Origin of the sequence: Mesorhizobium sp. KR1-2 (assembly GCF_040045035.1) — a bacterium.
In the GTDB taxonomy this organism is placed as follows: domain Bacteria; phylum Pseudomonadota; class Alphaproteobacteria; order Rhizobiales; family Rhizobiaceae; genus Pseudaminobacter.
The window spans coordinates 1-54621 of sequence record NZ_JBDZDS010000010.1; the positions used below are offsets into that span (position 1 = coordinate 1).

Annotated in this window: 55 protein-coding genes, 2 tRNA genes and 4 pseudogenes (1 of these 61 only partly in view); 24 read left to right on the forward strand and 37 right to left on the reverse strand. The window is 61.1% G+C overall.

Features of this window, described 5'->3' with window-relative positions:
- From ABLE85_RS18655 to ABLE85_RS18665, 3 genes and pseudogenes are all read right to left on the reverse strand, one after another.
- A pseudogene (locus ABLE85_RS18655) lies at nt 1-666 on the reverse strand (hypothetical protein); the annotation flags it as partial.
- A 115-nt stretch (nt 667-781) separates the two neighbouring features.
- Nucleotides 782-985, reverse strand: a complete 204-nt coding sequence (locus ABLE85_RS18660; protein ID WP_348794219.1) for a hypothetical protein — start codon at nt 983-985, stop codon at nt 782-784.
- Nucleotides 986-1137: 152 nt separating this feature from the next.
- Nucleotides 1138-1457: pseudogene (locus ABLE85_RS18665) on the reverse strand (transposase); the annotation flags it as partial.
- Between the two features lie 883 nt (nt 1458-2340).
- On the opposite strand from ABLE85_RS18665, the gene ABLE85_RS18670 reads away from it, so the two are divergent.
- A complete protein-coding gene (locus ABLE85_RS18670) occupies nt 2341-3684 on the forward strand; it encodes a hypothetical protein (RefSeq protein WP_348794220.1) in 1344 nt (447 codons plus the stop codon).
- A 13-nt stretch (nt 3685-3697) separates the two neighbouring features.
- On the opposite strand, the gene ABLE85_RS18675 is transcribed toward ABLE85_RS18670, so the two are convergent.
- The 3 genes from ABLE85_RS18675 to ABLE85_RS18685 all read right to left on the reverse strand — a co-directional run bounded on the left by ABLE85_RS18675 (nt 3698) and on the right by ABLE85_RS18685 (nt 8308).
- Nucleotides 3698-5635 (reverse strand): acyltransferase family protein, encoded by a 1938-nt coding sequence (locus ABLE85_RS18675; RefSeq protein ID WP_348794221.1) that lies wholly within the window; start codon nt 5633-5635, stop codon nt 3698-3700.
- A gap of 351 nt (nt 5636-5986) precedes the next feature.
- Nucleotides 5987-7588, reverse strand: coding sequence for a heparinase II/III family protein (locus ABLE85_RS18680; protein WP_348794222.1), 1602 nt, complete (start codon nt 7586-7588; stop codon nt 5987-5989).
- A gap of 24 nt (nt 7589-7612) precedes the next feature.
- Entirely contained in the window at nt 7613-8308 is a 696-nt protein-coding gene (locus tag ABLE85_RS18685; RefSeq protein WP_348794223.1) for a DUF6270 domain-containing protein, read from the reverse strand.
- Nucleotides 8309-8467: 159 nt separating this feature from the next.
- On the opposite strand from ABLE85_RS18685, the pseudogene ABLE85_RS18690 reads away from it, so the two are divergent.
- The 3 genes and pseudogenes from ABLE85_RS18690 (at nt 8468) to ABLE85_RS18700 (ending at nt 9841) form a co-directional block, all read left to right on the forward strand.
- Nucleotides 8468-9242: pseudogene (locus tag ABLE85_RS18690) on the forward strand (hypothetical protein).
- Nucleotides 9242-9475, forward strand: coding sequence for a hypothetical protein (locus tag ABLE85_RS18695; RefSeq protein WP_348794224.1), 234 nt, complete (start codon nt 9242-9244; stop codon nt 9473-9475). The pseudogene ABLE85_RS18690 and the gene ABLE85_RS18695 overlap by 1 nt, the downstream one beginning before the upstream one ends.
- Before the next feature lie 126 nt (nt 9476-9601).
- Nucleotides 9602-9841, forward strand: a complete 240-nt coding sequence (locus ABLE85_RS18700; protein WP_348794225.1) for a hypothetical protein — start codon at nt 9602-9604, stop codon at nt 9839-9841.
- 65 nt (nt 9842-9906) lie between these two features.
- On the opposite strand, the gene ABLE85_RS18705 is transcribed toward ABLE85_RS18700, so the two are convergent.
- From ABLE85_RS18705 to ABLE85_RS18720, 4 genes are all read right to left on the reverse strand, one after another.
- A complete protein-coding gene (locus tag ABLE85_RS18705) occupies nt 9907-10176 on the reverse strand; it encodes a hypothetical protein (RefSeq protein ID WP_348794226.1) in 270 nt (89 codons plus the stop codon).
- An 87-nt stretch (nt 10177-10263) separates the two neighbouring features.
- Nucleotides 10264-10509, reverse strand: coding sequence for a Ku protein (locus tag ABLE85_RS18710; protein WP_348794227.1), 246 nt, complete (start codon nt 10507-10509; stop codon nt 10264-10266).
- Nucleotides 10503-10625 (reverse strand): hypothetical protein, encoded by a 123-nt coding sequence (locus ABLE85_RS18715; protein ID WP_348794228.1) that lies wholly within the window; start codon nt 10623-10625, stop codon nt 10503-10505. The genes ABLE85_RS18710 and ABLE85_RS18715 overlap by 7 nt, the downstream gene beginning before the upstream one ends.
- A 145-nt stretch (nt 10626-10770) precedes the next feature.
- Complete coding sequence (locus ABLE85_RS18720) at nt 10771-11442, reverse strand: SOS response-associated peptidase (RefSeq protein WP_348794411.1); 672 nt, start codon at nt 11440-11442, stop codon at nt 10771-10773.
- 179 nt (nt 11443-11621) lie between these two features.
- On the opposite strand from ABLE85_RS18720, the gene ABLE85_RS18725 reads away from it, so the two are divergent.
- On the forward strand, nt 11622-11843 hold the full coding sequence (locus tag ABLE85_RS18725) for a hypothetical protein (RefSeq protein WP_348794229.1): 222 nt from the start codon (nt 11622-11624) through the stop codon (nt 11841-11843).
- Between the two features lie 18 nt (nt 11844-11861).
- Here the strand turns inward: ABLE85_RS18725 and ABLE85_RS18730 are convergent, their stop codons facing one another.
- On the reverse strand, nt 11862-13067 hold the full coding sequence (locus ABLE85_RS18730; protein ID WP_348794230.1) for a tyrosine-type recombinase/integrase: 1206 nt from the start codon (nt 13065-13067) through the stop codon (nt 11862-11864).
- 123 nt (nt 13068-13190) lie between these two features.
- On the opposite strand from ABLE85_RS18730, the gene dusA reads away from it, so the two are divergent.
- Nucleotides 13191-14207, forward strand: a complete 1017-nt coding sequence (dusA, locus tag ABLE85_RS18735; protein WP_348794231.1) for a tRNA dihydrouridine(20/20a) synthase DusA — start codon at nt 13191-13193, stop codon at nt 14205-14207.
- 15 nt (nt 14208-14222) lie between these two features.
- On the opposite strand, the gene ABLE85_RS18740 is transcribed toward dusA, so the two are convergent.
- Nucleotides 14223-14930: a TIGR02281 family clan AA aspartic protease gene (locus tag ABLE85_RS18740; RefSeq protein WP_348794232.1), complete on the reverse strand. Its 708-nt coding sequence runs from the start codon at nt 14928-14930 to the stop codon at nt 14223-14225.
- A 4-nt stretch (nt 14931-14934) separates the two neighbouring features.
- A complete protein-coding gene (locus ABLE85_RS18745) occupies nt 14935-15168 on the reverse strand; it encodes a DUF1289 domain-containing protein (RefSeq protein ID WP_348794233.1) in 234 nt (77 codons plus the stop codon).
- A 134-nt stretch (nt 15169-15302) separates the two neighbouring features.
- On the opposite strand from ABLE85_RS18745, the gene ABLE85_RS18750 reads away from it, so the two are divergent.
- Nucleotides 15303-16292 carry a nicotinate-nucleotide--dimethylbenzimidazole phosphoribosyltransferase gene (locus tag ABLE85_RS18750; protein ID WP_348794234.1) on the forward strand — a complete coding sequence of 330 codons (990 nt, stop codon included), beginning with the start codon at nt 15303-15305 and terminating at the stop codon, nt 16290-16292.
- 55 nt (nt 16293-16347) lie between these two features.
- Here the strand turns inward: ABLE85_RS18750 and ABLE85_RS18755 are convergent, their stop codons facing one another.
- The gene (locus ABLE85_RS18755; protein ID WP_348794235.1) at nt 16348-17874 is read right to left on the reverse strand and encodes a HAMP domain-containing sensor histidine kinase; all 1527 of its coding nucleotides are present in this window, start codon (nt 17872-17874) and stop codon (nt 16348-16350) included.
- Nucleotides 17875-18055: 181 nt separating this feature from the next.
- On the opposite strand from ABLE85_RS18755, the gene ABLE85_RS18760 reads away from it, so the two are divergent.
- The 4 genes from ABLE85_RS18760 (at nt 18056) to ABLE85_RS18775 (ending at nt 20447) form a co-directional block, all read left to right on the forward strand.
- Nucleotides 18056-18568: a thermonuclease family protein gene (locus tag ABLE85_RS18760; RefSeq protein WP_348794236.1), complete on the forward strand. Its 513-nt coding sequence runs from the start codon at nt 18056-18058 to the stop codon at nt 18566-18568.
- 40 nt (nt 18569-18608) lie between these two features.
- Nucleotides 18609-19220 (forward strand): glutathione S-transferase, encoded by a 612-nt coding sequence (locus tag ABLE85_RS18765; RefSeq protein ID WP_348794237.1) that lies wholly within the window; start codon nt 18609-18611, stop codon nt 19218-19220.
- Between the two features lie 5 nt (nt 19221-19225).
- Nucleotides 19226-19870, forward strand: coding sequence for a uracil-DNA glycosylase family protein (locus ABLE85_RS18770; RefSeq protein WP_348794238.1), 645 nt, complete (start codon nt 19226-19228; stop codon nt 19868-19870).
- Between the two features lie 85 nt (nt 19871-19955).
- Nucleotides 19956-20447, forward strand: a complete 492-nt coding sequence (locus ABLE85_RS18775) for an Lrp/AsnC family transcriptional regulator (protein WP_348794239.1) — start codon at nt 19956-19958, stop codon at nt 20445-20447.
- Nucleotides 20448-20796: 349 nt separating this feature from the next.
- Here the strand turns inward: ABLE85_RS18775 and ABLE85_RS18780 are convergent, their stop codons facing one another.
- A complete protein-coding gene (locus ABLE85_RS18780; protein ID WP_348794412.1) occupies nt 20797-21054 on the reverse strand; it encodes a GlsB/YeaQ/YmgE family stress response membrane protein in 258 nt (85 codons plus the stop codon).
- Nucleotides 21055-21196: 142 nt separating this feature from the next.
- Here ABLE85_RS18780 and ABLE85_RS18785 point away from each other — a divergent pair, with 142 nt between their 5' ends.
- Both ABLE85_RS18785 and ABLE85_RS18790 read left to right on the forward strand, forming a co-directional pair.
- Nucleotides 21197-21625: a YidB family protein gene (locus tag ABLE85_RS18785; RefSeq protein ID WP_348794240.1), complete on the forward strand. Its 429-nt coding sequence runs from the start codon at nt 21197-21199 to the stop codon at nt 21623-21625.
- A 146-nt stretch (nt 21626-21771) separates the two neighbouring features.
- Nucleotides 21772-21848 (forward strand) — tRNA-Pro (locus tag ABLE85_RS18790).
- A gap of 123 nt (nt 21849-21971) precedes the next feature.
- Here ABLE85_RS18790 and ABLE85_RS18795 read toward each other — a convergent pair.
- From ABLE85_RS18795 to ABLE85_RS18820, 6 genes are all read right to left on the reverse strand, one after another.
- Nucleotides 21972-22748, reverse strand: coding sequence for a glycosyltransferase family 25 protein (locus ABLE85_RS18795; RefSeq protein WP_348794241.1), 777 nt, complete (start codon nt 22746-22748; stop codon nt 21972-21974).
- 306 nt (nt 22749-23054) lie between these two features.
- Complete coding sequence (locus tag ABLE85_RS18800) at nt 23055-23240, reverse strand: hypothetical protein (RefSeq protein ID WP_348794242.1); 186 nt, start codon at nt 23238-23240, stop codon at nt 23055-23057.
- A gap of 54 nt (nt 23241-23294) precedes the next feature.
- Nucleotides 23295-24545, reverse strand: coding sequence for an O-antigen ligase family protein (locus ABLE85_RS18805; protein ID WP_348794243.1), 1251 nt, complete (start codon nt 24543-24545; stop codon nt 23295-23297).
- Nucleotides 24542-26083: an undecaprenyl-phosphate glucose phosphotransferase gene (locus ABLE85_RS18810; RefSeq protein WP_348794244.1), complete on the reverse strand. Its 1542-nt coding sequence runs from the start codon at nt 26081-26083 to the stop codon at nt 24542-24544. The genes ABLE85_RS18805 and ABLE85_RS18810 overlap by 4 nt, the downstream gene beginning before the upstream one ends.
- Nucleotides 26084-26126: 43 nt before the next feature.
- The gene (locus tag ABLE85_RS18815) at nt 26127-27311 is read right to left on the reverse strand and encodes a glycosyltransferase family 4 protein (RefSeq protein WP_348794413.1); all 1185 of its coding nucleotides are present in this window, start codon (nt 27309-27311) and stop codon (nt 26127-26129) included.
- 110 nt (nt 27312-27421) lie between these two features.
- On the reverse strand, nt 27422-27985 hold the full coding sequence (locus tag ABLE85_RS18820; RefSeq protein WP_348794245.1) for a polysaccharide biosynthesis/export family protein: 564 nt from the start codon (nt 27983-27985) through the stop codon (nt 27422-27424).
- 250 nt (nt 27986-28235) lie between these two features.
- Between ABLE85_RS18820 and ABLE85_RS18825 the strand changes: the two genes are divergently transcribed.
- Nucleotides 28236-30410, forward strand: a complete 2175-nt coding sequence (locus ABLE85_RS18825) for an exopolysaccharide transport family protein (RefSeq protein WP_348794246.1) — start codon at nt 28236-28238, stop codon at nt 30408-30410.
- A gap of 19 nt (nt 30411-30429) precedes the next feature.
- On the opposite strand, the gene ABLE85_RS18830 is transcribed toward ABLE85_RS18825, so the two are convergent.
- Nucleotides 30430-31629, reverse strand: a complete 1200-nt coding sequence (locus tag ABLE85_RS18830) for a GNAT family N-acetyltransferase (protein WP_348794247.1) — start codon at nt 31627-31629, stop codon at nt 30430-30432.
- 94 nt (nt 31630-31723) lie between these two features.
- On the opposite strand from ABLE85_RS18830, the gene ABLE85_RS18835 reads away from it, so the two are divergent.
- A complete protein-coding gene (locus ABLE85_RS18835) occupies nt 31724-32782 on the forward strand; it encodes a polysaccharide deacetylase family protein (RefSeq protein WP_348794248.1) in 1059 nt (352 codons plus the stop codon).
- A gap of 12 nt (nt 32783-32794) precedes the next feature.
- On the opposite strand, the gene ABLE85_RS18840 is transcribed toward ABLE85_RS18835, so the two are convergent.
- A complete protein-coding gene (locus ABLE85_RS18840) occupies nt 32795-33016 on the reverse strand; it encodes a DUF2842 domain-containing protein (RefSeq protein WP_348794249.1) in 222 nt (73 codons plus the stop codon).
- Nucleotides 33017-33164: 148 nt separating this feature from the next.
- Between ABLE85_RS18840 and ABLE85_RS18845 the strand changes: the two genes are divergently transcribed.
- Entirely contained in the window at nt 33165-34259 is a 1095-nt protein-coding gene (locus ABLE85_RS18845) for a COX15/CtaA family protein (RefSeq protein WP_348794250.1), read from the forward strand.
- Nucleotides 34260-34311: 52 nt separating this feature from the next.
- On the opposite strand, the gene argC is transcribed toward ABLE85_RS18845, so the two are convergent.
- The 6 genes from argC to ABLE85_RS18875 all read right to left on the reverse strand — a co-directional run bounded on the left by argC (nt 34312) and on the right by ABLE85_RS18875 (nt 38409).
- On the reverse strand, nt 34312-35244 hold the full coding sequence (gene argC, locus ABLE85_RS18850; protein ID WP_348794251.1) for an N-acetyl-gamma-glutamyl-phosphate reductase: 933 nt from the start codon (nt 35242-35244) through the stop codon (nt 34312-34314).
- Nucleotides 35245-35328: 84 nt separating this feature from the next.
- Nucleotides 35329-36285: an agmatinase gene (gene speB / locus ABLE85_RS18855; protein ID WP_348794252.1), complete on the reverse strand. Its 957-nt coding sequence runs from the start codon at nt 36283-36285 to the stop codon at nt 35329-35331.
- Nucleotides 36286-36538: 253 nt separating this feature from the next.
- Entirely contained in the window at nt 36539-37012 is a 474-nt protein-coding gene (rpsI, locus tag ABLE85_RS18860; RefSeq protein ID WP_348794253.1) for a 30S ribosomal protein S9, read from the reverse strand.
- A 2-nt stretch (nt 37013-37014) separates the two neighbouring features.
- Nucleotides 37015-37479: a 50S ribosomal protein L13 gene (rplM, locus tag ABLE85_RS18865; RefSeq protein ID WP_348794254.1), complete on the reverse strand. Its 465-nt coding sequence runs from the start codon at nt 37477-37479 to the stop codon at nt 37015-37017.
- Between the two features lie 214 nt (nt 37480-37693).
- Nucleotides 37694-38161 carry a PaaI family thioesterase gene (locus ABLE85_RS18870; RefSeq protein WP_348794255.1) on the reverse strand — a complete coding sequence of 156 codons (468 nt, stop codon included), beginning with the start codon at nt 38159-38161 and terminating at the stop codon, nt 37694-37696.
- Entirely contained in the window at nt 38128-38409 is a 282-nt protein-coding gene (locus tag ABLE85_RS18875; protein WP_348794256.1) for a hypothetical protein, read from the reverse strand. The genes ABLE85_RS18870 and ABLE85_RS18875 overlap by 34 nt, the downstream gene beginning before the upstream one ends.
- On the opposite strand from ABLE85_RS18875, the gene ABLE85_RS18880 reads away from it, so the two are divergent.
- The 4 genes from ABLE85_RS18880 to ABLE85_RS18895 all read left to right on the forward strand — a co-directional run bounded on the left by ABLE85_RS18880 (nt 38409) and on the right by ABLE85_RS18895 (nt 41656).
- Entirely contained in the window at nt 38409-39227 is an 819-nt protein-coding gene (locus ABLE85_RS18880) for an enoyl-CoA hydratase (RefSeq protein ID WP_348794257.1), read from the forward strand. The two genes, ABLE85_RS18875 and ABLE85_RS18880, sit on opposite strands and share 1 nt — an antisense overlap.
- A 44-nt stretch (nt 39228-39271) precedes the next feature.
- The gene (locus tag ABLE85_RS18885; RefSeq protein WP_348794258.1) at nt 39272-39793 is read left to right on the forward strand and encodes a CoA-binding protein; all 522 of its coding nucleotides are present in this window, start codon (nt 39272-39274) and stop codon (nt 39791-39793) included.
- 147 nt (nt 39794-39940) lie between these two features.
- Nucleotides 39941-41224: an O-acetylhomoserine aminocarboxypropyltransferase gene (locus tag ABLE85_RS18890; RefSeq protein WP_348794259.1), complete on the forward strand. Its 1284-nt coding sequence runs from the start codon at nt 39941-39943 to the stop codon at nt 41222-41224.
- Nucleotides 41225-41308: 84 nt separating this feature from the next.
- Complete coding sequence (locus ABLE85_RS18895; protein ID WP_348794260.1) at nt 41309-41656, forward strand: cupin domain-containing protein; 348 nt, start codon at nt 41309-41311, stop codon at nt 41654-41656.
- Nucleotides 41657-41731: 75 nt separating this feature from the next.
- Here ABLE85_RS18895 and catB read toward each other — a convergent pair whose 3' ends face one another.
- Together catB and ABLE85_RS18905 are read right to left on the reverse strand one after the other, a co-directional pair.
- The gene (catB, locus tag ABLE85_RS18900) at nt 41732-42367 is read right to left on the reverse strand and encodes a type B chloramphenicol O-acetyltransferase (protein WP_348794261.1); all 636 of its coding nucleotides are present in this window, start codon (nt 42365-42367) and stop codon (nt 41732-41734) included.
- Nucleotides 42368-42458: 91 nt separating this feature from the next.
- Nucleotides 42459-43715 carry a cytochrome P450 gene (locus ABLE85_RS18905; RefSeq protein WP_348794262.1) on the reverse strand — a complete coding sequence of 419 codons (1257 nt, stop codon included), beginning with the start codon at nt 43713-43715 and terminating at the stop codon, nt 42459-42461.
- Between the two features lie 116 nt (nt 43716-43831).
- Here ABLE85_RS18905 and ABLE85_RS18910 point away from each other — a divergent pair, with 116 nt between their 5' ends.
- The gene (locus tag ABLE85_RS18910; RefSeq protein WP_348794263.1) at nt 43832-44935 is read left to right on the forward strand and encodes an FAD-dependent oxidoreductase; all 1104 of its coding nucleotides are present in this window, start codon (nt 43832-43834) and stop codon (nt 44933-44935) included.
- 163 nt (nt 44936-45098) lie between these two features.
- Nucleotides 45099-46286, forward strand: a pseudogene (locus tag ABLE85_RS18915) (IS3 family transposase).
- 36 nt (nt 46287-46322) lie between these two features.
- On the opposite strand, the gene ABLE85_RS18920 reads toward ABLE85_RS18915, so the two are convergent.
- The 6 genes from ABLE85_RS18920 to ABLE85_RS18945 all read right to left on the reverse strand — a co-directional run bounded on the left by ABLE85_RS18920 (nt 46323) and on the right by ABLE85_RS18945 (nt 51629).
- Nucleotides 46323-46544, reverse strand: coding sequence for a hypothetical protein (locus ABLE85_RS18920; protein ID WP_348794264.1), 222 nt, complete (start codon nt 46542-46544; stop codon nt 46323-46325).
- Between the two features lie 291 nt (nt 46545-46835).
- Nucleotides 46836-46911: transfer RNA gene (locus ABLE85_RS18925), tRNA-Glu, on the reverse strand.
- Between the two features lie 604 nt (nt 46912-47515).
- Nucleotides 47516-48262 (reverse strand): SDR family oxidoreductase, encoded by a 747-nt coding sequence (locus ABLE85_RS18930; RefSeq protein ID WP_348794265.1) that lies wholly within the window; start codon nt 48260-48262, stop codon nt 47516-47518.
- 37 nt (nt 48263-48299) lie between these two features.
- Nucleotides 48300-49622 carry an FAD-binding oxidoreductase gene (locus tag ABLE85_RS18935; RefSeq protein WP_348794266.1) on the reverse strand — a complete coding sequence of 441 codons (1323 nt, stop codon included), beginning with the start codon at nt 49620-49622 and terminating at the stop codon, nt 48300-48302.
- A gap of 3 nt (nt 49623-49625) precedes the next feature.
- A complete protein-coding gene (locus tag ABLE85_RS18940) occupies nt 49626-50036 on the reverse strand; it encodes a GtrA family protein (RefSeq protein ID WP_348794267.1) in 411 nt (136 codons plus the stop codon).
- A 168-nt stretch (nt 50037-50204) separates the two neighbouring features.
- Nucleotides 50205-51629, reverse strand: a complete 1425-nt coding sequence (locus tag ABLE85_RS18945; protein WP_348794268.1) for a UbiA family prenyltransferase — start codon at nt 51627-51629, stop codon at nt 50205-50207.
- 339 nt (nt 51630-51968) lie between these two features.
- Here ABLE85_RS18945 and ABLE85_RS18950 point away from each other — a divergent pair, with 339 nt between their 5' ends.
- On the forward strand, nt 51969-53282 hold the full coding sequence (locus tag ABLE85_RS18950) for an O-antigen ligase family protein (protein ID WP_348794269.1): 1314 nt from the start codon (nt 51969-51971) through the stop codon (nt 53280-53282).
- Nucleotides 53279-54621, forward strand: partial view of a right-handed parallel beta-helix repeat-containing protein gene (locus ABLE85_RS18955; RefSeq protein ID WP_348794270.1) — the 5' portion only. Its footprint extends 796 nt past the window's final position; 1343 of the gene's 2139 nt are visible here — the first part of the coding sequence; its start codon is at nt 53279-53281; its stop codon lies beyond the right edge, outside the window. Before ABLE85_RS18950 ends, ABLE85_RS18955 begins: the two co-directional genes overlap by 4 nt.

A 54621-nucleotide genomic window follows, 5' to 3' on the forward strand; every position in this document is an offset into this window, starting at 1 on the left:
GAGACCAAAACCACGAAGGAGAAAAGCAGGACCTTGACCACCACCACCGAACCGAAACATACCTGAAAGGCGGGTCAATTCTCGGCGGAAATCCCGGGTCAGTTCCTGGCGGAAATCAACACCACTGATTTGCAGCGCCTCCATAGCAGCGTTGACCTTCTCAAATTCAAGCCTGCTCGACATCATCGCGGCGCGGGCAAGATGGGGACGAAGCTGGTCCAGGTAGGAAATCGCGGCAGCAGTCATGGGACCTTTCACCTTCTTTTTCTCGACGGCGAAGACAATGGGATCGCTGCTCGGTGTGAAGATCGCAGTAGCGGTTCCAAACCCGTAACCGAGAGGTTTCATCACTTCCGTGAAGATGGGAAGCGTGTCGTAGTCCTCTTGGGTAAAAAACTCCGCCTCGTCGACGAAGCCATCGTACTCCAGGGTCAACACCTTTGCTGCGCGGATGTTTCGACTGAGCCAGCCTTCACCCAGCATTTTTGCGCTAAGATCATCGAGCGAAGCGGAACTGAGGGCGTGCATCGAAGTACTGCTTGCATTGAATAGCGCAGCCCCGTGCGCGTCCGCGCCATGCGCCATTGCATCGAGAACTTTGTTCCATTGCTCAGGGACGAAGGCTGCCTCGTATATGAGGTCCAGTACCTTGAAGGTCTCGTTCACGTTGCATCCCCCACGCCAATATTGTGGCGCCTGTACAGTGCCGGGCGTCTCACACAGGAGGCGGACTCATTTATTTTTTATTCCAAGTGCGGGCCGTCTTCTCGCTAGACAGCTATCAAAAGCTCTCGTCGGTTCGTCTTACTGTCACTTTGTCGAGGTGACCGATCGCTACGATGATGCCACCTCTGGCTTTGGCAAGCGCCGCCCTGTCACCTTCTATCTTGTCGGCGGCCTTCGTGAGCATCTCGACCACTTCGGCGCTTGTGTAGCCGCCAGGGCTCGCGGCCATGGCGCGAAGATCGTCGACAATGTCGGTCATTCCCCCACTCCACTCCCCGTGTGCGGAAATGGTGCGCAGAATTTCACAAACCGTCAATCCTTCGAGCCCACCTCCACCCCGGTCTTGGGTCCCCCCGCGAGCCGGGAGGCAGTGCAGGGGCAGGGCCACGCCTTGCGCGTATTACGAACTTTGCTGTGCCGCTTCGTCCAATGCTGCCTGGGAAAGGTCATGTCGGCCAGCACGTCCTCCTCGGCGCTGTCCATGAGCGTGGCGAGCTGGGGCAGCTTCGCCTGATCTGGTCGACGACGTTGCGCCATTGCTGGCTGGCGGCCTCCGGCGTGTCCTGGGCGACGGCTGTTGCGATGAAGGCCGAGACGCCGCGCCGTCGGCTCTTGCCGGCATGGGCCAGGGCATTGCGCATGAAGTGGACCCGGCACCTCTGCCAAGTGGCCGATAGAACCTTGGAAACGGCGGCCTTGATGCCTTCGTGGGCATCGGAGGCGACGAGCTTGCGCGGCCGAGGGGGCGAAAGCAGGGGCTGAAGCCGCGCGCGACACAGCCGCAGGCTACGCCAGCGATGCCGTCAGCCAAGGCAATGTTGCGATCTATGCAACTGCGGATGGCATTGCAGGGCTTAATATTCAGCCTGGCATCGGCGGCTTTTATACGCGCGGCTATCGAGTCGATGGGGACGGGGGCGGGGCGCAATATAAGCGCCTTGCATCGGAGCCTGCCCACGCGGGGAAGCTCCAGTCGAAGGACGGCGCGTGGTGGGAATTGGCGGAAGCACTGCCGTTCGGCGCGGTTATGAACGGCGTGGTCAACGACACAGCGCCAGTCACAGCCGCTGTTGCATATGCGTCCTTCGGTACAGACATTCATTGGCCAGACGGGACAGCGCTGACGACGGCGAGTATCCCGAATTTCCACGACGTGCGCCACGTCGGGCCGGGCGTCGTCAAGCGCGGCGCTGAGTTGTTCTACATTACGCCCCCGGCTCTTTGGGGCGTTATCCAAGAAAACCATGTCTATTATTGCCTGTCTGGGGCCGCCGCGAACGACGGGCTTTCTATGTCAGAGCCACGTGCTGATCTTTCGCAATTCAGAGAAGATTTGCGTCGGTACGACCAGCAAGGAAAGCTGCGAGGAGGGAAGTGGGCGTTCCATTTTGGTGCAGGCTCGTGGAACAGCACGCAACTTAGAATTAATTTTGAGATCTCGTCCATTTACCCCGTTCGCCTCGTCGGCGAGCGCGGTAATAGATCGCATGAAATAGTCTCGTATGGGGGGCGGCCTAGCGACAGCATGGCAGCCCGGGGGGGTAGCACGCCCCGACGATATCTGGTGGGCAAGCGATCTTCTCTGGCGGGGCTTTCGATACACTCATCCAGACGGTGCCGCCTCTCGTCAGCCTTACTGCGGGTGCAAGCTATGAGGTCAAATTTGAAATCGTTAACTACGTAAGTGGAGGCCTGACGCCTCGCCTCGGCGCGTCCGGTGGAACCGATGTGCTGGGGACGCAACGAACGGCGAACGGCATATACACACAGACCCTCGTCGCCAATGGCACCAGTGACCAGATCAAGTTTTCCGGGGGATCATTCGTAGGCGGGCTCAAGAGCGTCAGCGTCAAAAAGATAACTGCAGCTGGAGAAGGCGGCCCGATAACTGTTTTCAACGGCCTAACCTCGCCGGCGACAGCGGTTGCGTGGGCGGACGGCGGAAATTACCTAGTTGAAAATATCGCCTTTGCCGGTGGCGGCAGATCGACAACCACATACGGCTGGTTGCAGCAAGGCGATGGTAGCTGCGAACTGATAAACTGCCGCGCGAAGAATGTGTCGCTCGGTCTCGCTGCTATTGACGGGCGTCGGATAAAGACTTCCAACTGCCTAGCGAAGAGCTGTGATCAAGGTTTCCGCGCCCACTACGGGATGAAGATGACGTTTGGCAACTCCGCCGAGAATTTCAACCGGGCGATGGAGTGCGACATCGGTGTGTTTGTGTCTCGCAACGCTATCGGTCACGTCGATTACATGGTGGTTGATGACGCTATTAGTGCTGGGCTGTGGTTAGATACCGGCGCCCCTCGCGTCAATTTGGTCGGCTCCGATTTCCGCCGCTGTGCCGTTGGCGTCGAGGCGCAAAGCAACAGCGAATGGCTTAATGAGCTGGATGGAAGCCCCACAGCGAACAACTTCAACATGGGGACGCCAGATGCCTGCGGTATCGCTTACCGCCATAGTGGGGGCGCGATCGAGACCCGCCTTTACGGTCAGCAGTCGCAGACGGAGCACCGCATCGGCTACGACCGGACTTTAATCACCCACACGGGAACGACCACACAAACAACGCTTGCCAGGGTTACCGGCAGGACACGGAGCAAGAAACTTCGCCTACGTGTATGGGGAAACAAGATCGGCGCCGCTGGGTCCAAAACCCTCCTCGTGGCGGTCTCGAATGCCGGCACGAGCACGAACAAACAGACTATCGCGTCGGGCTCCCTCTCAACGGTCGCGGGAGCTTACATGATCGAGTTTGAAATATCTCCGACAAGCTTTGCGGCACAGAAGCAATCTTCTATTTGTTGGCTCGACGGTGCCAATCCGCTTGTGAACCCAGCATCAGTTCGCGGTGCGAGTATGACGGTAGACCGCGAGATACGGATCGACGCCACGCTTGCGAATGCTGCCGACAGCCTTACTACCGAGGGTTATGACGTGTTCCTGATGGGGTGACGGCGCGGCGCGTTCATTGCAGAACTGCTTGCGCTTGGAAGAGATATCTGTAGTCGCGCAGAGCGACAGCCTCCTTGCCAATGATCCACGAGCCGCTCATGCTAAGGTGCCCGCCGTCAAAGTACATGGGACGCCCGTTATTGTAGGGGGAGCAAATTCCATTCGGGCAAATAACATCGTTAAAGTCGACGTATTTGACTCCAGGAACCTGGGAGGCAATCTCCCGAATCTTCTTGTTGACCTTAGCGACACCAGTGTTGCTGGTAAATTGGGTTGCGCAATCGAAACCCAATTTGATGGCCTTGGCCGCGCAATTACGATCGTAGCCGTTAAATCTTGCCGCCTGCCCAACGATGATGACTTCCATCCCCCGCTCTCGGAGCGCCTTCAGTGTCTTAAGTAGCCCATCCTGAAAGCGCTCTGAGAAATTTTGGTAACCCATATATGATGCAGCAACAATAATGCGATCGTACTCATTTAGCATTTCGGAGATGATGGGTGCTGACATCGCGCACCCTTTTTTGTTTTTTGCGGCAGCAAAATTTGCGGCGCCTTCTAGAAGTGGCGGACAAGATGAGTGTTCAATATTTCTGAATGAGAAGTCATATTTTTTTGCCAATTCTCCAAACACGCCAATGTAATGGGCGGCATTGCTATCCCCCCATAGCAAATATTTCGGTGAGGCGCCGCCGTTTATTAAGCAGCTTCCGCGCTCAGCGAACTCCTTTGTCAACTTGGCACCCTGGCACACATAGTCGTAATTGTATGCCGCCTTGGTCTGTTCAGTTAAAGCCTCGAGCTTTTCTTCGTAACCATCTGGAGACGCCAGCGGGACGAAGCCCTTCAGGGAGATTGCTCCGATGCAGGCCGCTACCAGCACCGCTACCGGTGCGGCCAACATGCGGTTGAATACCGGCCAAAATGGCATCTTCGTATGCCGAAACGGTGCCTCAATAAATCTTGTCGAGAGAACTGACAGGGCGATGATTGCGACGAAGACGAGAACGCCATTGGCGAGATTGATCTCGACATAAGTGTATCGCAAATAAGCTAGAAGTGGCCAATGCCAAAGGTACATGGAATATGAGATGTTGCCGATCTGTCGGGCGGGCCAGATTGAGAGGAACCGAGAGAGAGGCTGAACTTTCGTTCCCGCGATAAGCAGGAGGGCTGCACCAAGAGTAACTGGAATTGCATTTCGCCCGGGGAAAGCCATTTGGCTGGTCAGCATATACGCACTGCCGATTACCAGTATCAGACCTGTGACGCCTAGAACGAAAAGCAACGTTGGTGACGTGTCTTTGACTATCCGAGTTTGCGCGGCAAAAAGGCAGAAGCCGCCAGCGCAGAGTTGGAATGCCCTCGATGGCAGCATGTAATAAGCTGCAGTGAAGTTGTCGTCGCGGATCCAGTACTCTCCCCAAGCCACGCTGACGACCATAATGAATGCCAACGTGGGTAGAATGGCGCGCGGCCACTTCATCAAGAAGAATAGCAGCATCGGCCAGAACAGATAGAATTGCTCTTCAACGCCAAGCGACCACAAGTGCAGAAGCGGTATGTAATGGCTGTCATTGGCGAAATAGCTAGTGTCGAGGAAAAAGGTAAAATAGATATTTGATGCGGAGAACGCGGCGGCAATGGCAGACCACGACAGATCCACAAGGTCGTCGGGCAGCAAAATGAATGCTCCCGCGATCAGCGTCACCGCGGTCACAAACAGCATTACCGGAGTGATGCGCCGTATTCTACGACGGTAGAATTCCAGAAAATCAGAAGGCCGGTTGATGCCATCCTTATAAATTCTCTGCGTTATGACATATCCGGAAATGACGAAGAAAAGGTCTACGCCGACGAATCCGCCGGTGATCAGGTTTTCATTGATATGGAAAATTACAACCAGCAGGACTGCAATCGCGCGCAGCCCCTCAATATCAAAACGATAAGTCAAGGGTCGCTCTCAAAAAAGCCAGAGATGATGCGGCCTTCAACCATAGAAGAGTCGGTAAGTCGATAGCACAGTGGTGCGTGTCGACAAATTCACGTTGTTTTTCACAGGGCGCAAAACGTGTTGGCGCCGTCCATCGCCCCATTGGGGGTATCCCAAGCATTCATATTCGCTCCCATAAGCGCTGGCATCCAAGCATCGCGGCTGAGGGCAGTCCAATCCCCTGAAAGGAATTGCCATGTTCGATCAGCCGACCGTGGACACGGTGCGGGCACATGCCGTGAGGGTTGACGCAACGCTTGCGAACGCTGCCGACAGCCTCACTATCGAGGGTTATGACGTATTCCTAATGGGCTAGACCCACCATAGCGCAAATGTCTCATCCATCGCTTCGGCGGTTGTCGTAAACGAAATATCGAAAGCTGGCGAAGCTGCGTTCGCTTTCGTCGAGCGCCAGCCAACGAGACTGGGCTGCTCCTGGCCTTTTACGATCTTGCTTGGCAGCGATGTTTCAATTGCTAAAGCGACGTTCGTTCCGCCGATAACGACTTTGCCGTTAGACCGGGAGACCGCTTTATCGGCGGGCACCAGAAAGCGCGTCCCGTAGACCGCATACCCTTTAGCCGAACGGTCCAACGCGTGCTTTCGAGCTTTGTCGGTTAGCGGGGAAATTGTGTCTCGAATTGAGATAGACTTAGTGAGGCGGTCGAATTTAATCGTCCGCCGAGCTTCGAAGCCTGCCCACATGCGCGTCCCCCCGGTCACCTCAAACGCCTCTGGTGTTGAGACGGACTGGATAATCCGCGATTGTCGCCCAATCGTCGCAATCTCCCGAGTTGCGTTCATCCCGAAGACGTACGGAAGGCCGTGCGCATGGGCAGACCTCATGTAGATGCGCATGGGGTCCTTTGGTTGATGAGCATAGAGCCCACCGTCGATCAACCATTCTTCACCGTGCGCGAATAGAGACAGTGCCAAGTCATCGTCTTGCCGATGTGACTGACTTAGATACCCGCACTTAAATGCGCCATGGACAGCTTTCGTATCCCACCCGCTGCGGAAAAAGGACCAGCCGCTCTTAGTCAGAGTGATATCGTCGATAGCTGGTTGCGGGAGCCGGCGGACAACAAAATCTTGAGTATCCCCGATATGCGGAAGCTTTCGATCCGGCCTTGTCATATGGGCTAAAATGTTCTCTGCCTTCTCCACGAGGCCAGTCGTTTCAAGAGGTTTGCCGGTGTAGGCCATAGAGAGATCATTAGCGCGCTGAACCTGGCTGATCCCGAAATGATGGTAACCCGTGCTATTCTCGACGTGACCACCGTCAACGGCGAAAGCGGTCTGTATTTCCTCCTTTATTCGCGTTGCCGCGAGGGCGTGCAGTTCGCTGCGGCCCATCTCGTGGCCATATTCGAAGAGAGCTAAGCTTTGATCGAATCCATGATTATTGCCGCGCTCATAAAATCGTTCGGTAGCCAGAAGCTCGGCGTGCTCGGCGCAAATTCTATCAAGGAATGCGTCGGCCTGCCCTGTTGAGGATCGCAACAAGAGGAAATTGCTAAGCCGTAGTGCGGTGGCATGATCATGCCATGCCATGTTCGTTTTCACGCGCGACGTATTGCGATAAATGCTCCACCATCTCCTGATCAGTTTGCTGACAAGTTCGCTCCCGAGCGTTGAGTTCATTTTGCGGTCGTAGGCAATCAGGCTCGGCAAGAACGCAAACTGGTGCAATTTCCAAGCGAGCGTTCTTGGTACTTGCTCAGGGATAGGCCAGACTTCCTCATTGATTACGACAGGCTGAAATCCGGGCACAACCCATTGGCCAGAATGAATGATACCCAGCCCTGCTTCTGCCTCATTTGCGATCTGCGTCATCCGGGATCTATGCCAATCTGAGACGCGAATTGGCGCCGTGTCAGAAGCTGCAAACTTTGCAAAGAAGCGTTTGAACATCTCTTATTTCCGATAGCGCCGCGACTAATCTGCTTGAATGCCGAGTGTGCTCAGCAGTCTTCGCGAGATGTCATCGGTGTAATGAAAAGGCGAGCGGCCCCAACGATGCGACGTGCTGCCTATAAACGCATCCCTTGGATAGCGCACTCGTTCAACGGATGGTGGAATTTCATCGTAGAGGCGCGCCAGATTTTCGTTGCCCACGGATACCTCAGCGGGGTCAAAATCAGCGCCAGAATCGTCAATCTTTGCCCACCAGACTTCGTTCAACACAACACGCGCCCGTCGCTTCGCGGCAATATCCAATAGATTGACCAAGCCATCCTTCCACCACCGGTGCCTGACCGGATCGGACGGCTTGATCAGTCTGGCGCCTGGAGCTTTGGCGACGTTAGTCTTTCGGGCCTCCGATGAGTACGTGCATCGTGCAGATCCGATTGTCACGAGTGAGAAACGCTCATCGATCATATCGAGAAGTAAAAGGTCATAATCCGCTTCTTCAAGCAGCCGGCGCAATCGCTTTGAAGCGTCCACATGTACGAGGCGACGCTGGAATTTGCTCTCTAGCTCGTTCTCGATGCGCTCTTTCGTGAGCCATGGAAACGGATCGCTAAACGCGCTCGCCAATGATGTTCGGGCGACATAGTCGGCCAACGACGCGTGAGTGGTAAAATTAAAGGCGTCCCGGCTGACGCAACTACCGACGACAAAAACTCTCATGGCTCATTCTCAGCTAGCTGGTCCCGCCGCGGGAAGGCATAGAGGCTGATCAGATCTTAGTCCACCACTTGCCGGCGTTCATACGCCAGTCGTAAAGCCTATCCTGCACGCAATCACCTGAAATCTTCAATCACGCCTCACGGCGGGAAAGGAACTGCCATGGACAAAACCGTTCCGGCCGGAGCGGCGATGCTGCTCGACTTCATCGGAGACATCGAGGCTCCGCAGGGCTACGGCACCATCTACGGCAATAACCAGGGCAAATTGCCGATCCCGCTCACCAGCTTGACACTCGGCGAGGTCATTGCCGCCAAAGCCTCATGGACCAAGCAGTTCAAGTCGTCGGCCGCCGGCCGCTACCAGTTCATGCGCGCCACCTTGATCGACCTGCGCAAGGAGCTTGGTCTACGCGACGGGCAGATACTCAGCCGCGACCTTCAGGACCGGCTCGGCTATCACCTGCTCAAGCGCCGCGGCCATGACGAGTTCATGGCCGGCAAGATCGGCCGCGCTGAGTTCGGCAGGCGGCTGGCGCAGGAATGGTCCTCGTTGCCGGTACTGGCGGCCACCAAGGGCCAGAAACGCGAATTGGCACGCGGACAGTCCTTTCTATGACGGCGACGGGCTCAACAGGGCGCTGGTGGCACCGGAGCGCGTCGAGGCGGTGCTCGACAAGGTGAGGGCGGCAAGGGCCGATGTCGGAATCCCGGCGAAGAAGTCGGAGGCCCAAGGAGATGATGAAGGGTCGCTGCCCGAGTTGCTGAAGTCGAAGCGCTTCTGGAGTTGGATTGGGGCAGGCGGCGGCGTCAACCTCCTCGGCTTCGCTGGGCTCCATTGGTCGGCGCAATTGGCCATCATCGGTGGGGTCACCGGACTGGCTGTCTACGGCATCACCTCCATGCCAGCCGTGCGCAAGAAGCTAGGGCTTGGCTGATGCGGGAATATCTCGCCCTCGGCGGCGCGATCATGGCGATCGCGCTGCTCGGCGTCAGCCATTGGCAGGCCTACCGGGCCGGCGCCGCGTCCGAACGCTCCGCCACCCTCAGCCGCTCCGTCGAAGTCTTGCGCGAAAGGAACGCGACCGATGACCAGATTCGCAACCTGGACGATGCTGGCCTGTGCCGCGCTCTTGGCGGCCGGGTGTCAGACGACGGTGCCTGCATCTGAGTGCGACGGCTGGCGCAAGCTGAAGCCCTCGCCGGAGACGCGGGCCTTCATCATCGGCCAGGATCGGACCTTTGCCGAACAGGTTGCCGGCCACAATCAGTTCGGGATCAAGCGGGGATGCTGGAAATGAGCGACACGGCAAAGCGGTTCGATGATCTATCGCCAAAGACCAAGGACTTCCTCTCCAATCTACGCGACGAAGAGGTCGAGACCCTGGGTGACGGCATCCGGCTCGTCAACGCAATCCGCACCGTCGGCACCTTCATGAAGTGGCTGATTGTCGGATTTCTCGGCTTCGTCGTCGGCGTCGTGATGCTCGGGGAATCGGCCTTGAAGATCATGGCCTGGTTCCGGCCGCCGCCGTGATCTCTCCGTTGCCAACGCTCACAACGTTCAGCCCTCCTCGGTCCGCCGGGGCGGGCTTTTGCGTTTCAGTGCGCCGCCATTGGCTTTGGCTTCTTCGCCTTCGGCGCCGAGATGCCTTCCTGCTCCAGGCTCTTGCGCAAGATGCCGGCCAGATCCTTCACGTTCTCCTTCGGGCGCGGCACCGGCTTGGGTGGCGGCGCGCCGGTGCGCTTGGCCTCGATCAGCTCCCGCAGGGCTTCCTCGTAGTGATCCTCGAATTTTGGCGGATCGAAGTGGGACGTCTTCTTGTCGATCAGCAGCGAGGCGATCTCGGTCATTTCGGGGTCGATCTTCACCTCCTGGCTCTCCCCGAAGACTTTCGACGCCGGCACCACTTCCTTTGCGCTGCGCAGGATCGTCAGCAGGATGCCATTGCCGAGCGGTTACAGCAGCACATGACGCTCGCGCTGGAACAGAACGACGGTTGCGAGCGCCGCCACGCTTGTCTTGCTCATGGCCTCACGCAGAAGGCTGAACGGATCAAGCGACGGCTTGTCGGCCGGGGACAGGTAATAGGGCTTCTCGAAATAGATCGGGTCGACCTCGCCCTTGTCGACGAAGCCCCCGATGGTCATGACGTGTTCTGACAGAGGCTTGAGGGCGGCGATCTCGTCCGGTTCGATCAGCATGTAGTCGCGCCGGTCTGCTCATCGACATAGGCGGCTTTTACCGGCTCCCGCGTCTCGCGGTTGAGGATCTTGAAGTGGATCGTCTCCGCGTCCGTCCAGGCGCTGGTCGGCTTCACCCGAGCGGTGCCGCCATAGTGTGGCTGGCGGGTAAACGAGGCGCGTAGAAATCCGGGTCGCCTTCGGGCGTAAAATGAGGAACTAAGGCCGCTCTCATCATCTCCCAATGGCCACATCCGGCATGATGGCGAGGGTCGTCATCGGCTAGAACAGCGTTGCCTGCACGAGTTCCGCCTTGGCGGTCTCGTCGACGATGATCAGCGTGTCGTCGGGGAGCGGGCGCTGGAGATCCTTGGCGTCATTCCAGGGTGCCCGCATCCAAACTTCCCGTTCCTCGTCCGTCGTCAGGATGACTGGCATTGCCTTTTCGTGGATCGGCGCGACGATGTTGTTCGGCTCGGTTGTCAGGAAGGCATAAAGCTCATGAACGCCGGGCCGCGGGTACTTCGAAGATCCGCGCTCGCCCTCCCAAACCGTCCAGATGCCGGCGAAGAATGCAAGCGGCTTGTCCTCATTGAGCGCAAACCAGCGCTTCGTCTTCTTCGGCTTGGTATCCTCCCACTCGCAGAACGTCGTCCACGGGACGAGGCACCTGTTTTGCGGTTTGAGCCAGCGGCGCCAGTGCGGAGAGTCGCCTTTGCGCACATTCTGTACGCCCGTGTCTGGCTTTCCGTTGGTGACAAAAGTCGGCGACGGCATACCCCAAGTGAGTGAGGCCAGTTCGCGTTCGCCATCTGGAGAATTCCGAACCACTGGACCCTGACGATCGGGGTAGACGTCGATCGACGGCTCCATGTTGCCGATCAAATCGCGCTGGGCGAGCGTCAATTCGATAATGGCGCGCTGGTTCGAGCCGAGATTGTACAGATTACACATACGCGTACCCGGGAAGGCGAGATCACTTTTCAGCTTACCCGTTGACTCTCTCCTGTTAATGTTCCTATTTCGTTCTGATGCCGGAACCGTATTGGCCAAAGAGAAAAGGATCGTACACGCTCGCTGATTCTGCGAGGAACGGCGCATACCTGCGCGCAGAATGCCGCTATTGCAAAATCGTGCATTTCTACGCGCCTACCGATTTGAAGGAGCTTTGCGGCAACGCCCAGGTCGATGAGGTGAAGCTGCGGCGGGAGAAGTGCGGCGACAACAATATCACGCTGACTGAATATCACCCGCCGATCGCAGAGCTTCAGTCGATGACCATCAGGCGCTTGGACAAGGTGTATTTCCAGCGTCGTGTCGTATGGCGAGATGAGCCGGTCTGGAAGGGGAGGTAGGCGGATCGGCTGCCGCAATTAATCGGCAGCTTCGCCCACTCGGTGCGGCTCATCGATTGAACCTCTCTGGGAGCGCCACCGGCGCGGCATGTCGCCCTTCTTCGTGATGCGGAGGCCGGGTATCGGCTTTGTGACCTCGGCGATCCATTTCCAGCCGGCATATTTGTCGCCAACCTGCCGAAGGTGGGTGTAGCGTTTCAGGCTATGCCATGACCGGTGGCCGCTTACTGCGGCGACATGCGGGATGTTCCAGCCCATTTCGAAAAGACGGGAGACGCCTTCATGCCGGAGATCGTGGAAGTGCAATCGCTTCTCCACCGGCATGTCTTCCGAGCTGAAACCCAGGAGCTGACAGGCACGGGTAAACGCCGCGCCGATCGCATCGGTAGTGTAGGGAAATATCTCGTCGGCGAGGCGCGGCATGGAAAGGATTATCTTCAACGCCTCTTCGGGTAGGTCGCACCACACGTCGTTGCCGATCTTCTCGCCCGGGTTCTTCATGTCGCGGACAAGCACGCGTTTTCCTTCGACGTCGAGATCGTCCCACTTGATCCGGATTATCTCCTCTTGCCTCCGCGTGGATAGAATTCCGAACACGACAATCTTTTGCATCGGGATGACGGAGCGCCGTCGCTTTTGTCGATCTCCAAAGTGGATCAGAATCGCATCCAGCTCAGCGAGCGAAGGGCGGCGATCTCGTTCCTTGGACTTGCTGACAAGTCCGAGCTTCTTGGCGACTTTCCAGGCGTCATCCATTGCCTGCGAACTGAGGTCGTACTTCCATGCGGGGCGGGCGATGCTGAAGATGGAGCCGAGGTGCGACATGTAATTGCCGACTGTCTGCGGTTCCACGCCGGTCTCGAGTTTCTGCTTGGCGAACTCGACGATGTCGGCGCTCCCGATCTGTGAGCACCGTTTGTCTGCGATAGAGAAGGACTTGATGGAGCGAAGCACCTGGGCCTTCGTCTTGCCCAGCTCTCTTTCCGATTCACGAATGTATCGGTCGATCACCGCGCTCAGAGGAGGGTCGCCGGCCTTAAGTTGTTCAAGGGCCCCGGGCTTCGCAAGTTCCTTCTCTCGCTTCTCCAGCCACGCGGCTGCGGCTTGGCTGCGATCGAAGGTCTTATTCTCCCTGTGAGCTATCTCGCCATCGCGCTTTATGACGATTTGCGCTAGATAGCCGAAAGACCCATTCTTGCGCTTGCGTTGAGTGATCGTTCCCATGCGCCCCTGCCAAGCAGTACAACATGGCGGCCAGAGGTACAACATTGTTGTACTGGGTGCAACGGAATGCTACGAAATGCCCGGAAATGCGCAGGAAATGCGCACAACAATGACGATGTCAAAATGAGCGGAAACGCTAAAAAAGATAACAATTACAATGCATTTAGGTTGTCCATCGCGCCCATGATGGATTGGACGGACAGGCACTGCCGCTTCCTCCATCGACAGCTTACGCAGCGCGCGCTGCTCTACACCGAGATGGTGGTGGCTGACGCTATCATCCAGGGCGCGCGGGAGCGGCTGCTCGGCTTTTCGGCGGAAGAACATCCGGTTGCGTTGCAGCTGGGCGGCTCCGATCCGCAAAAGCTCGCCGAGGCCGCACGCATCGGCGAGAGTTTTGGCTACGACGAGATCAACCTCAATGTCGGCTGCCCGTCCGACCGGGTGCAGTCCGGCACCTTCGGCGCCTGCCTGATGAAGACGCCGGAACTGGTGGCCGAATGCGTGGCTGCCATGAAGCAGGCGGTAAAAATCCCGGTTACCGTCAAGTGCCGCATCGGCGTCGACGAGCAGGACCCCGAAGTCGCGCTCGATGCGCTTGCCGATCGCGTCTTCGCCGCCGGTGTCGACGCGCTCTGGGTTCACGCGCGAAAAGCCTGGCTGGAAGGACTGAGCCCGAAGGAGAACCGGGACATTCCGCCGCTCGACTATGATCGCGTCTATCGTCTCAAGGCGAAAAACGAGAATCGTTTCATTGGTATCAATGGCGGTATTCAGACTTTGGATGAAGCGCTTGGGCACCTGTCGCATGTCGACGGCGTCATGCTCGGCCGCGCCGCCTACCACACGCCGGGCATCCTGTCCGAGGCCGATGCCGCGCTGTATGGCGAGCCCGCGCGCGACTTCGATTTCGCGGGGCTGATTGACGCCATGGCAGCCTACGCCGCCCGCCATATCGAACACGGTGGCCGGCTTGCCCACGTCACCCGTCACATGGTGGGGCTGTTTCACGGCCAGCCTGGGGCGCGGCGCTTCCGCCAGATCCTTTCCACGGACGCCACGCGTCCCGGAGCGGGACCGGAGGTGCTTCACAAGGCCTTCGCGGCTGTCGAGCTGGAGCGCGCCAGCCGCGCCGCCTGACGGTGGGCGTCGGGGTCAATCCCGCAGGATCATGCGGTCGCCACGAATGTCGAAGCCCGACAGCGAGCCGATGAAGTCCATGCCGAGCAGGCTCTGGCCCAGCATTCCGGGCGCAGCCACCAGAACCGGCATGCTGCGCCGGGTGATTGCTCCCAGCGTCACATTCTTTGCAATCACGCGCGCGGCGTTGGCGTTGCCGTTGGCAGTCGCGACGGGGATGGTGTAATCCAGCGCGGAAGGATCGAAGCCGGCGCGTTCGGCGTCGGCCGCCGTCAGCACGATGCTTGTCGAGCCGGTATCGATCAGCGCACGGACCGCCGCGCCGTTGATTGTGATCCGGGCCTCGAAATGGCCGTTCTGCAGCTTGTCCAGCGTTACCGTGGTGTGCCCGTCAGCGTTCGTGATCGACATCGGGCTGCCTGGAATAAGCCCGGCGGTGATGCGGCTGGCGATGTCTTGCAGTTCGTAGCGATATTGGTAGCCGGCCACGAGCACCAATGCCACCAGCAGCCAAAGGCCGAGAATTCGCGCTACGTCGCCGAAACGGTGCCTAGCATTGACGATGCCGGCGCCAATCACCGCGCCGAAGATGCCGAGATAAAGCACGCGTCCGAACGTATCGCTGGAAACGCCCGAAGCCCCGTGGCTCATGTCGTTCAGGATGAGGAATAGCAGCCCCACCGCCATCACGCCCAGGACTATCCATATCCACCGGCCGGCCATGGCGTCAGCCCGCCGTATCGCGTTCGCGCGCCATGCGGGCGCGGCGGGTTTCGCGGCGAGGGCGTCGTTCCACCGTCTCGAGCCTCGCGGGAAGCTCTGCCATCACTTCGCGCCGCTCGTGCGGTGTCATGCCGATCCAGCCGGAAATCTCGTCGCGGGTGCGTCCGCAGCCGAAGCAATAGCCGGTCTTCATGTCGACCGAGCAGACGAGGATGCAGGGCGATTCGATAGCCGTCATTGAGCGTTCCGTTTGGTATCAACCACATGGGACAGGCGTGTGGCCAATGCAAGCCCCACGTCGTTCGCCCATTGTGCCACGAAGCCATCGCGGCTATGCCGCAGCCAACGACGATCTTCCCAGGCTAAAGCGACATGACCAGTGCACTTCCCTTTGACGATTTCCGCGTCCTGATGACCCGGCTGCCCGCCGGCGACGAGGCGGCAGGCGAGCGCGTGCGCGCCCAGTTCGATCGGGCGGAGAAGCCGAAGGGTTCGCTCGGCCGGCTGGAAGACCTCGCCGCCTGGCTGGCGACGTGGAGCGGCCGGCCACCCGCAGTCAACCGTCCGCTGGTGGCGATCTTCGCCGGGAATCACGGTGTCGCACGGCACGGCATCTCTCCGCGGCCGGTTGAAGCGACGGCGCGTGCGGTGGAACTCACCGCCGCAGGCGGCGCGGCAATCAACCAGATCTGCCTCGCCAACGACGTCGCGTTGAAGGTCTTCGACCTCGCGCTGCATTTGCCGACCGAGGACATCACCCAGGATGCTGCCCTTGACGAGCGCGGCTGCGCGGCCACCATGGCCTTCGGCATGGAGGCGATCGCGGGCACGGACCTTCTGTGCATCGGCGATCTGGGCGTCGGCAATTCCACCGTCGCTGCCGCCATGCTGGCGGCGCTTCACGGCGGCTCCGGTGCGGATTGGGTGGGGCAGGGCTCGGGCGCCGACGCGGCAATGATTGCGCACAAGGCGAAGGTCGTGGATGCCGCGCTCGCCTTCCATGGCAATCATCTGAAGGACCCGCTGGAGGTGCTGCGCCGCGTCGGCGGACGCGAATTCGCTGCCATTGCCGGCGCCATCCTCGCAGCGCGCATGGAAAAGATTCCCTTCGTCCTCGACGGGCTGGCGGCGATCGCATCGGCTTCCGTCTTGCAGGCGCTCAATCCCCGCGCGCTGGAGCATTGCGTCGTCGCGCAGCTTTCGCCCGAGCCGGCCTTTTGCAAGGCGGTGGAAAGGCTCGGCATGCGGCCGCTGCTCGATCTCGGCCTTGCGCATGCGGAAGGGGCAGGGGCTGCGCTCGCCGCCGGTTTGATCAAGGCTGCTGCGCTGTGCAGCACGGGAATGGCGGCCGCACTGCGGTAAACGCATAGAAACGAAGATTGGTGGGCGGCCTGTTGTCTTACGGGCGAAAGGGCGCCTATCGCCGACGCCCGCCCACAGCCACGTGCCGAGTCGGCAAGGCAGGCAGCACTTCCATGACCCGCGAAAGCGGGAAGATCGCGATAGCCTCGGTGCCCTCGCGCAGCTTGGAGTGCAGCTGGAATTCGCCGCCATGCATGGCGATCAGCCCCTGCACGATCGGCAGGCCGAGGCCGGTGCCCTGTTCGGCGCTCTTGATGGCGATGGAGCCCTGGCCGAAGGCCGACAGCACCACCGGAATCTCATCCTCCGGGATGCCCGGACCATTGTCCCTGACTGACACATATTGCCCGCCGCCCGCCGTCCAGCCGACCCGCACGAGGATCTCGCCGCCGGGCGGCGTGAATTTTACCGCATTGGAGAGCAGGTTGAGCGTGATCTGGCGCACCGCGCGCTCGTCGGCATAGAGGCGCGGCAGTTCGGGCTCGAACTCTTGCACGATGCGCAGGTCTTTGTTGTGCGCCTTGAGCTCCATCAGGTGGCAGCATTCCTCCACGATGTGCAGAATCTGAACCGGCTCCTCGTGCAACTGGTAGCGTCCAGCCTCGATGCGCGACAGGTCGAGAATCTCGTTGATCAGGTCGAGCAGGTGCTGGCCGGAATCGTGCACATCGCGGGCATAGTCGCGATAGGTGGGGTTCTGCATGGGGCCCAGCACCTCGCTGGACATCACTTCCGAGAAGCCGAGGATGGCGTTGAGCGGGGTGCGCAGCTCATGGCTCATCGAGGCGAGGAAACGAGACTTGGCCAGATTTGCTTCCTCGGCGCGCCGGCGGGCCTCGTCGGACATGGATTTGGCCGTCTCCAGCTCGGCGATCAGCCCGTCCTTTTCGGACCGGAAGGAAAGCAGCATCACCGACGAGCGATTGAGCCGGCTGGCGACATAGTCGAAGAAGGGCAGCGACAGCGCCAGCAGGGCGATCATGATGATCTCGACCGGCGTCCAGCCCTGAATGCTGGTCATGGCATAGGCCGCCACTGGCAGCGTGAAGGTCACGAGCAGGGCGCCGCGCAGCGACGAGGCGATGAGCGCCGTGGCGGCCATCGCCAGCAGCAGGACCACGGCCTTGACGATCGGAAACTGCTCGACCCTGCATTCGCTGCAGCCCATCGAGGCGAAGTAGACCCAGCCCAGGCCGCTGACGAAATGCCAGAACAGGAAATGGCGCTTGGTGCCGGTGGTGTCGAGCTTGGTCATCTCCGTCTTGCCGACGCGATGGGCGACATAAGCGAGACCCGCATAGCAGGTCACCGTCAGCAGAGCCCAGATCAGCACGTCGCCGCTCATGCCGACAAAAAGGCCCGCAATGGCGATCATCAGCACCAGCAAGGGGATCGAGGTTGCGCTGCTGGTCATGGCGTGGGCATGCAGCTTCAACAGCTCGCGATCGAAGGCAAGCGTGCCCGGGCGCTGCGCCAGCCGGTCGCGTGTCCTGCGCACGGCGCGCGCGACGTCGCTGTTGCGGTGCCGCTTGGTGCGGTCCACAATGAATTTGTCAGCGATGTCAGAGCGCAGCAACGCCATGAGGGCATTCAATTTATGCGAGCAACCAGTATGAGGCCGCAGGCTACGCCTTAATGATTAAGACAATGTTTGCCATATGACTCGGATGCCGCGGTATCGGCCGGGTTGGAGGGCTTCCGCTTCGTCGTCTCGCCGCTTCGGGCCCCTTTTCGACATCTGTCTCGCGCTCGCGATTCTCGGAATGCTTGCATTGGTGGTCGCGCGCGTCGACCGCGCGGCCATGCGCCAGGTCTCGGGTGCGGTCTTTGTGAATGACGGCGACACCATCACCCTTGCCGGGGAGCGGATTCGCCTGCGCGGCATCGACGCTCCCGAATATGCGCAGGCCTGCCAGCTTCATGGTGGCGACTATGCCTGCGGCCTTCGGGCCCGCGAAGCGCTGGTCGCGCTCATCGCCGGCAAGGCGGTCACTTGCGAAGGCGGCGAGCGCGACCGCTATGGCCGGCTTCTGGCCGTGTGCCGGGCCGGTGACGTCGATCTCAACCGGGCTCTGGTCGAGGCGGGCTGGGCCGTCGCCTATGGCGGTTACGAAGACGCCGAGCGAACTGCGCGAGAGCGGGGCCGCGGCATATGGGCAGGCACCTTCGAGCGCCCGCGCGACTGGCGCGACAGGCACGGTGGGCTCGCGGAGCCTCGCCCCGAATGCCAGGGCGGCTTCTACGACTGGCTGCAAGAATTGCTTCGATTCTGGTGAGGGGGCGCTATAGTGCCTCCTACGCAACAAGGAGAGCGACGTGAGGCTGTTCGATGGCGGGCGCGCGCCCAACCCGCGCCGGGTTCGCGTGTTTCTGGCTGAAAAGGGCATAGAGGTGCCGCTGGTGCCGGTCGACATGGCCGGCATGGAGCACAGGGGCGCCCCGATGGCAGCGCGCAACCCGTTGCGGCGTCTGCCGGTTCTGGAGCTGGATGACGGGACGATCCTCACCGAGTCCGTGGCTATCTGCCGTTATTTCGAGGAGCTGCACCCTGAGCCGGCGCTGTTCGGGCGCGGCGCGCTCGGCAAGGCGCTGGTCGAGATGTGGCAGCGGCGCATGGAGTTCAATCTGTTTGGCACTGTCGCCGCCGCCTTTCGTCATCTGCATCCGGCGATGAAGGAATGGGAGGTGCCCCAGGTGCCCGCATGGGGCGAGGCCAACAAGCCAAAGGCGCTCGAATTCCTGGCGATCCTCGACAAGGAATTGGCGAACCGTGAATTCGCCGCCGGCGACGAGTTCTCGATCGCCGACATAACCGGCCTGATCGCCATGGACTTCACGAAACCCGCGCGGATCCAGGTGCCCGAGGAGATGGGCAATGTGATCCGCTGGCACCGGGCGCTTGCCAGCCGGCCGAGTGCCGCCGCCTGAACCTCATGACTATCGCCGAACTCGACCGTCTGACCGAGCAAATCCGCGCCTGCCGCATCTGCGTGGACGGGTCGCGCGCCCGCCCGCTGCCGCATGAACCCCGGCCTGTGGTTGTGGCCTCCGTCACTGCGCGCATCCTCATTGCCGGGCAGGCTCCGGGCACGAAGGTGCATGCCAGCGGCATTCCCTTCGACGACGCCTCGGGCGATCGCCTCCGCGACTGGCTCGGGGTCGGTCGCGAGGAATTCTACGATCCGGCGAATTTCGCGATCGTGCCGATGGGCTTCTGCTTCCCCGGCCAGGACGCCAAGGGCGGCGACCTCCCGCCGCGCCGCGAATGTGCGCCGCGCTGGCGCAAGCCGCTGATCGATCTGATGCCGCAGATAGAGCTGGTGCTTGCCATTGGACTTCATGCGCAGGCCTGGCACATGGGCGCCGCGCGGGCCGCCACGCTCGGCCAGACCGTGATGAACTGGCGCGCAGTCCACGATGCCTCTTCGGCCCCGCGCGTCATCCCGCTGCCACACCCTTCCTGGCGCAACACCGGCTGGCTGAAGAAGAATCCCTGGTTCGAAACGGATTTGCTGCCCTTCCTGAAATCGGAAATCCGCCATCGCCTTTCGCGGCAACGGGGCAATGGCATTGCTTAGAATTCAGCCGACCGGAGAATTCCTTTCTTGTGAAATGATCCCGCTGCGGTGAATATAAGGGAATATTTTTCCGCTCGGAGCCATCATGGACCGCCTTGACCGCAAAATTCTTCGTCTTCTGCAGGAGGACGCGACCCTCGCCGTGGCCGACATCGCCAAGAAGGTGGGCCTTTCGACGACGCCGTGCTGGCGCCGCATCCAGAAGCTGGAGGAGGAGGGCGTCATCAAGCGGCGCGTGGCCATCCTCGATCCGGAGAAGATCAACACGCGCGTGACCGTGTTCGTGTCGATCCGCACCAACTCGCACAGCCACGAATGGCTTCGGCGCTTCTCGGAGGTCATCCAGGAATTCCCGGAGGTCATCGAATTCTACCGCATGAGCGGCGACGTCGACTATCTGCTGCGCGTCATGGTGCCCGACATTGCCGCTTACGACGCCTTCTACAAGCGGCTCATCGCCAAGATAGAGATCCGCGACGTGTCGTCCTCCTTTGCCATGGAGCAGATCAAGTACACGACCGAGATGCCGCTCGACTACATGGTCCTGGACAAGGAAGCCGGCTCCAACGCCGCCTGAACTTGCAGATCGCGCGGGGCCGTTTCGTTTCACGGCGAATGGGCCCCGCGCTGTTCGTACGCTCTGCTGGGCAGAACCCTGCTCGCGACCGTGCCAGGTATCTGGCGCGGGTTGCTAGGAAAAGGATGTGCCTGGCCACGCCAGATTAGAATCGATCTTCGCCGGCCGCATCCGACGGATCGAACCGGCGCATTGAAACGCTTTGCGTGTTCCGGCCGGAGCAGGCCGGAGCTTGATGCTTCCCGGCGAAGACACTGTCGCGCGGCTTTAAGGCACAGGCTGTCGCAGAGCCGTCATGATCGGCAATGTGGACCGCACGACGGCGGCTGAGCCTTTCTCTCGACGCCGTCTAGGCGCTGCTTCGTCCTGTCAGCGCATGATAGAGCCAGAGTACGACGACGGCGCCGATCACAGCCACAATCAGGCTGTAGATGTTGAAGCCGGTCACGCCGGTCGCTCCGAAGAAACTGAATATCACGCCGCCGATGATTGCACCGACAATGCCGAGGACGATGTCCATCAGCATGCCTTGGCCTGTGCTGTTGACGATTTTACTGCCCAGGAAGCCCGCGATGAGGCCGAGGATGATCCAACTGATGACTGACATCTCGATGTTCTCCTTTTCCAACGCATGCGAAGACTTCCACACGAAAGAAAGAAACTCAACTGGCCTATAGCAGTCTTGAAAAAGCGCCGGTCCACTCCACCATTCTCGGGGTGAGGGCTTGGTTCTGGCAGAGGAGGCCTCCATGGGACTTTTTGACGATGCCGTACCGGGTGGCAATATCGGCAAGCCGTTGATGATTGCTCTCGGCGCGCTGCTGGTCGGCAAGATGCTGAGCGGCAAGAGCCAACCTCAGCAGGGTGAACCTGCGCAATCCGGCGAAGGCGGGCTGCTCGGCGGCCTTCAAGGGCTTCTTGAGAAGCTACGGGACTCGGGGCAGGGCGCCGCCGCCGATTCCTGGGTGGGCACCGGCCAGAACAAGCCGATCGCGCCCGAGGATCTCGGCCGGGCGATCGGCCCGCAGACGATCAAGGCAATCGCGGATCGCGCAGGCATGAGCGAGGACGAACTGCTGAGGCAACTCTCGATGGCGCTGCCCGGCGTGATCGACAAGCTGACGCCCGACGGCAATGTGCCACGCCCGGATCAGATCGCATCGCGTTGGCAGGAATAGGCGTGCGGACTGCAGCAGAGCGCAGGGTGTCGCCGCGCCCTGTGCTCCTGTTCCGAGGTCTTGTTCAAAAAACATGCTCGTATTGCGCCGCAGCGAAGAATTTCGGTTGACCGGCTCGGGCATTAGCAGATAGACAGCAGCCGGTCCGGAGTGTAGCGCAGCCCGGTAGCGCACTTGACTGGGGGTCAAGGGGTCGTGGGTTCGAATCCCGCCACTCCGACCATTTTTTCCCTTCCCCTGCAATGATTTGGCTGGAGCCTTGTCGGATCTTTGATCCGCGCAGGCAACCGGCGTTTCTACAAATGCGTTCTGCATGCAGGGCGCCCGGAGGAGCACGATTCGTTCGTCACGCCTTGAGGCCGCGTTGATAGAAGCGCGCCCTCAGGTTCTTGTGGGCGGCAAGGCATTCACCCCAAAGCGACCGAAGTGCGGAGCGTCGCCTTTTCTTTTGCAACCGCTCGACTTCCAGAAGTGAGCCGCCGAGATCATGGCTGATCTCCTCGACAAGGTTCTGGCTCGTGGACCAGACCCGGATTCCGAATTCCCAAGGGCAGGAAAGGTCCTCGTCGACGGCCCTGAACACCTTGCGTCTTGCCAGCAGGCGTGACGCAGCTTCGCGCCGGATCAGATATGCCACCGCACCGGTGGCCGGAAACTTGTGTGCGACCAGTGATGTCGTGGCCAAGTCCAGCCGCTTGGCGACCTTCTTCTGCGGCCGAAAGTCGAAGAACTTCACAATGTCCCAACGGTCATACACGGCTATGCATTCGTGGATCGTTGCAAGGAATCGTTCCTTGTCCAGCAGATGAAAGTCGTCCTCGAAAACGACGGCGAAGTCGCTGCCGCTCAGCACGAATTTCTCCCAGATACGTCTGTGGCCGGCGTAGACGGCTATTTCAGCTCGAGTGAGGGAGTATTTTGACAGCAGGCGGTTGGTCTTCGAGGCATATAGGTCGCCTAGAAGCGTGTCTTCCTGTCTCAGGCCCTCTGAAAAGCTCCAGGCTATGGGAATATCTTTGAGTTGCTTGATTGCGTTTTGACGCCGAAGTCCATCTGGACCGTCGATCGTCAGGACGAAGCCGACAATATTTGAGCGTGGCCAGTGCGATGCTCCGGAGCACATATGCTCCCCCCACACTCACTTTGCTTAGACTTTGATGTCGTTATAGGCGCATGTATAGTGTGAAGTATAGTGTTTATAATGCTGTCAATGCATTGCTGGATTGACATATTTCAGTCGCGAAATCCTGTTGCTGACTTTCTCTGCTTCTGAGTAGCGTCAGGCCACTGGGCAACGCTGGCGATATCCACCTGTGAAGTTGCGAGCAGGGGCGGTGCGTCGGACCTGATCGTGCCGGCATCATGCGCGACCACGGCCATCGCCCTTGAGCGACGGCGCAGTCTTATTGCGTTCCTCGAAGGTCCAGCTTCAATCGACCTTGAAGTGGCGCTTGATCAGCTCGATGGTCTGGTCGAACGTTTCGGCGTTGAAGAAGTAGCGGCCGTAGACCTCGTTCAGGCCGCCCCGGCCGTCGAACCGGCAAAAGTCCCAGCCGGTGTCGGTCCGCCGGATCCGGATTTCCTGCCAAGGTGCGACGCTAACTTTCTCGGTCATGCAGCCCCTCCCATCAAATCCCCGCCACCATCATGAGCGGCAGCGCGGACGAGGTCAATCGGCGTGGAGTTCTCGCGAGTACAGCTTGCGCTGGTGGCGCCGTTCAAGGCCGATCGCGCCCCAGATCAGTCCCAGCAGGAGATAGAAATGCCGCCAGTGGTCGGTGTCGATGACCGTCCCAAGCGCGATATGGCCAATGAAGACCACATAGGCGCAAAGCAGATAGGGCTGCCACGGCCGGTTGCGGAACAGGATGCGGAAGCCGGCGGCGAGTGTCCAGCAGATCATCGTCAGATAGGAGACGAAGCCGAGCCAGCCATAGTCCATCAGGGTCTTGAGCCAGATGTCGTGCGTGTCTTCGCCGTAGATCTGGCCGAACACCAGCGGCCCGATGCCGAACGGCTTTTCCAGCGCCAGCAGGAAGCCGATGCCGTAGCGGGCGAATCGACCCAGCCGTGCGCCGTCATAGTCCTGCACCAGTTGGGCGCGGGTGGTGAACAACTGGGCAACGCTGGGAATTTGCAAGGCGATCATCAGCGCGAAGGCAAGGAGCAGGAAGGCCGTCAGGCTCATCACCACCACGCGCAGCCGGAACGCACCGCTCAAGCTTTGCAGGAACAGCGCGCCGACGAGAAGGATGGAGGCGGCGCCGAACAGGCCCCAGGCGCCGCGCGAGAAGGAAAAGAAGATACCGCCGACGATGATCAGAAGCGGTACCGCATAGACCACCATCATCAGCGGCCGGCCAGTCATCAGCCGGTGGAGAAGATAGATGCCGGGCAGGGCGAGGAAGGGCCCGAACACGTTCGGATCCTGGAAGGCTCCTGCCGCGCGGTCGTATTTGGTGAACATCGCCGCGCCGGGAAAGGCATGGAAATAGCCGAGGATGCCCAGCATGGAAGTGCACACTGCGGCGGTCACCCAGGCCAGGAAGATGACGCGGTAGAGTTCGGGCCGCATCTCCGTGACGGCCGCGAAGAACACCGCGGTGAAGGCCAGGAACAGCGAGACCGCCAGGTAGAGCGGCGTGTTCATCAGGTTCGACATCTGGCTCATGGCGATCATGCCGCCGATGTTGAACGCGACCAGCAGCACCAGGAGCGGCACCACGGAGCGGGACAGCCGCAGGCCGAATAGCGCCCACACCGCAATCAATCCCGCCATATAGAGCTCGTAGGGCGCCGGCTCGTTGAGCACGAAACCGGAGAGCAATACGGCCAGCGCCACGGCACCCGATGAGATCAACGCGATCAGCTTCGCGTTGACTGCGGCGGCACTCGGAAGCTTGTGCGGGATCGCGCTCAATAGGCGTTTTCCGTGTTGAGTAGCCGTACAGGGGTCAGGAACAGGATCTTGAGATCGAACCAGAGCGACCAGTTCTCGATGTAGTCGAGGTCGTATTCGGTGCGCATCCTGATCTTCTCGTCGGTGTCCATCTCGCCGCGCCAGCCGTTGATCTGCGCCCAGCCGGTGACGCCCGGCTTCACGCGGTGGCGAGCGAAATAGCCGTCCACCACCTCGTTGTAGAGCAGGTTGTGCGACTGCGCGGCCACCGCGTGCGGGCGCGGACCGACCAGCGACAGGCTGCCGAACAGCGAGTTGAAGAACTGCGGCAGTTCGTCGATCGATGTCTTGCGGATGAAGCGGCCGACGCGGGTGACGCGCGGGTCGTTCTTGGTCACCGCCTTCTTGGCGCTCGGGTCGGACTGGTCCGCATACATCGAGCGGAATTTGTAGACCTCGATGACCTCGTTGTTGAAGCCGTGCCGCTTCTGTTTAAAGAGAACGGGGCCCTTGCTGTCGAGCTTGATGGCGATAGCCGTCGCCAGCATGATCGGCGAGAAGACGATGATGCCGAACAGGCTGAAGAAGATGTCGAAGGCGCGCTTGGCAACCGAATCCCAGTCGTTGATCGGTTTGTCGAAGATGTCCAGCATCGGCAGCGAGCCGATGAAGGAATAGGAGCGCGGCCGGAACTGAAGCTGGCTGGAATGCGCCGACAGGCGGATGTCGACCGGCAGCACCCACAGCTTCTTCAGGAGCGACAGCACCCGCTGCTCGGCGGTGATCGGCAGGGAGACGATCAGCATGTCGATACGCGCGATGCGTGCGAACTCGATCAGTTCGCTGACGTCGCCCAGCTTCGGATAACCGGCGACGATCGGCGGCGAGCGACGGTCGTCGCGATCGTCGAAGATGCCGCAAATGCGGATGTCGTTGTAAGGCTGCCGCTCGACGGCGCGGATGAGCGTCTCGGCCGCCTTGCCGCCGCCGACGATGACCGCGCGCCGTTCCATCTTTCCGTTGCGGGCCCAGCGCCGGATCAACTGCGCCAACACGAGGCGCAGGCTGAAGACCAGCGCAAAACCGAGCAGGAACCAGGCGCCGAACAAAAGTCGCGAGAAATTGCTGGAAATTTTCAGGAAGAAGCCCGCCACGGCCAGCAGGGCGAAGGCTCCGGCCCACATGAGCAGCATGCGGCCCATCCGGGCCAGCGGCCTGAAAAGTGCCGAGATCTGGTAAAGGTCGCTAACTTCGAAGAGCAGCACCGTCAGAAGCGAGGTGCCGGCGATGATTGCCAGATATTGCCAGAACAGGTGCGTGGTCAGCCCGACATAGCAGGCAAAGAGCGTGGCGCCCGAGATGGAAAGCAGCAGGAACTCGACGAGCCGAACGACGCCGCTGACCATCACCGGCGACATGGTATCGCTGCGGTACTGGGAGGCGACCTGAAGCGCTGCCTTGTTGAGCGTGACCTCGGACTGCTTGCCGGCACTCCTGCCGGCATCAAACCTGCGGACGGCGTCGGCCGAAAAGCGGCGCGCGGGGTCGATCTCATTCATGGTCATGGTCCGTAACTTGCGTCCGATCATTACCAGTGAGGCGCTAAGAAACCCTTGAGACGAGCGGCTGCTTGGTGTCGTCCTGCGGCGTGGGCGTGGAGCCTCCGAGGGCTGAGAAATAGGCCTTTTCGATTTCCGTGGCCATCACATCGGCTCCGAAGCGGGCCTTCAGGTCGGTGCGGGTCGGCATCAGCGCGCGGTAGGCGCTCGGGTTCGACAAGGCCACGCCCATCCTTTCGGCGAGCTGTGCGGCAACCGGCAGAACGAGCGCTGGTGAGTCTTGACCGAAGATCTCGGGAATGCCGCCGACGGCGGTGGCGATCATCGGCATGTCTGCGCCAAGCGCTTCCAGCACGATGTAGGGCATCGCCTCCGCACGCGAAGGAACGACGATAAGGCGGGCCATGGCAAACGCTTTTCGCGCCGGCATGGGCGGCAAGAATCGCACCCCCTCGGCAAGGCCAAGCCGATTCACCTGCTCGCGGTAGCGGGGCAGGTCCTCGCCATCGCCCACCATCACGGCTGTTACCTTACGTCCGAGGCTAGCCGCGACCTGCGCCAGCGCTTCGATGAACAGGTCCGGCCCCTTCAGGTCGCGCATCATGCCGATATAGAGAAAATGGGCGGCGTCTCCGGCTGGGGCTACCGGTTCGAATTCCCCGGCGCGCAAGCCATTGTAGACCAGGCTGTTGGGCATGTTCGGCTCTCCGACCTTACGCCGGAAAGTGCGCCTTTCGTAATCGGATACGAACAGCAGGTGATCCGTGAAGCGGCCCATCAGCCGCTCCAGGCCGAAGAACACCTTACCTGTGGTCGTTGCCCCGTCATAATGGAGGCTGCCGCCGTGCGGCGAATAGAGGCGGGCTACGCGAGACCTTGATACCCGCAACAGTGAGCCGAACATGCGGGCATAGACGCCACCCTTGGCGCCATGACCGTGCAGTATGTCCGGCTGCAATTCCTTGATGATTCTGTAGGCCCGAAACGCCGCGACGACATCGCCTGGCCCGATATGGCGCTGCATCGGCGTGCGCCAGATGCCGAGCGCCAGCATGTCCTTCATGCCGGCGAACAGCCGCTCCTCGAATTCTCCGCCCGTTGTCGAATCGCAGACGATGCCGACCGCGTGCCCGGCGGCGACCTGTGCCTCGGCAAGGTCGCGCACATGGCGAAAAATCCCCCCGACCGGGGACCGAAAGCAGTGAAGGATGCGCAGCTTGCGGGTCACGGCCGGTGTGTCGCTATCGATGAGGGGCGAGGCGTCGTGCGCCGGGCGATCGAATTCCCGGCTTGCCGCGTGCCGATGATCATTGGCGAAAGCCACCCCATGTTACGGACCTAGAACAGGCGTTCACGCACGTAGACCGTGTCGCCCGGCAGGAGTGGATCAGATGTCACCACCCGGCCGGTCATGACCTTCCCGTTGATGTCGCGCGTGACGTCAACGCCGTCCTGGTTCGCGCGAGGCGTATAGCCACCGGCGATAGCGACCGCTTTCTGCACCGTCAGCCCCGGCACATAGGAATACTGGCCTGCCGAGCCGACCTCGCCCATGACGAAGATCGGCCGGTAACGCTCGACCTCGACCGAGATGTCGGGGTTGCGCAGAAAACCTTGGCGCAGCTTTGCGGCGATTGACGATTCCAACTGCTGGACCGTATTGCCGCGCGCCGGCACAGGGCCGATCAGCGGAAAGGCAATGTAGCCGGCCTGGTCGACGCCGTAGATATTTGTCAGCCCCTCTTGTTCGAACACGGTGACGCGGACGCGATCGCCCGCGCTGAGCTGGTAGGGCTGGTTGAGGGCCTCGTGGAATGCAGGCGGTGCCGGGCGGTAGCTGGTGCAGCCGGCAAGCAGCGCCGAAGCAAGAATTGCGCTAACGATGAGGCGGGGGCTTCGCATGGAGAGCGGATACCTTCGGCATTGCGCCGGATATGCCCCGGCAGATTCGATGCTCAAACTATCGTCTTGTTAAGGTTAATGGCCGGTAAAGCTCACTGCTTGGCGAGTTCGTTGTGGGAACGAAAAAGGTCTGCGCAAGGTGAAGGCGTTTCTTTGAACCGGCAGGAAGAGCGGATCTCGCGGGTATATTAACTGCTGGGTTACCATAGATGTTTACCATGCGACCTGTCCGATAGTGGGAGCAGGATGCATGTCAGGCGATCAATCAACCGCCAGCGATATAGATGTCGATCTCCGGAAGCTGTTTGCTTCGCTGGCGAGGAACTGGCTACGCAATCTGATCGTCGCGCTTGCCGTGACCGGGCTCGCCTTTGTGTTTACCTCGCTGGCGACGCCGCATTACCGGGCCGAAACGCGGCTGCTGATCGAAACCCGCGAATCTGTATTCACGCGCCCGGCGCCCAATGGCGAGGCGGACCGGCCTATCCTGGATGAAGAGGGCGTGGCCAGCCAAGTCGAGGTGATCTCCTCCACCGACATTCTCAAGCAGGTATCGCAGAAGCTCGGCTTGTCGAAGCTGCCGGAATTCGATCCGTCGGCGAACATGTCCATGCTTGCGCGGGTTCTCGTTCTCGCCGGGCTGAAAAGCGACCCGCAGGAGATTCCCGCCGACGAGCGCGTGCTCAAGGCCTTCCGCGAAAAGCTCAACGTCTATCGCGTGGAAAAATCCCGCGTCATCGTCATCGAATTCTCGTCCAAGGACCCGAAGCTCGCGGCCGAAGTGCCGAATGCGCTTGCCGACGCCTATCTGGCGGTCAGCCGCGACGCCAAGCTCGCCTCGAACTCCGATGCCACCGACTGGCTGGCGCCCGAGATCGCCGACCTCGACAAGCGCGTGAAGGATGCCGAGGCCCGCGTCGCTGATTTTCGTGCAAAGTCGGACCTGCTGATCGGCCAGAACAATTCGGTGCTCGCCACGCAGCAGCTGGCCGAGTTGTCCTCGGAGCTGTCGCGCGTGCGCGCCAATCGGGCGGCGTCGGAGGCCGCTGCCGAGAGCGTTCGCAAGGCGCTGGAAAAGGGCGGCTCGCTCGACGCGCTGCCGCAGGTGCTTTCCTCATCGCTGATCCAGCGGCTGCGCGAGCGCCAGGTCCAGCTGAAGGCCGACATCGCCGACCTGTCGACGACCTTGCTGGAGAATCATCCCCGCATCCGCGCACTCAGGTCGCAGCTCTCCGATCTCGATATACAAATCCGCGGCGAAGCGCAGAACGTGCTGAAAAGCATCGCTACCGAGGTTCAGACCGCGCAGTTGCGCGAAGAACAGATCACGGCCGACCTTAATCGTCTGAAGGCCGAATCGGCGCGTGCGGGCGAGCAGGAAGTCGAGTTGCGAGCGCTGGAGCGCGAGGCCGCCGCGCAGCGTCAGCTGCTCGAATCCTACCTGACACGCTACCGTGAGGCCGCCTCGCGCAAGGACCGCAACTACCTGCCTGCCGATGCCCGCGTCTTCTCGCGCGCCGTCGTGCCGTCCGAACCTTATTTCCCCAAGGTGGTGCCCATCGTGGGGGCGGCCTTCGTGGCATCGGCGCTCCTCATGTCTGTAGTTACGCTGCTGCAGGAGCTGTTCTCCGGCCGCGCCATGCGGCCCGCGCCGGGTGCACGTTTCGAGCCGGTCGAGCAGGTGGCGATGCCGCCTTTCCACGAACCTGAGCGGGAGCCGATTGCTGCTTCGGCGCCGGAGCCGGCTGCGCCTGCAGTGCCGGAACCGGTTGCACCTGAGCCGGAGGCTCCCCGCGTGGCCGTGCGTACAGCACTGCCTGTCCGCAAGCTTGGCGAGATCGGCATCGAGCGCGCCGCCGAAAAGCTGATATCGAGCGGCGCCACGCGTGCGATCTTCGTCTCGCCGGAGGGCGACGAGGCCGCGGCCACGGCGGTTCTGGTCGCTCGCGAGATTTCCGATGCGGGCTTGCGCGTCCTCTTGCTCGATCTCACCGCCTCGGGTGCCGCCTCGCGGCCGATGCTGGACGGCGCCCGGCGTCCGGGCATCACCAACCTGCTCACCGCACAGGCGCAGTTCACAGACGTGATCCACGCCGACCATTATTCCGACTGCCACGTCATGCCGGTCGGCACGGCCGATCCGGTCCGGGCGATGCGCGCAGCCGACCGCCTGCCGATCATCCTGGAATCGCTCACCACCGCCTATGATGTGGTGGTCGTCGAATGTGGCCCGATCGGCGCTGATGGCATCCGTCGGCTGGTCGGCGAGAGCACCGAGATCCTGCTCAGTGTGATCGAGCCGGAAGATGAAGTCGTCGCGGCTGCAGAGAACCTGAAGGCCGGCGGTTATCATGGCGTCATCCTGGTCACGCCGGCCGGCTCCGAACTGCCGACGACGCCGGTGCCGGGGCGGAGCGCTGCCTGAAAAGGCTTGCCGACAGCTTTCAGTCCTCGGCAGACTCGCGCTGGCCGGCGGCGCGTTTGCGCAACGCCTTGACGATCTTCCAGACCAGCGGGCTGTTCTTGATGAAGGCCTTGAGGCTGCTCGTGAGGCGCATGGCGGCGGCAAAACCGTGGCCCTTGACGGAAAGCGGCACGAGGGCATCGGCCTGCCGGATTTCGATGTTGCACCACAGCCGCTTGTAGGGCTCATCCCCGACGCTGAAGTCGTAGATTTCGAACCCGTCGTCACAGGCGCTTTCGATGTTTTCGTAGAAGAGGAATTCGCCGGGACTTGCAGCGGCAAGTTCGTCGTCGCTGATGCCGCCGAATTCGCAAATGAGCCGTTTGCCGCAGCGGCTGGTGCCCGTGATGGCGCGCAGCTTGCCGCCTACCTCGAGCCCTTCCAGCGTAAAGCCCTGCGAGCCGTCGCGCAGCGATCCGGCAAACAGCGCATGGAAGAACGCGCGGATCTCGGCCTCGGCAAAGACATTGGTCACGCCGGCCACACGAAAGCGCTGCTCCTTCATCGCCAGGAACGCGTCGAAGAGACGGCGGGTTTCTTCCGGCGTGTCCGCGACGATGCGCCGAAATCCGCCCGCCGCCTCGAATTTTCGCGTCTGCGCCCGGTGCTTCTTGCGCTTGCGTTTGGCGCTCGTTCGCTCGAGCACGGCGTCGAATCCGGCGCGCAGGTCGACGGCAAGCGCGATGTTCGGGCTCGGTACATGCGGAAGGGCCAGGAGCGGGTTTTTGACGCCGTCGAGATCGAGGGCGAGGCGCTGGAGAAGCAGCGCGTCGAGATCAGGCCGTGCCGCCCGGATCGCCGCCACGATCTCGGCGATGCCGGCCGACGACCTGGTGCCACACCAGCCGGGCAGTGCAGGTGCGAAATTGCCGATGGCATGCGTGCCGCCCATGAAACGGGCGACACGGAACGGGCCGACCCGGGTGATTTCCAGCGCGAGTGCGAAAACGGTACGGCCGTCCTCGGCGGCCTTGACGATCAATCCGTCCGGCCGAGCCTCGGAGACCCAGCTCTCCACCCAGAGTGCGCTCTGCGCCGGCGCGAACAAGCCGTCAGCGCAGGCCTGCGCATAGGCCGCGAGCGCCGCCGGCGTCGCGGCGGAGACTCGAACCTCCAGCGCGCCCGCCGGCATGGCCGCGCCGTCGACGGCGTTTCCAAATGATGCAGCGGCGTCAACCATACCTCAATCCTTCGTGGCTATTGCTGGCCACAAGGGTTCCGTCGGCCGCAAGGCCCAGCATTTCGCAAAGAGTGTAGGGGCCAAAGGTGAATCAATGATCGACAGTGTCGATACGCTGCGCAGGCTGGTGCTGAACGGGCTCGGTCATTCGGGCGTGTCGCGGCTGGCCCGCCCGTTGGTCGGTGGCGTCGGCGCGATCCTGATGCTGCACCGCGTTAGCGCCCATCCGCGCAAGCCCCACGGCGTCAACCGGCATCTCAACATCGCGCCGGCCTTCCTGGATGCGCTGATCGCCGACATGAAGGCCGACGGCTACGAATTCGTCACGCTCGACGAGGCGTTGAAGCGTTTGGCTCAGGGCAGGGGCGCCCGGCGCTTCGCCACCATCACCGCCGACGACGCCTATCGCGACAATCTCACCGAGGCGCTGCCCGTGCTGGAGAAGCACGGCGCTCCCATCACCATCTATGTCGCGCCGGGCCTGATCGACGGCGCGGTGGATCTGTGGTGGGAGGTGCTCGAAGACATCGTCAATGCCGCTGACACGCTGGCGGTGAACACCGCGAACGGGCCGCTGATGCTCGACTGCTCGACGCCGGAAGGGCGCCTCGCGTCCAATGCGCGGCTGCAGCGCCATCTCACCGTCGAGGTCGGCGAACAGGAGCAGCGCGCCGTGCTCCACGAACTGGCCTGCGCCGCGGGCGTCGACCCGCAGGCGCCGAGCCGCGAGACGCTGATGAACTGGGACGAGATCGCGGAGGCAGTCGCGCACCCGCTCGTGACGATCGGCGCGCATACGATCCACCACTACAGCCTTAAGCGACTGGACGAGGAAAAGGCACGCCGCGAGATCGTCGAGGCCGGAAACGTCCTGGAGGCAAGGCTCGGCACACGGCCGCGACACATGGCCTATCCTTACGGCTATGCGAGCGCGGTTGGTGCGCGTGAGGTCGATCTGGCCAAGGAGGCGGGTTACGCATCCGCCGTCACCACGCGCCACGGCGTCCTGCAGCCCGACCACGCTAAGCATCTCCACGCCCTGCCGCGCATCTCGGTCAACGGGCGTTATCAGGAACTTGGGTTCCTGCGCACCATGCTGTCGGGCATCACCACGCCGCTCGCCAATCGCGGCAGGATGCTGGTGACCGTATAGGTTGAGGGCGCGCTAGCGGCCGTCCTTCGGCTTGCGCTCGATGATCAGCCACTTGATGATGCCCATGGCGGGCAGGATCCACAGCAGGCCGGTCAGCAGGAAGAACAGGAAGTGGACGAGCGCGCTAGACTCGCCAAGCCGCGCCACCGCAACCGTCGTCGCGATCAGCGAGTAGACGATCACCAGCAGGATGAGCAGAATCGTTCCGATGAGCTTCTTGAGGCGGATGGGCATGGCTTTTCCTTCGCCGCCGTCCTAGGACGTCTTGGTGCCGCGCGCAAGCCGAAGAGCGACGCGACGGCGTGTCGCGCGCGCGACTGCCTTGTAACCGCCGCCTCGATGGTCCACCAATCGCCACGGTTCGAACTGCCGGGAATATGCCATGTCCGCAACGATCAACACCACCGCACCGCTCGCCATGCGCGATAAGGAGCTGAGCGACCGTAAGCTCGTTCGCGGCTGGCTCTATGCCGTGCTCGTGGTGCTGTTTGCGCTGGTCATGGTGGGCGGCGCCACGCGCATGACCGGCTCCGGCCTGTCCATCACCGAATGGAAGCCGATCCATGGCGTGATCCCGCCGCTCAACCAGGCCGAATGGCAGGAGGAGTTCGAAAAGTACCAGCAGATCCCGCAATACGAGCAGATCAACAAGGACATGACGCTCGACGAGTTCAAGGGCATCTTCTGGTGGGAGTGGGTGCACCGGCTGCTGGCGCGGGGCGTCGGCTTCCTCGTCGCCGTTCCGCTGGTGCTGTTCTGGCTGTCGGGCCGGCTCGAGCGCGGGTTGAAGCCGCGTCTGGTCGGGCTGCTGGCGCTGGGCGGGTTGCAGGGTGCGATCGGCTGGTGGATGGTCGCTTCCGGCCTTAGCGAGCGGGTATCCGTCAGCCAGTACCGTCTGGCGATCCATCTGACCTTCGCCTGCATCATTGTCATTGCCGTGACCGCTATTGCGCGGGGGCTCGCGACCTACACGGAGGCGGCCGCAAGCCGCGCGGTCCAGCGCTTCGCCGGGATCATGGTGCTCATGGTGCTGGTGCAGATCTATCTCGGCGCACTAGTTGCCGGTCTGCATGCCGGTCTCACCTACAACACCTGGCCGCTGATGGACGGCGCCGTAGTCCCGGGCGATCTTTTCGTCATCGAACCGGCCTGGCGAAACCTGTTCGAAAATCCCAAGACCGTGCAGTTCATCCACCGCATGTTCGCCTACACGGTGCTGGTGCTGGCGATCTGGCACGCGCTGGCAACCAGCCGGGCCGCGCCGGGCACCACGCATGCGCGCCGCGCCTGGGTTCTGGTCGGTCTGGTTCTGGTGCAGGCTACGATTGGCGTGGCGACTCTGCTGACGCAGGCGAATATGCATTGGGCGCTGCTGCACCAGGGGTTCGCCCTGGTGGTGCTGATCTTCGCGACCGCCCATTGGCGCGGCACCAAGGGTGCCTATCCGCTGCCGACCGACGTGGTCGTCCGCAGCTGAGAAGGGAAGAAATTGCCGGCCTTCCGACTGAGTGGAAAGGCCGGCGCATCGGTCACTGATTGAGGCCGAGCATCAGGTCGAGATTCTGCACCGCAGCGCCCGAAGCGCCCTTGCCGAGATTGTCGTAGACGGCAATCAGCAATGCCTGCCCGCGAGCATCGTTGGCACTGACATAGAGCTTCATCTTGTTGGTGCCGTTGAAAATCTCGGGCTGGATATCGGCGTTGCGCTCGAAGTCAATCAACGGCGCAACCTCGACCACGCCGCCCTTCAGGCCGGCATAATGGTCTGCGATTGCCGCATGCAGTTCCGCGCCGGTCGGTACCTTCGGGAGCATGCCGAGCTGCAGCGGCACCACGGTGATCATGCCCTGCGCGAAGTTGCCTACTGCCGGCTGCATGATCGGATCGTGCGAAAGCTTGGCGTAGGCGCGCAACTCGGGGATGTGCTTGTGCTTGAGCATCAGGCCGTAGGGCAGGAATTCAGGTGAATCCTCGCCCTGCGCTTCATAGTCTTCGATCATCTGCCTGCCGCCGCCGGAATAGCCGGAGATGCCGTTGATGGTGATGGGGAAGTCCGCCGGCAGCAGACCGGCGGTCACCAGCGGGCGCAGGCCGGCGATCGGGCCCTGTGGCCAGCAGCCGGGATTGGCCACGCGCTTGGAGGTGGCAATCGCCTGCATCTGCGCCTTGTCCATCTCCGGAAAGCCGTAGGTCCAGCCCTCGGCCACGCGATGCGCGGTCGAGGCGTCGATCACCCGCGTGGTGTCGTTTTCGATCAGCGACACGCTTTCGCGCGCCGCGTCGTCCGGCAGGCAGAGGATCGCGACGTCGGCCTTGTTCAGGAATTCGGCGCGCGCGGCCGTTTCCTTGCGTCGTTCGGCAGGCACCGAAATGACTTCCAGGTCGTCGCGACCCGCAAGCAGCGCCCTGATCTGCAGGCCCGTCGTGCCGTGTTCGCCGTCGATGAAGATTTTCGGTTTCATGTCCTGTCGTCCGTAAGAAAGCATTTTGTCTCAGAGGCTTGGGCCCGAAACCGGACCCAAGCCCTGAAGCTTTGACCGGCTGCCTCAGGCGCTTTCGCGCACCTTCCGCTCTGCCAGGAGGCCAAGATAGTGCATCGCCACCGTCGCACCCGCGATTGCGGTTATATCGGCGTGATCATAGGCCGGCGCAACCTCTACGACATCGGCGCCGACAATGTCGATCTGCGTCATCTGGCGCAGCACGGACAAAATCTTGGCCGAGGTGGGGCCGCCAGCCACTGGCGTGCCGGTTCCCGGCGCGTAAGCCGGGTCGAGGCAGTCGATATCGAAGGTCACATAGGTCTTTTTGCCGCCGGTGCGCTCGGCAATCGCATAGGCGATGTCGGAGGCGCGCATCTCTTCGACCTCGTGGCCGTACAGGATCTTGATACCGAACGTGTCGGGCGCATGGGTGCGGATGCCGATCTGGATCGAGCGGTCGGGGTCGATGACTCCCTCACGCACGGCACGCGCCACGAAGGAGCCGTGGTCGATGCGCTTGCCGTCGTCATCCCAGGTGTCCTGATGGGCGTCGAACTGCACCATCGCCAGCGGGCCGTGGATGGCGGCATGGGCCTTGAGCACCGGCCAGGTGACAAAATGGTCGCCCCCGAGCGACAGCAGGAAGGCGCCGGATTTCAGGATCTTGGCGGCCTCGCGCTCGATGGTGGCGGGCGTCTTCTGATGGTTGCCGCTGTCGAGCAGGCAGTCGCCATAATCGACCACGCCGAGATTGTCGAACAGGTCGAGATTGAACGGATATTGCGGGTCGCAGTCGAAGATCGCCGAGGCGCGGCGGATGGCTTGCGGACCGAAGCGCGCGCCTGGCCGGTTGGTGACGGCGGCATCGAACGGAATGCCCCAGACGACCACATCGGCTCCCTTGACGTTCTTGGTGTAGCGCCGGCGCATGAAAGAAAGCGCACCGGCATAGGTCGGGTCGGCCGAGCGGCCGGTGTTCTTGTTGGCCGTGAAAGCATGGTCAATGGAATTTGCAGGCATCACGATTTCCTAAACTTGTCTGGTGGCGTGCCGAACGGAAACCGCGCGGCATTGGTCGAGAAATGGTTTCGTCGCGGCTCTATATCATCCCCGAGCGAAAAAAGGACCACCGCGCAGACTGCATGTTCCGGCACAGCCGGCAAGTGCTTATCCCGCCCCGGTGCGGCCTCCGCAAGCCATAAAAAAAGCCGCCCGAAGGCGGCTTTTTCGACAGGCACATGCCGCGAGGCAGCGCCCGAATGTTTCGAGCCGCTTAGCGCTTCGAGAACTGGAAGCTACGGCGGGCCTTGGCCTTACCGTACTTCTTACGCTCGACGGTACGGCTGTCGCGGGTCAGGAAGCCGCCCTTCTTGAGCACGCCGCGCAGGCCCGGCTCGTAGTAGGTCAGAGCCTTGGAGATGCCGTGACGGACCGCACCGGCCTGGCCGGAGAGACCGCCGCCGACAACGGTAGCGATGATGTCGAACTGGCCTTCGCGGTTGGTCGCGATGATCGGCTGCTTCAGGATCATCTGAAGAACCGGGCGGGCGAAGTAGGCCGCGAATTCCTTGTCGTTGACGATGATCTTGCCGGAGCCGGGCTTGACCCAGACGCGCGCGATGGCGTCCTTGCGCTTGCCGGTGGCATAGGCGCGGCCCTGCTTGTCCAGCTTCTGGACGTGGACCGGAGCGGCCGGCTGTGCGGCGGCAACGGTGCCGAGATCTGCGAGCGAGTTGAGCTCAGCCATGATTACGAAGCCTTCTTGTTCTTGACGTTCAGCGCGCCGACGTCGAGGACCTCGGGCTGCTGGGCGACATGCGGGTGTTCAGAGCCGGCGTAAACGCGCAGGTTCTTCATCTGGCGACGGCCGAGCGGGCCACGCGGGATCATGCGTTCCACGGCCTTCTCAAGCAGACGCTCGGGGAAACGGCCTTCGATCAGCTGGCGAGCGGTGCGCTCCTTGATGCCGCCGGGGTGGCCGGTGTGCCAGTAGTACATCTTGTCGGTGTACTTCTTGCCGGTCAGCACGACCTTCTCGGCGTTGATGATGATGACGTTGTCACCGTCGTCGACGTGAGGCGTGAAGGTGGGCTTGTGCTTGCCGCGCAGGCGATTGGCGACGATGGAGGCGAGACGGCCGACGACGAGACCTTCGGCGTCGATCAGCACCCACTTCTTCACCACGTCCGCAGGCTTCTGCGAAAAGGTTTTCATGGATCTAACTTTCGTTCGGGACCTTCCGGAGAAGGCGTTTCTTGTTGCTTGGTTTGTCGGAAGGCCGGGGCCAACCGTCAAATACAAGAACCGCAGCCGGGAAGGCCGCTGGTTCGGTGGGGCTTATAGGCGGAGAGCGCCATATGCGTCAAGTGGAGGAGAGCTGCGTCATTTCCAATAAATGGTATGAAAACAACGGCTTGCGAAAATGGTATTATTTTACCTCATGCGCATGATGCCGTTTCGGCGGAATCGAATAGGTTCCCGTGGCGTGCGCCACGGTGTGCTGGTCCGGCCCGGCCACGATGTCGATATCGAACACCATCAGGCTCTTTCCCATTTTCAGGATGCGGCAATGCCCGAGAACCGGCCCGGCCTCGGCCTTGCGCACGAAATTGATGTTGAGGTTGATGGTGACCGATAGCGCGTCCGCGCCGGCGTGGGAGAGCACGCAGACATAGCCGCCGATGTCGGCCAACGTGAACAGCGAAGGCCCAGATACCGTACCGCCCGGGCGCAGGTGCCGCTCGTCGGCGTTCAGCCGCACCGTGCAGCCGCCGGGAAACACGTCTACGGCTTCGTAGGCGGCGTATTCTCCGTTGAGCTGAGGATAGACGGAACGCAGCAGGGCGTTGACTTCGGCGGCGGTCATGTGCGGAAGAAGGTTGCTTTGGGTCGGCATGGCTTGGTCTTGTCGGCCTCATCGATCGAAGCCGCAGCTTTCGCGGCCTTACGGTCCGTGCGCACGTAAACTTGTGCGAAATCGCGGCCATAAGAGCCTTTTGCCCGCTGTTCTTCAACCCGCGACATGGTAGTTCTTTGGTAAAGCTTGAATGCGTGGCCCTCCGAAGCGACCATGCGCGGAATCTGGGTGTCAGGGTGCTTGCGTGCGGGCAGGCTATGGCGCCACACAATGCCGGAGAAAGACATTGGCCGAAATCGTCGCCATGAAAGCAGCCCCCGAAGGGCCGGTAACATCAATCGCCAAAGACGGCGTGCTGCGCCTGACCCTGTCCAACCCGCCGGCGAATGCCTTGTCGCTGGCTGTCATGGCGGAGCTTCAGGCCGAGTTCGACCGCGCCCGCGATGACAAGGCGGTGCGGGTGATCGTGCTTGCAGCGGAAGGCAAGGTCTTTTGTGCCGGCCATGACCTTAAGGAAATGACCGCGCATCGCGCCGATGCCGACCGGGGCAGGGCGTTTTTCGAGCAGACGATGGCCGCCTGCTCGCAGCTCATGCAGACCATCGTGCGTCATCCCAAGCCGGTGATCGCCGAGGTGGCCGGCCTGGCAACGGCCGCCGGCTGCCAGTTGGTGGCAAGCTGCGATCTGGCCATTGCCTCGAGCGAGGCCACCTTCTGCACGCCGGGCGTCAATATCGGCCTGTTCTGCTCCACGCCGATGGTCGCGCTGTCGCGCAACGTGTCGCGCAAGCAGGCGATGGAAATGCTGCTGACTGGCGAGACGATCGACGCCACGACCGCGCGTGAATTCGGCCTGGTCAATCGCGTCGTGCCGCCCGAATACCTGAACCAGATCGTGAGCAAATACGCTCAAGCCATTGCATCGAAATCGCCTCTGACGCTGAAGATTGGCAAGGAAGCCTTCTATGAGCAGGCCGAGATGGGGCTGCCGGAGGCCTATGAATACGCCTCGCGCGTGATGGTGGAAAACATGCTGGCGCGCGATGCGGAGGAGGGCATCGGCGCCTTCATCGAGAAGCGCAAGCCGGAGTGGACGGGGGAGTAGACTCCCGCGATTTGCCCTCGCCCGTTCTGAAAGCGCATGAAGACATGAACCACGACGCCTACGACAATTCCTACATCGCTGACATCCTGAACTCGGTGAAGACCATCGCGGTGGTCGGCGCCTCGGCAAACGAGGTTCGGCCAAGCTATTTCGTGATGAAATATCTGCTCTCCAAGGGCTACTCCGTCATCCCGGTCAATCCGGGGCAGGCGGGCAAGGAGATTCTTGGACAGATGACCTACGCGAAGCTCGTCGACATTCCGGTGCCGATCGACATGGTGGACATTTTTCGCGCCTCCGAGGCGGTGCCTGCCATCGTGGACGAGGTGTTGGCGCTGCAGCCTTTGCCCAAGGTCATCTGGACGCAGCTCACCGTCCGCCACGATGAAGCGGCCGCTCGGGCGGAAGCCGCCGGCATCAAGGTCGTGATGAACCGCTGCCCGAAGATTGAATATGCGCGGCTGGCCGGCGAAATCGGCTGGAACGGCGTCAATTCAGGCGTGGTTTCGGCCAGAAAGCCGGTGATGCGCGCGGGCTTCCAGAGTTTCGGCGTTCGACAACGCTAGTTTTTGCAAAATTATTCCGGTGCGCGTGGGTTTTTGCGGCGCAACGGCTCAAATGACGGCCCGGCGAGGCATTTTGTTCTTTGCATTCCCGACGGCGCTCCGTCATGAATAGCAACGAGTTTCAGTAGCCCTTTTCGGAGAAAAAAGATGTCCCAACGCACCCCCGGCTTCAACACGCTCGCCGTGCATGCCGGCGCCAAGCCGGATCCGGCTACGGGCGCGCGCGCCACGCCGATCTACCAGACGACGGCCTATGTGTTCGACGATGTCGACCACGCCGCCTCGCTGTTCGGCCTCAAGGCCTTCGGCAACATCTACACGCGAATCATGAACCCGACCCAGGCGGTGCTGGAAGAGCGCGTGGCCGCGCTCGAGGGCGGCACGGCGGCGGTGGCGACGGCTTCCGGCCATGCCGCGCAACTGCTGGTGTTCCACACCATCATGCAGCCGGGCGAAAATTTTGTTGCCGCCCGGAAGCTCTATGGCGGCTCGATCAACCAGTTCGGCCATGCCTTCAAGAATTTCGGCTGGGAAGTGCGCTGGGCCGATGTCGATGACGTCTCGACCTTCGAGAGCCAGATTGACGACAAGACCCGCGCCATCTTCATCGAGAGCCTTGCCAATCCCGCAGGCGTATTCGTCGACATCGAGGCGATCGGCAACATCGCGCGCAAGCACGGGCTGCCGCTGATCGTCGACAACACCATGGCCACGCCCTACCTGCTGCGCCCGATCGAGCACGGCGCGGACATCGTGGTCCACTCGCTGACCAAGTTCATCGGCGGTCACGGCAACTCCATGGGCGGCATCATCGTCGACGGCGGCACCTTCGACTGGTCGAAGTCGGGCAACTACCCGATGCTGTCGCAGCCGCGCCCGGAATATGGCGGCCTCGTCCTGCACGAAACCTTCGGCAACTTCGCCTTCGCCATCGCCACGCGCGTGCTCGGCCTGCGCGACTTCGGCCCGGCGATCTCGCCGTTCAATGCCTTCCTGATCCAGACGGGCCTGGAAACACTGCCGCTGCGCATGCAGCGCCACTGCGACAACGCGCTGAAGGTGGCCGAGTGGCTGTCCAAGAACGACAAGGTCGCCTGGGTGTCCTATCCGGGCCTGCCGGGTGACAAGAATAATGCGCTGCAGCAGAAGTATTCGCCCAAGGGCGCCGGTGCCGTCTTCACCTTCGGCCTGAAGGGCGGCTACGAGTCCGGCGTCAAGCTGGTCGAATCGCTGGAGTTGTTCTCGCACCTGGCCAATATCGGTGACACCAAGTCGCTGGTCATCCATCCGGCCTCGACCACGCACCGCCAGCTTTCTGACGAGCAGAAGATCGCCGCGGGCGCCGGTCCGGACGTGGTGCGCCTGTCGGTCGGCATCGAGGATGTCGCCGACATCATCGCCGATCTGGAGCAGGCTCTGGCCAAGGCCTGAGGCTGAACGCCGGAATATGAATCTGCGCCTCCGTCCGGCACACCGCCGGCCGGAGGCCGTTTTGTCCTTCGGAGGGAGAATAGCGTGACGGAAAAATTCCTGACCGTCGATATTGAAGGCATCGAGCCGGAGCAGGGCGTCCCCGCTGAGGGGCGGCTGATTTCGGGCAACCCGCAGTTCCGCACCTGGAACATCGAGGAGGCCGAAGGCGGCCTCTATGCCGGCGTCTGGGAGTCGACGCCCGGAAAATGGCGCATCGAATATGACGAGTGGGAGTTCTGCCACATCCTCGCGGGCGTCTCGGTCATCACCGAGGATGGCGGCGAGGCCCGCACGGTGAAGGCCGGCGACCGTTTTGTCATCCGCCCCGGCTTCAAGGGAAGCTGGGAAGTGATCGAAACCACGCGCAAGGACTATGTGATCCGGCTCTGACCGGTATTTCCTGCTGAACCAGACAGCGTCGAGTGCCTTCAAGTGCCCGGCGCTTTGTTTCCTGCCGCGGGAAATTTATCCGGCGTTCGTTGCCTGCCTGTGGGAATAGAGCCCGGCAATATCACCGCTGCAGAGCAAGGGCATTGCCTCCTTGATCTGCTCGATCGGCCAGTCCCACCACGCCATTTCCAAAAGCATGGCAATCTGCTCGTCGGAGAACCGCTTGCGGATCGGCTTGGCGGGGTTGCCGCCGACAATGGTGTAGGGCTCGACATCCTTGGTCACCAGCGCGCGGCTGCCGATCATAGCGCCGTGCCCGATGCGGACGCCCGGCATGATCATTGCCTCTGCGCCGATCCAGACATCGTTGCCGACGACCGTGTCACCCGCAGGCTGGTAGGCGTTGATTGCGCCGGCGAATGCCGGTTCCTCCGACATGAAGAAGAACGGGAAGGTCGAGATCCAGTCGTTGCGATGGCCCTGGTTGCCGGCCATCATAAAGGCGGCGCCAGTGCCGATGGAGCAGAAACTGCCGATGATCAGTTTGTCGACGTCGTCGCGGTCCGGCATCAGGTACCGGGCGCAGTCATCGAAGGAATGGCCGTGATAATAGCCCGAATAGTAGCTGTAGCGGCCGACGATGATGTTCGGGTTCGTCACCTGCTCGGAAAGCAGCTTTCCCCGAAAGGGGCTGTCAAAATAGTTGGTCATGTGAATTGCCTGTCCGTACTGGCGGACGCCGCCTTGGCGGCGCCGCTGAGGAAATTGTCCACGGACGATCGGCGTTAGGCGTAGTGGGGCGTCAGAACTTGACGTCCAGCCTTTCCAAACCGTGGAAATGATAGGTGTCGCGGTAGAGCGGTTCTTCGGCCAGCGCGATCTGCGGCAGCCTGTCGAACAGCACTTTCAGCGAGACCTGCATCTCCAGCCGCGCCAGCGGCGCGCCGATGCAGAAGTGGATGCCGGCGCCAAAGGACACGTTCTTCTGGTCGCTGCGGCCGGGCTGGAACTCCTGCGGCGCGGCGTAGGCCTGGTAGTCGCGGTTGGCGCAGCCAAGCAGCAGGCCCACCTGTTCGCCCTGCTTTAGGTTGAGGTCCTCAGCGGCCTCGATCTCGCCATAGGCATAGCGCGTGAACATGTGCAGCGGCGCGTCATAGCGTAGGCATTCCTCCACCGTCGCGGCGGTCGCCTCGGGCGTCGTGAAGAACCGGCGCGGGTCGCCCCCCTGCTTCAGGATGGTGCGCACCGCATTGCCGGTCTGGTGCACGGTGGCCTCGTGGCCAGCGTTCAGCAACAGGATCGCCGAGGAAACCAGCTCGTCCTCGCTGAGCTTCTGACCGTCCTCCTGCGCCGAGATCAGCAGGCTGAGCAGGTCGTCGCCGGGGTTTTTGCGCCGCTCGACCACATAGGCGCGCAGGAAGTCGGAAAAGGCCTGCGACGAGGCGTTCGCCCTGTCCTCGGTCTCGCGCGTGCGGCCGTGCATATACATGGCGACCATGTCGTGCGACCAGCTCAGGAGCTGCGGTCCCATTTCCACCGGTACGCCCAGCATCTCGGCGATGATGGTGATCGGCAGCGGCGCGGCGTAGGCCGGCAGCAGATCCACCTGGCCATTGGCCTCGAAGCCGTCGACCAGCTCGTTGGCCAGCGCTTCCACGCGCGGCCGCAGGCGTTCGACCTGCCGCGAGACGAAGGCGCGGTTGACCAGTGTGCGCAGGCGCGTGTGCACCGGCGGCTCCAGCTCCAGCATGGAGTTGGCTTCGATGGCGTCGAAGGCCTTCAGGTGCGAGCGGTCGCCGGTATAGCCCTGGTCGTCGGCGGCGCCTGCCGGCTTCTCGCGGCCGAAGCGGCGGTCGCGCAGCAGGCGGTTCACGTCGTCGTAGCCGGCCAGGCACCAGAAGCCGAAATCTTCCCAGAAGAAGCTGCGCGCATTGGCGTGCAGCCAGGCATAGGCCTCGTAAGGGTCTTGCACGAAGCGTTGCTCGTGCGGATCGAGCCGCAGGCGGCGCGTGGCGGGATCGTAGTTCAGATAGGAGGGGGGTGTAGAGATGTTCGTCATGGCGGCTGTTTAGCGCGCCTTGCCAAGCTTGATCCAGTGCATATCCTGTCGCGCATCCGCTTTTGATTTGATCCAGAAGCGCGGCTTCCCTGCCAATTCCCGAGGAGTCCCCAAAAATGAATGTGATCGTGGTCGGTGCGGGCATCGCCGGGCTTTCGTCCGCCTGGGCCCTGACCAAGGCGGGACACCGCGTCACCGTCCTCGAACAGGGGCCGATCCCCAATCCGCTCGCGGCGTCAGGTGACCACCACCGCATCATCCGGCGCGCCTATGGCGCGGCCACCGGCTACGCGCAGTTGATCACCGAGGCGTTCGACGCCTGGGGCGAGCTATGGGAGGATCTGGGCGCAGTCCACTATGACGCGCGGGGCTTCATGTGCGTCTCGCGCGAGGCGGGCGACGAGGCCGAGGTGCTGCGCGACGGATTGAAAGCCGGGAATTTTCCGTTCGAAATGTTCGGACCGGACGAGGCCGTCCGGCGATGGCCGTTCCTGGAGCCGGGCAGCTTCAACTACGCGTTCGTCTCGCCCGAGGGCGGTGCATTGCACTGCCGCAAGATAGCGGCCGGGCTGGCCATGTGGCTGCGCGCCAACGGCGCCAATGTCTACGAGCGCAGCAAGGTCGCCCATATCGACGCGGCAACCGGCAAGGTGGAGCTCGAATCTGGGTCGATCCTGCGCGGCGACAAGGTGGTGGTCACGGCCGGCGCCTGGGTATTGAAACTCTTTCCCGAACTCGGCTTCGACCTCGCCACCTATCGTACCGCAGTCGCCTATCTCGAGCCACCAGCAGATCTCAGGCAAGCATGGGACGAGGCGCCGGTGATTCTCGACGTGGGCGGCAAGACCGACGGCTACATCATCCCGCCAACGGGCGGGGCCGGAATGAAGTTCGGTTCCGGGCTGCACAAGGTGCCCACCAGCGACGCCGACTGGAACCGCCAGCCGGTCGAAGGCGAGGGCGAGGCAATCCGCAACCTTTTTGCGCCGCCCATCGCGCGGGTTCGCGACTATGCGGTGAAGGAGGTGGTCACCTGCGCCTACACCTTCACCGCCGACGAGCGCTTCATGGCGCAGGAGATCGGCAAGTGCCTGGTCGTGTCGGCCTGTTCGGGCCACGGCTACAAGTTCGGCTCCTCGGTCGGACGCCGTGTGGCCCAGGCCGTCGCGACTGGCGACACCGACGGCCTGCTCTCCTGGCTGCGCGCCGACATGGTTTAGCCGGCGTCACTTTCCGACATTGGCTGCTTTCCGCGCCTTCGAACGGGTGCGGTTAGACCGTTCGCAACAGATTGTTCTGGCGAGAGCGGCGATTCAAGCTGACGTTGCCCCTTTGACTTGATCCGGATTGAAGTTCGTTCGGGCCCAAAGAGAGGACCAGAACATGAAACGCAGCCGCTTCTCGGATGAGCAGATCATCGGGATTTTGAAGGAGCATGAGGCCGGGGTCTCGGTCGCGGATTTGTGCCGCAAGCATGGCGTGAGCGATGCCTCGATCTACAAATGGAAGGCCAAATTCGGTGGCATGGACGTGTCCGAGGCGAAGCGTCTGAAGCGCCTGGAGGATGAGAACACACGCCTGAAGCGGCTTCTCGCCGATGCCATGCTCGACACTGCGGCCCTGAAAGATCTGTTGGGAAAGAAGTGGTGACGCCCGCAGCCAGGCGGAACGCTGTCGCGCATCTGAAGGCTGCCTTCGGGATGAGCGAACGGCGGGCGTGTAAAGCCATCGGCTGTTGCCGCATGACGGTGCGCTACGAGACCACGCGGCCCGATGATCGCGCGCTTCGGGAGCGGATGCGGGAGATCGCGCGCGAGCGCCGGCGCTTCGGCTATCGACGTCTGCACGTCCTGCTCAAGCGCGAGGGCCATGTTGTGAACCACAAGAAGCTGTTCCGGCTCTACCGCGAAGAGAAGCTGGCGGTGCGTCGTCGTGGCGGGCGCAAGCGGGCGATCGGGACCAGGGCCCCTATGCTGGTGCCCTTGCAGCCGAACGAGCGCTGGTCGCTGGACTTCGTGTCCGATCAGCTCACCGACGGCCGGCGCTTCCGCATCCTGGCCGTGGTCGACGACTGCACGCGCGAGAGCCTGGCGCTGGTTGCCGACACATCGCTGTCGGGCCTGCGGGTGGCGCGCGAGTTGAACCGCCTCATCGCCGAACGCGGCAAGCCGAAGATGATCGTCAGCGACAACGGCAGCGAGTTCACCAGCAATGCCATCCTGGCCTGGGCCGATCAGGCGCGTCTCGAGTGGCACTACATCGCGCCGGGCAAGCCGATGCAAAACGGCTTCATCGAGAGCTTCAACGGCCCTGCGCGATGAGTTGCTCAACGAGACGCTGTTCTCCTCGCTGGCTCAGGCCCGCGCGGCGCTGAATATCTGGCGGACGGACTACAACGGCGCGCGCCCGCACTCGCAGCTCGGCTGGCAGACGCCCGACGAGTTCGCACTGACCTTCCACACGCCTCGGGCCTTGGCGCTGCGCAATGCGAAAGGCTCCGCGCCAACGCCCGCCGCTTCACCCGCCCATCAGGGCAAAACCAACGCCGGAAACGAACTCAAAACTGGATAAAACCTGGGGGCAACGTCAAAGCAAAAGCCACTCGCTCTAAGCGCGCCCTTCTATGCCGCAGCGCTCCAAGGCCGAGGCGAGGGTGGTGGTTTGGGTCAGGCCAAGCACCCTGCGGATGTTTTCGGGGCTTTCGCTCACCACCGTCTGTCCCATGACATGGGTCACGATGGCACCGCGGCCGTGCTCCCTTATGGCCACGAGATGAGTGGTATTAAGATAGATTTGTTTGCCGTCAAAATCTGTCAGTACAATCCACATGACCCGTCCCCTAGCAGTCGACAATCGCGTGCAATCCCTCAGGCCGGATGAACTGCCTTCCTTGCCAAGGCCCACGTGCATCTGGGGTAGCCGATACTCCCGCAAAACATCATGCTTGGCAATGGTTCATGGTCCGAGGCGGCATACCGATTCGCCGGCTCGTCGGCAGAGGCCAAGCCGCCTTGCGGGATGCACTGCCGGCGCAGATCGATCCGAATGACGGGATCTGATTTTCAGCGAAGGGCGAGGGGCTATGCCTGGCGGAACACCGACTTCCAGGGGGAGAAATCGTGGCACGCCCAACGGGACTCGAACCCGTGTTTCCGCCGTGAAAGGGCGGCGTCCTAGACCGCTAGACGATGGGCGCGCGGTGGAGATGGGCACCTTATAGTCGGGCAATCGGTGGGGGCAACCCGTCAAATCCCATTTATGCGACTGCTTGGCCGCACCGGCGACGCTATCCTCGGCGCCATCACCCGCGGCGCGGTGGGCGGCGTACTCGGCAAGCTCAGCAACTATTTCGGCAAGGAGGCCGCGCCTGTGACCCCGCACCAGCGAGGATGTGTTCACGGGCGGCAGCGACCTCTACAGGCAGGCCGAGGACACGGGCGTGCGAAAGGACCCCGTCGGCGGCCTTACCGACAGGGCGCATCAACAAGGATCTCAGGTCGAGGACGGCGGGCTTCGTCGCGGACATCGGCGACACTCAAGGGCGACCTGTCGCTCTCGGATATCCGCGGACGGAAGATAGCCACAGTTCGGATAAGACACTCAAGAGTGAACATGCTCGAAACGGCTCCCAGGCAGACTTCGCGTCGGCAGACGTCGACGGTATTCTGGGAATATCTTAAAGTTCGCCGACATAGTGCATGTCCGACTATTCGTGAGAAAAAACTGGGCGTTCCCTTCCGCGCCAACCGCAGCCGGATGACAGTTTGGTCGCAGGTCGGAAGTGATCGCGGCACGGATTCTCACAGCCGAAGTTTCTTGAACAAGCTTTCAGGGATTGACCTGATGATCGTCATGACGAGCCACCAGGTCGGTCGTACGTAGATGACGTTCCTGCGCTTTTGCACCCCGCTGTATATAGCTTCACCAAGTTCTTGCGGCTCGGCGGTTAGCGTGGCGGGAAGCTTCATGCCCGCCGTCATTCTCGTCCGCACAAAGCCCGGCTTGACCGTCAGAACATGAACGCCCTTTGCGGCCAGTCGGTTGCGCAATCCGGAAAGAAAGGCAGTCAAACCAGCTTTGGCCGCGCCGTAGACATAGTTGGAGGCACGGCCACGATCACCGGCCACTGAAGAGATACCAATAATCGTGCCCGAGCCGCGGTCCTCAAATCGCGACGCAATCAATCCCAACAGAAGACAAGGTCCTTCGAAGTTCGAGCGCATGATGAGCTCGGCATGATCCGTGCGGCGCTCCGCCAGTGTTTGCTCGCCCAGCAAGCCGACCGCCAGCAGAACCGCGTCCGGCAGCACAGGCAGGCTATCGAGAAGAGGCATGAAGCTTGCCGTGTCGAGAATGTCGAGCACGACGGCGGTAATGGTGCTACCCGGTATGCGCAACTCGAGATTGGCTGCTTCCGCCCGAGTAGCAGGCAGCTCTCTTCCACTGATCGTTACGTTCCAGCCCTCTTTGGCGAAAGTGAGCGCCGTGGCCTTGGCAATGTCGGATGTACCGCCAATGACCAGAAGGGACTTTCCTTGAGAGGGCATGTTTCTGGTTCACTTTCGTTTGACGAACCGCGAAGGTTCAGAGCGATAGCCTTTGGGATTGAAGCGAAGAGAATCTGGCTGCCGCTCCTGAAGAGCGGCGCATTTCGCGAAAGGCAGCAAGGCGAGGGTCGGCTGCTTCCAGCGTTGCACTGCTCATGCGCGCATCCTTCGCCAGGTAGAAACGGCCACCATGAGCGACGGTGATCGCGTCGAGTTGTTCCATCAGCGCAAGGCCGGCTGCGCTGGCGGGAAAGTCGAGCGCCAGCGTGTACCCTTCCATCGGAAATGAAAAACGGCTCCCCTGTGCGCCCATGCGCTTCAGCACGGCGAGAAATGATCCCTGACCAGCTAATGAAATGGCCTCAAGCAGTTCCGTGATCCCCCTGGTGGCGGTCGAGAGCGGCAGCACGCATTGGAATTGCGCAAAACCGCGCCGGCCGTAAATCCGGTTCCATCCTTGAATGGCATCGAGCGGATAGAAATAGCTATCCCAGCCGGTCAAACGGTCGCCGGCACCGCGTCGACCTATTGTATAATAGATCGCGTTAAAGGCGCGCACCGAAAAGCGATTCAGCGCGAATTGAGGGGCGTCGAACGAAATGTGTCGTTTACGCCTGGCCTTCACCTGATAGGGGTCGAGCATCTGCTCGTCGCTGAGTTCCTCGCGCCTGGCATGTTCACCCAGGACGACCGATGAGCGGCCGCGCATATTCTTCGGCGCGAAACAATCGATCCATGCAACGGAATAGGTCCAGTCGGCACACCGCTCGAATATGTCGATCGCTTCGTCAAGACAGCGAGCGGGGATCGTGCGTTGCCTTATCCAGCCGCTTTCGACCGGCGTTAGCCGGATAGCCGCGCGCAGAATGACGCCTGTCAGCCCCATGCCGCCGATCGTGAAGGCAAAGAGATCCGAATTTTCAGTCCGCGAGCAGCGCAGTACGCTGCCATCGGCAACCATGAGGTCTATCCACTCAACGAAGGTCCCGAAAGAGCCGTGCTTGTGGTGGTTCTTTCCGTGAACGTCAGCGGCTACCATGCCGCCGATTGTTACGAATTTCGTGCCAGGTGTCACGGCTGGAAACCAGCCGCGCGGCAGGAAGGCCTCGATGATCTCGCCGAGAACAACGCCGGCCTCGACCGTTAGCACACCGGTTTCGCGGTCGAATGCGATCATTCGGTTGAAGCCGGTCAGGTCGATCGTGAGGGTTTGATTGAGGGCACTATCGCCGTAAGCGCGGCCGTTGCCACGGGTGATGCTTGGCCCGGAAAGAACGAGATTGCGCAACGAGATCTCGTCACGAGGAAAGCTGATACGGCAATCAGCCTTCGGGAAACGCCCCCAGCCGGAGATCTCCATCTTTTAGGCCTCCATTCTGCGGGAGGCGAACACAAATTTGCGATCGAGGTTGTACTTGATGCAATAGCCTATTGCCAGGCCGACGAGGGCGCCAAGTTCCCGCGCTTGGGCGGTATTCCACGTCAACCAAAACGCCGTTTCAGTTGCCCAAAAGGCAAGCGTAGTTGCGACACCCGTGAGTGTGTACAGGCCAAATTTGCGGCTTCCAGCCGCAACCCCGTCCGTCTTGTCGAAGAAGATCCATCTGTTGTCCAACGCGTATTTGATGATCAGACCGGTTGATGTACCGGCGACTATCGCCACTGCGAAACCCAGGCCGTCGCTAAGGATGGCGAGTACCGCCCGTTGCATCAAGAGATTTGCCAACGTGGCGGTGACGGCAAACAAAACGTAGCGGACGATCAGCTGGAACATCGTTCTAAGTCATCCAGTAGGAGAACGAAGCTTTGCCGACGAATAGTTCGATCCAGCGCACAGCTGTACAGCAGCCGCAACGCCCTCGCACCACTCAGTGCGGCTTTGGTTTGAAAGACGCCTTCCGGGACAACAGAAAAAGACTTCGCAGGAATCTGAAGCATCGGTTCACATAATGCCGGCAATGATCACGATCAGGATGAGGATCCCGCAATAGCGACTGACCCGATCCTTGACCGCAAAAACGATCGGATCGTCATCCATTATGCCACGGTGGGCCATCATGACCATGCGACTGACCCAATAAAGCAGCACGAGGCAGTTGCCCCACAGTCTGGTTGGATGACTGTAGAGCTCCCGGATCGCGGGGGAATCCAAGTAAAGCGCCATAACCAACACAGCAATATAGCCGGAACTGAGCGCCATCATCGAAACGATGAGCTGATCATCGCCTACGTAGCCCCGACCCTTGGCCTTGCCCCGGCCTGATTTGACAATATCGACTAGTTCACCCTGTCGTTTGACCGCAGCGAGCGAGAAAAAGATGAAGATTGAGAATGCCATCAGCCATTCCGAGATCGGCAACCCGGTGGCAGCGCCGCCGGCAAAAATCCGCAGGGAATAGAGGCTGGCCAGCGCGCAGATATCGACAATCAGTTTACGCTTCAGGCAGAGCGAATAGACCATTGTCGTGGCGTAATAGAGTGCCATGATCAACAGAAATTCAACCCTTTGAACATATAGGCCAAACAGTAGCCCAGTTAACAGCAAGCCCGGCACCATGAATGTCCCGTGTTGCAGTGGTATCGCGCCGGAGGCAAAGGGTCGGCTCCGTTTTCGCGGATGAACCCGGTCCGCGGAAAGATCCAGCAGATCGTTCAGCACGTAGACGCTGGACGCGACCAGGCTGAAGCAGACAAAGGCAAAAAACGCTTCCAGCCAACCATAGATTGACGCCTCGTGGGCTGCTATCAATGGCAAAAAGACAAGTATGTTCTTCGACCACTGATGCGGCCGAATGGCCTTGAGATAGGGGCGGATGCTGTGTTCTGCGTCAGAGAGATGCATGACCTCGCCGCCAAGAGAATGGACGCGGCCTCTTTCCTTCTGCGAGAGCCCGACAGTGATGGCCCTTCGCGCCGAACTCCACACGGGAAGGTCGGCATGCGAATCGCCGATATAGTCATAGTTGCCGGCACCGTATCGTTCGACGAGAAAGTCCGCCTTCGTGCTGCCTTTCAGATTGCGCATGCCGTCCGAGCCATAGACTTCATCGAAAAGGCCCAGATGATGCGCCGTCGCTTTGGCGATCGACTGATCTGTGGCGGTAACAAGGACCGCCTTGCCGCCCTGCTCGCGCCATTCTTTTATATAGTCGACAACATTGTCGTTATAGACGAGGCTAGCCGGGTCGATCGCGATGTTTCGCGCCAATCTTGCCTTGAATTGTGCTTTACCGGCCGCAAGAGAACCAAGCACTTGCAAAAGCTTCCAAATATCCGTTGACGCGCAATCCCAGAAAGACTCGTAGATAACATCGCTTCTGATGAGGGTCTTGTCGAGATCTACGGCAAGTACGGGTAGATCACCCATGGTTACGCCTTTCCCTTGCCGCATTGGTTCTGAACATCCGAGTATTTTTTAATAGTCAAAATGATATCTCTGGATATCTTGCTTTCTATCCAGCTTAGGGAAGTACAGAATAGACAGCTTAAGGCCGTACGGAGTCTTAGGTAGATCACGTATGGTTGACGAGCCTAATCCCTTTGGTGAGGGACGGTGAACATAAAGTGTTGGAAAGGACGCGCTTGTACTACTTGCAATCCCGATGTGGCCGGATGATTGTTTAATTGCGCAGTCAAGCACGACCTCAAATGTGGTCAGGTCTTTTGTGCGATCATCCCTGCCTGTTTGGTTTGAGTGACGAGCGTTATGAAAGTGTTTCGAAGAACAACGGGCGGGCTGATCATCAGTTGGCGAGCCATAGAATGCTGGGGCGCCGCCATGTCCCTATTCCTGCGGATGGGAGCCTTTTTTCCGCTCATGTCGGCAGATGCCGACGGGACGATCAGCGATCCGGCTAAGGCGAAATTACGTCTGCTTTCCCTGCCGGTATATGCGTTTGCCGGGTTGATCCTGGTGCGAAACTTTCCGCAATTTCTCACGGCGCTGAGGCGAAATTTGCTCTTTCCGCTGATATTTGCCCTGCCGTTTATGTCTGTCGTATGGTCGGTAAGCCCGTCGATAACATTGAGACGTGCTGTCGGACTCTTGTCGACAATGCTTTTGGCCTATGTACTGGCAATACGCTTCACGCCGAGACAGTTGCTTCTGCTGGTATTTGCGACCATGGGAACATGTATCGTTCTCAGTGTGGCGATTCTAGCAGTATCACCGGTCCTCGCGCGCATGCCGGACGGTGAAATGCGAGGCATTTTCATCAATAAGAACAGTCTCGGCTGGTATTCGAGTGTCATGATACTGGCAGCGACGGCTGTGCTGATGGACGGGACTTTCGGCTTGCGGCGAACTGCTTTCATGTTGTTGATCGCCAGCGTCATTTGTCTTGTGGGCTCCGGATCTATGACCGCGACAATTACGACAGCGTCGGCTTTTTGCCTGATCGGATTCTATTCCGCCTTGCAGAGAAGCCGCGGCATCGGCCGTATCGTCCTCATCATGTTGTCCGTTCAGATCTCGGTCGGGCTGCTTGTTTCGCTTCGCGAGTTTCTGGTCCCGTTCCTCGAAGCGCTCGGCAAGGACGCCACTCTGACGGGCCGCGTGCCATTGTGGGAGCTGGTTGATCGCCAGATTGCCGACCATCTGCTGTTCGGATTCGGCTATCAGGCATTTTGGACGGAATCGAATCCGGCAGCCTGGGGCATCTGGTCCGAGATCCAGTGGATGGCCCCTCACGCGCATAACGGGTTTCGTGACACGATGCTGAGCTTCGGATTGATCGGCATGGTCCCGTTTGTCTGGCTACTTTTGCGCGCGCTCCGCCAAGGCGCCGTCCTTCAATGCCGTGATCCGAAATATGGCTGGCTCTGGCTAAATGTCCTTACGGTTATGATGCTTGTGATGAACCTTACCGAGAGCCTTTTTCTGGTGCTCAACGACGTGATTTTCACGCTATTTGCCACAGCCATCATCATGTTCTCGCTGTACGCGCCATTGTTTCGATCAGCCCCGATCCCTCGTGGCGGGCGCGCCCACGCAGAGCTCGCGGAGCTGCAAAACGCATGAGATTGCCCGTCGCACCGATCTTGAGCATCTTGCTTGCCACGCTTTTTCCGCAGCGGGGCAATACGGCATCCACATGGTCGGATGCCGACGCGCCCGATCAGTTGCAAAAGACGATCAGAGAAGCGAGCTGCGCCGAAGCGACAGCGGCGACTTCATCAGCCAAGCTGAAGGACACTTCCCTAGGGGACGCATTGAGCAATGGTTTTACGGCGCGGACGGTATTTTACGTCTCTCCTGACGGCAAGGATACTTGGAGCGGCCTTCTTCCCGTCCCAAATCAGCAGCGCAGCGACGGGCCTTTTGCGAGCATAGAGAGGGCGCGCGATGCCGCTCGAAACAAGGGGGGAAACAGAACAATTGCCCTGGGTCGCGGAGACTACTACCTCGACAGGCCCGTCATCTTTGATGCGCGCGATGTAGGCCTGGTCGTCACCGCGAGATGCAATGAAATACCGGTTCTGCACGGGGGGCCGCGCGTCAGAAACTGGGTGCAAAGGCCCGACGGCCACTGGACGGCGTCGCTAAAACTGCCGCCGGGGGACGGGGTCGGCGATCTGTTCGTCAACGGGGTTCGCCAGACCCTGGCGCGTTTTCCAAACGCGCCTGACGACGGTGATTCGCGCAAGGGATGGTTGTTCGCCGCCAAATGCGATCCGGCGATCGACCCCTGGTGGGGCAACACGCGTTTTTGCTACCATCCCGGCGATCTTCCAGTGTTGGGAGATGCTGCAGGGCTCATCATTAACATCGTTGGCGGCTTCCAGCCTGGAAGCCAATGGGGGAGCGACACGCTTCCTGTGGTTTCGATCGACGCCAAAACCTGGACTGTTCATACCAAAGGCACCAGTTACTTTTTTACCGCGGAAGGCAGCCGCTACTTCCTGGCAGGGGCGGCGGCCTTGCTCGATGCGCCTGGAGAATGGTTGTGTGACATTGCAACAGGCCGGCTCGACTATATCCCCGCTGATCGGTACTTCCCCGATGCCGAAGTTGTTGCTGGCGTGCAGCCGACATTCTTTCGGCTTGAGGGGGCCAACGGCATGGTTGTGTCGGGGCTTGAGTTTCGTGACGGAGCACCTGACGGCAGCGGCAAGTTCTATACCGACACCAGAGGGTTCGGTGCCATTCGGCTTGAGCGTGCGGACGGTGTCAAGCTGCTCGGCAACACCATCGAAAACATCGGCGTTGGTATTCACGTCGCTGAAAGCGATAATGTTCTGATTGCCGGCAATGAAATCGGAAATTTGGCAGGAAATGGAATCTACATCGGCACTATCTATGGTAGCTTCGGCAAGTCAAATAACGCCAGAATTCTGTCAAATCATATACATGACATCGG

What these genes read in the sequence shown, in the direction of transcription:
- ABLE85_RS18660 (WP_348794219.1), bottom strand. Translation starts at nt 985, where the DNA reads ATGACCGACATTGTCGACGATCTTCGCGCCATGGCCGCGAGCCCTGGC.
- ABLE85_RS18680 (WP_348794222.1), bottom strand. Translation starts at nt 7,588, where the DNA reads ATGTTCAAACGCTTCTTTGCAAAGTTTGCAGCTTCTGACACGGCGCCA.
- ABLE85_RS18685 (WP_348794223.1), bottom strand. Translation starts at nt 8,308, where the DNA reads ATGAGAGTTTTTGTCGTCGGTAGTTGCGTCAGCCGGGACGCCTTTAAT.
- ABLE85_RS18695 (WP_348794224.1), top strand. Translation starts at nt 9,242, where the DNA reads ATGCGGGAATATCTCGCCCTCGGCGGCGCGATCATGGCGATCGCGCTG.
- ABLE85_RS18700 (WP_348794225.1), top strand. Translation starts at nt 9,602, where the DNA reads ATGAGCGACACGGCAAAGCGGTTCGATGATCTATCGCCAAAGACCAAG.
- ABLE85_RS18710 (WP_348794227.1), bottom strand. Translation starts at nt 10,509, where the DNA reads ATGCTGATCGAACCGGACGAGATCGCCGCCCTCAAGCCTCTGTCAGAA.
- ABLE85_RS18720 (WP_348794411.1), bottom strand. Translation starts at nt 11,442, where the DNA reads ATGTGTAATCTGTACAATCTCGGCTCGAACCAGCGCGCCATTATCGAA.
- ABLE85_RS18730 (WP_348794230.1), bottom strand. Translation starts at nt 13,067, where the DNA reads ATGGGAACGATCACTCAACGCAAGCGCAAGAATGGGTCTTTCGGCTAT.
- dusA (WP_348794231.1), top strand. Translation starts at nt 13,191, where the DNA reads ATGAGCGGAAACGCTAAAAAAGATAACAATTACAATGCATTTAGGTTG.
- ABLE85_RS18740 (WP_348794232.1), bottom strand. Translation starts at nt 14,930, where the DNA reads ATGGCCGGCCGGTGGATATGGATAGTCCTGGGCGTGATGGCGGTGGGG.
- ABLE85_RS18745 (WP_348794233.1), bottom strand. Translation starts at nt 15,168, where the DNA reads ATGACGGCTATCGAATCGCCCTGCATCCTCGTCTGCTCGGTCGACATG.
- ABLE85_RS18750 (WP_348794234.1), top strand. Translation starts at nt 15,303, where the DNA reads ATGACCAGTGCACTTCCCTTTGACGATTTCCGCGTCCTGATGACCCGG.
- ABLE85_RS18755 (WP_348794235.1), bottom strand. Translation starts at nt 17,874, where the DNA reads ATGGCGTTGCTGCGCTCTGACATCGCTGACAAATTCATTGTGGACCGC.
- ABLE85_RS18760 (WP_348794236.1), top strand. Translation starts at nt 18,056, where the DNA reads ATGCTTGCATTGGTGGTCGCGCGCGTCGACCGCGCGGCCATGCGCCAG.
- ABLE85_RS18770 (WP_348794238.1), top strand. Translation starts at nt 19,226, where the DNA reads ATGACTATCGCCGAACTCGACCGTCTGACCGAGCAAATCCGCGCCTGC.
- ABLE85_RS18775 (WP_348794239.1), top strand. Translation starts at nt 19,956, where the DNA reads ATGGACCGCCTTGACCGCAAAATTCTTCGTCTTCTGCAGGAGGACGCG.
- ABLE85_RS18780 (WP_348794412.1), bottom strand. Translation starts at nt 21,054, where the DNA reads ATGTCAGTCATCAGTTGGATCATCCTCGGCCTCATCGCGGGCTTCCTG.
- ABLE85_RS18785 (WP_348794240.1), top strand. Translation starts at nt 21,197, where the DNA reads ATGGGACTTTTTGACGATGCCGTACCGGGTGGCAATATCGGCAAGCCG.
- ABLE85_RS18795 (WP_348794241.1), bottom strand. Translation starts at nt 22,748, where the DNA reads ATGTGCTCCGGAGCATCGCACTGGCCACGCTCAAATATTGTCGGCTTC.
- ABLE85_RS18800 (WP_348794242.1), bottom strand. Translation starts at nt 23,240, where the DNA reads ATGACCGAGAAAGTTAGCGTCGCACCTTGGCAGGAAATCCGGATCCGG.
- ABLE85_RS18810 (WP_348794244.1), bottom strand. Translation starts at nt 26,083, where the DNA reads ATGAATGAGATCGACCCCGCGCGCCGCTTTTCGGCCGACGCCGTCCGC.
- ABLE85_RS18820 (WP_348794245.1), bottom strand. Translation starts at nt 27,985, where the DNA reads ATGCGAAGCCCCCGCCTCATCGTTAGCGCAATTCTTGCTTCGGCGCTG.
- ABLE85_RS18825 (WP_348794246.1), top strand. Translation starts at nt 28,236, where the DNA reads ATGTCAGGCGATCAATCAACCGCCAGCGATATAGATGTCGATCTCCGG.
- ABLE85_RS18830 (WP_348794247.1), bottom strand. Translation starts at nt 31,629, where the DNA reads ATGGTTGACGCCGCTGCATCATTTGGAAACGCCGTCGACGGCGCGGCC.
- ABLE85_RS18835 (WP_348794248.1), top strand. Translation starts at nt 31,724, where the DNA reads ATGATCGACAGTGTCGATACGCTGCGCAGGCTGGTGCTGAACGGGCTC.
- ABLE85_RS18840 (WP_348794249.1), bottom strand. Translation starts at nt 33,016, where the DNA reads ATGCCCATCCGCCTCAAGAAGCTCATCGGAACGATTCTGCTCATCCTG.
- ABLE85_RS18845 (WP_348794250.1), top strand. Translation starts at nt 33,165, where the DNA reads ATGTCCGCAACGATCAACACCACCGCACCGCTCGCCATGCGCGATAAG.
- argC (WP_348794251.1), bottom strand. Translation starts at nt 35,244, where the DNA reads ATGAAACCGAAAATCTTCATCGACGGCGAACACGGCACGACGGGCCTG.
- speB (WP_348794252.1), bottom strand. Translation starts at nt 36,285, where the DNA reads ATGCCTGCAAATTCCATTGACCATGCTTTCACGGCCAACAAGAACACC.
- rpsI (WP_348794253.1), bottom strand. Translation starts at nt 37,012, where the DNA reads ATGGCTGAGCTCAACTCGCTCGCAGATCTCGGCACCGTTGCCGCCGCA.
- rplM (WP_348794254.1), bottom strand. Translation starts at nt 37,479, where the DNA reads ATGAAAACCTTTTCGCAGAAGCCTGCGGACGTGGTGAAGAAGTGGGTG.
- ABLE85_RS18870 (WP_348794255.1), bottom strand. Translation starts at nt 38,161, where the DNA reads ATGCCGACCCAAAGCAACCTTCTTCCGCACATGACCGCCGCCGAAGTC.
- ABLE85_RS18875 (WP_348794256.1), bottom strand. Translation starts at nt 38,409, where the DNA reads ATGTCTTTCTCCGGCATTGTGTGGCGCCATAGCCTGCCCGCACGCAAG.
- ABLE85_RS18885 (WP_348794258.1), top strand. Translation starts at nt 39,272, where the DNA reads ATGAACCACGACGCCTACGACAATTCCTACATCGCTGACATCCTGAAC.
- ABLE85_RS18890 (WP_348794259.1), top strand. Translation starts at nt 39,941, where the DNA reads ATGTCCCAACGCACCCCCGGCTTCAACACGCTCGCCGTGCATGCCGGC.
- catB (WP_348794261.1), bottom strand. Translation starts at nt 42,367, where the DNA reads ATGACCAACTATTTTGACAGCCCCTTTCGGGGAAAGCTGCTTTCCGAG.
- ABLE85_RS18905 (WP_348794262.1), bottom strand. Translation starts at nt 43,715, where the DNA reads ATGACGAACATCTCTACACCCCCCTCCTATCTGAACTACGATCCCGCC.
- ABLE85_RS18910 (WP_348794263.1), top strand. Translation starts at nt 43,832, where the DNA reads ATGAATGTGATCGTGGTCGGTGCGGGCATCGCCGGGCTTTCGTCCGCC.
- ABLE85_RS18920 (WP_348794264.1), bottom strand. Translation starts at nt 46,544, where the DNA reads ATGTGGATTGTACTGACAGATTTTGACGGCAAACAAATCTATCTTAAT.
- ABLE85_RS18930 (WP_348794265.1), bottom strand. Translation starts at nt 48,262, where the DNA reads ATGCCCTCTCAAGGAAAGTCCCTTCTGGTCATTGGCGGTACATCCGAC.
- ABLE85_RS18935 (WP_348794266.1), bottom strand. Translation starts at nt 49,622, where the DNA reads ATGGAGATCTCCGGCTGGGGGCGTTTCCCGAAGGCTGATTGCCGTATC.
- ABLE85_RS18940 (WP_348794267.1), bottom strand. Translation starts at nt 50,036, where the DNA reads ATGTTCCAGCTGATCGTCCGCTACGTTTTGTTTGCCGTCACCGCCACG.
- ABLE85_RS18945 (WP_348794268.1), bottom strand. Translation starts at nt 51,629, where the DNA reads ATGGGTGATCTACCCGTACTTGCCGTAGATCTCGACAAGACCCTCATC.
- ABLE85_RS18950 (WP_348794269.1), top strand. Translation starts at nt 51,969, where the DNA reads ATGAAAGTGTTTCGAAGAACAACGGGCGGGCTGATCATCAGTTGGCGA.